Genomic DNA, 57,042 nt, shown 5'->3' with positions numbered 1-57,042 from the left:
GTACGGAACACCACTGCCGCGCAGGCACCCCCGATCCGTACCGTCGGGAACGTACAGACGCACGAGACACACACGACGGGGGAGCGACGAGAGATGTCCCGGATGCCGAGGGTGACCTGCCGGATGCACGACCTGCGCGCGGCCCGCGGCGCCCACCGGGAGCGCAGGGAGGCCTGGCGCCGGCAGAAGGCGGACTGGCGGGAGCGGAAGCGGGCCGGGGACCCGGACGCCATGGTGCACTCAGGACCGCCCAACGGCTTCGCGCTGCTGCCGTGGCTGCTCATGGGCCTGGGCGCGTTCTCGCACCTGCTCCAGGGCAAGTCCGCGAACCCGTGGATCGGCGGCATCGGCCTGTTCGTCTTCAACTCCCTCTACGTCGCCGTCGCCTTCCGCGCCTTCCACAAGCAGGCGCGCGAGTCGCGGGCGACGATGGCCGCGCTGTTCGCGATGGGCGCGATCACCGTCGGCCTCGCGGCCGGGTACGGCGGCAGCTGGCTGATGTTCTTCCCGCTGTTCGGCCTCGCGGTGGGCGCGGTGGTCCGGGGCCGCCGCCTCGGTCCGGTGGGGCTCGGCCTCGCCGCGCTCGCGGGGGCCGTCGGCGGGCTCCGGGACGGCTGGGGCGGCATCAACATCGCGTACGGCACGTTCCTGTCCACGATGGTGACGGCGGCGATCCTCTCCCTCTCCGAGGCGGTACGGGATCTGCGCGCCGCCCGTGAGGAACTGGCGCGGCGGGCCGTGGCGGAGGAACGGCTGCGCTTCTCGCGCGACCTGCACGATCTGCTCGGCCACACGCTCTCCCTGATCGTCGTGAAGTCGGAGGCCGCGCGCCGCCTCGCGCCGCGGGACACGGCCGCGGCCCTGACCCAGCTCGCGGACATCGAGACCGTCGGCAGGCAGGCCCTCACCGAGATCCGCGAGGCCGTCACCGGCTACCGCGACGCGGCCCTCGCCGCCGAGCTGGACCGCGCCCGCGAACTCCTCGACGCCGCCGGGGTCGAGGCGGTCGTCCGCCAGTCCGGGCCCCCGCTCGCCCCGCCCACGGAAGCGCTCCTCGGCTGGGTGGTCCGCGAGGCGACCACCAACGTCGTACGCCACGCACGCGCGACCCACTGCGAGATCGAGCTCGCCGCCACCCCCGAGGAAACCCGCCTGACCATCACGGACGACGGCCGTGGCGAGGGCTCCACGCCACCCGGCAACGGCCTGAAGGGCCTGGGCGAGCGCCTCACGGCGGCGGGCGGGTCACTGGAGTCGGGCGCGGGGACGCGTGGCGGGTTCCGGGTGGCGGTGGTGCTGCCGATGTCGGCGGGCATGGAACCCGCGGCCGCCGGGGCCCGGGAACAGCGCGCCTAGCCGTGGACTGCGACCGCTCCCCCGACGCCGCGTGTTCCGCTGCCCGGCGCGTGCGATCGGGCCGGTCACCATACTGTTTCCCCGTGGACGAGATGCCGCAGGACCACCGCCCCGCACGATCCGTACGCGTCCTCCTCGCCGAGGACCAGGGCATGATGCGTGGCGCGCTCGCGCTGCTGCTCGGCATGGAGCCGGACATCGAGGTCGTCGCGCAGGTCGGGGCGGGGGACGAGATCGTGCGTACGGCGTTGACCGCACGGCCCGATGTGGCGTTGCTCGACATCGAGCTGCCGGGGCGCAGCGGCCTGGAGGCTGCGGCGGAGTTGCGGGACGAGTGTCCTGACTGCCGGGTGCTCATTCTCACGACCTTCGGCAGGCCCGGGTATCTGCGGCGGGCCATGGAGGCGGGCGCGGCCGGGTTCCTCGTCAAGGACGGGCCCGTGGAGGAGCTCGCCGAGGCGATCCGGGCCGTGCTGCGGGGCGAGACCGTGATCGATCCCGCCCTCGCGGCGGCCGCGCTCGGGGCCGGGCCCAGTCCGTTGACCGCCCGTGAGGTGGATGTGCTGCGGGCCTCCGTCGACGGGGCCACGGTCGCCGACGTCGCGGAGAAGCTGCGTCTTTCGGAGTCGACGGTGCGGAACTATCTTTCGGCGGCCATCGGGAAGACGGGGACCCGGAACCGGATGGAGGCCGTGCGGGAGGCTCGGCATCAGGGGTGGTTGTAGCCCAGCCCTGTCAGCACCGCGTACGGGCCTACCCGCCGTCGCGGCACAGCGCGTTCGCGACCAGCTTCATCCCCGCCCGGTGCTGCCGCAGCGCGTCCTCGCCGGAGGTGGCCCACTCGGTGGACACCGAGGTGGTGACGGCGACCCGGCCGTCCTCGCTCACCGCGTTCCGGCTCATGTAGCCGATCTCGTCCCCGCCGTGGCCCCAGGCCCAGCCGCCGCACGGCAATTTGCTCTTCATCAGGCCGAGCCCGTACCGCGCGCCCGGGTACGGCACCTGGAACTCGTCGTTCAACGGGACCGTGCGCTTCATCTCCTTGAGCTGCGCGGGCTTCAGGACCTTGCCGCCGAGCAGGTCGCGGTAGAAGCGGTTCAGGTCGGCCGTGGTGCCGATGAGGCCGCCGGACGCGTTGGCGTCGTTGTACAGGGTCACGTCCACGAGCTTCGGCTTCGTGCTGAAGCGCTGGTAGCCGCGCGCATGCGGCTTCCGGAGGGTGGGCGAGTTCCCCGGGTGGTACGTGTGCCGCAGCCCGAGCGGCTTGAGGAGCCGGTCCCGTACCTGGTCGTGCCAGGTGTGGCCGGTGGCCTTCTCGATGACCATGCCGAGCAGGATGTATCCGATGTTGGAGTAGCTCCAGCCCTTGCCGGGGCGGAAGTCCGGGCGGTGCCGCATGGCCCGTTCGACCAGTTGCTCGGGGGTGAACGGGTGGAAGCGGACCTCTTGGTACTCCTTCGCGGACTCGATGCCGGGGTAGTCGTCGTGGATGCCGCTGGTGTGCTGGAGCAGTTGGCGAAGGGTGATCCTCCGGCCGTCGTTGCCGTTGCCGCGCACCACGCCCGGCAGCCACTTCTCGACGGGGTCCGTCAGCGCCACCTTCCGCTCACCGACGAGTTGGAGCACGACGGCCGCCACGAACGTCTTGGTGTTGCTGGCGATCCGGAAGTGGCCGCCGTCGGGCACGGGGCGGCCCGTACGGATGTCGGCGGTGCCGCTCGTCACGGTGTCGGGGGCGTGCCTGCCGCCGCTCACCCTGGCTTGTACGCCGATGGCGCCGGTGTCGCGTACGGCGTCGGCGTCGCGCTGGAACTGGGTGTGCCGCGCGGTGGTCTCAGCGGGGGCGGGACTGTCGCCCTGGCTCTCCCCCGCGACGGCGTGGCTGACGGCCGTCGGCACGGCGACCGCCACGGTGAGGGCGGCGGCGATCCCCAGGGTGACGCGGCGGCGGCGCGCCTTGCCGCTTCGTCGGGACGGGTTCGGTGACACGGAACCTCCAGGAGCAGGACTCGGACGTGGTGTACGTGAGCACCATCGACGCTAGGAGCGGGGCCCCTGAGCCGGCGTCGCCCGCCGGGAGGGGACGTCGGGGCAACTTTCGTTCCGTGTGCTGCGTCTTGCGAGACCGCTGGTCGTACGTTGGCGGCGGGGCGGCTGGGCGCCGCCAGGGCGAAGACCCGCGCGGCGGGCGGGGCGGGGACGGCGACGGGAGCGGGCATGGCTGAGGGCTGGTGGGGGCGGCGCGGTACGGACTGGTCCGTACGGTTCGTACGGGCGTCGCCGCGCGGTTCCGCAGGGGAGCCACCCCGTTTCGTCGGCGCGCTGCCCGGTTCCGCACCAGCGTCGGCCGGTTCCGTACAGGCGTCGGCCGGTTCCGCAGAGGCGCTGCCCAGTTCCATTCCGGCGTCGGCTGGTTCCGCAGAGGCACCGCCCGCATCCGCACCGGCGTCGGCCCGTTCCACCGAGGCTCCGCCCGGTTCCGTGCAAGCGTCGGCCCGTTCCGCCGAGGCACCGCCCGGTTCCACACCGGCGCCGCCCGGTTCCGCAGAGGCACCGCCCGCATCCGCACCGGCGTCGGCCGACTCTCCACGGACACCGTCCAATTCCCCTCGGACACCGCCCAGTTCCGCACGGGCACGCGTCCGGTCCCTACAGGCGGCCGCCGCCGCCCTGCGCCGCAGACTCGCCGGACGCCCCGCCGACGTACTCCTCGCCGCCGCCTTCACCGTCATCGCCGTGCTCCTCCGCCTCGACCAGCCCTGGCCCGACGGAGTCGGCCCGTCCGCCGTCGCCGTCGGGCTGCTCGTCGGGGCGTGTGTCCCGCTGGTGTGGCGGCGTACGCGTCCGGGGCTCGCGCTGGGCGCGACGGCGGCCTGTTATCTGGTGGGCGACCTGCTCGACCCCGCCGGTGACAACGCCCAGTCCGTGTTCCTGGCCTGCTACTCGGTGGCCCGGCACACGCCCGCGCCGCGCAGCCTCCTCGCTCCCGTCGTGCTCACCGCGGCGCTGCTCGCCCCGGAGTTGGCCGACGGCCGGCTGAACGTGTACTCCTCGGCCGACACCGCCGTCCCGCTCGGCCCCGCCGACTACCTGGTGGCCGCAGGACTGGCCGCCGCAGCATGGCTCCTCGGCTGGTCACGGCGCCGACTGCACGAGGACGCCGCGCGCCTGCGCGACCTCGCCGAACGGCTCCGCGCCGAACAGCGCGTGAGCGCCCGGCGCGCGGTGACCGCCGAGCGCGCGCGGATCGCCCGCGATCTGCACGACCTGGTGGCCCACCACGTCAGCGCCATCGCCCTGCAGGCCCGCGCGGTCACCGTCGTACTCCCGGACGACACGCACGCCGCAGGTCAGGGGGTGGCCGCGATCAGCGAGGCGGCGGACACCGCCCTGGACGAGATGCGCGGCCTGGTCCAACTGCTCGCGGACCTGCCGCCGGAGAGCGGCGCCGGGGGTTCCGGGGGTACGGGGCCGGTGTCGGGGGCGCCGCTCCCGCAGCCCTCGCTGCGCCACCTGGAACAGCTGACCGGCGAGTCCGGGGCGGCGGGCTGCCCCGTCGCGCTCGCCGTGACCGGGCCGGTGACGGAGCTGCCGCCCGCCGTGCAGGTCTCGGCGTACCGCGTCGTGCAGGAGGCGCTGTCGAACGTACGCAAACACGCGGGCGCCGTCCCCGTCCGCGTCGAACTGTCCTGCTGGAACGGCCGGTTGACCGTCACGGTGGAGAACGCGGCGCCCGCGCCGGACCGCCGTCCGATGCCCGGGTCCGGGCTCGGCCTCGTCGGCATGCGTGAGCGCACCGCGCTGTTCGGCGGCACGCTCCTCGCGGAGCCGGTCGCGGACGGCGGCTGGCGGGTCGTGGCCACGTTCCCTCCACAGCACAGCGGTGCGTACGCGCTGGAGGGCGGCCGGTGAAGCGGCCGGTGCGGGTGCTGACCGTGGACGACCAGGAGCTGGTCAGGACGGCGCTGCGGGCGATGCTGCGGCGTACGGACGTCGAGGTGGTGGGCGAGGCGGCGGACGGCGCGCGGGCCGTCGAGGCGGCCTACGAACTGCGCCCGGACGTGGTCCTGATGGACGTACGGATGCCCGGCATGACCGGCGTCGACGCGACCGCGCGGATCGTCCGCGACTGGCCGCACCCGGAGGTGCCGCGCCCCCGCGTGCTGGTCCTGACGACGTTCGACCTGGACGAGTACGTGCACGCCGCGCTGCGCGCCGGGGCCAGCGGGTTCCTCCTGAAGAACACCACGCCGGAACTGCTCGTCGAGGCGATCGGAGTGGTCGCGGCGGGCGAGTCGATGCTCGCGCCGACGGTCACGCGACGGCTGATCCGGACGTTCTCCGACCTGCCGCCGCCACTGCTGTCGGGCGGTGACCCGCTGGACGCGCTCACCCGGCGCGAACGCGACGTCGCGGAACTCGTCGCCCGCGGCCTCTCCAACGCGCGGATCGCCGCCTCCCTCGGCCTCACCGAAGCCGGGGTCAAGAGCACCGTCAACCGCATCCTGACCAGGCTCGGCCTGGAGAACCGCGTACAGATCGCGATCCTCGTGCTCGCGGCGGAACGCCCTGGCGAAGCGACCGAAGCAACCGAAACGACCTAGTCCTCGGCCTCACGCCCCGCCCGCGGCATCCCGAGCAGCACCACCCCCACCGCCACCACCAGGAACACCGCGCCCCACAGGAACGCCTGCGCGTAGCCCTCGGCGAGGGCGTGGGTGCCGGGGCGTTCGCCGGTGCGGGAGGCGGCGATGGTGGAGAGGACGGCGAGGCCGAGGGAACCGCCCATCGTGCGGGAGGTGTTGATGAGTCCGGCGACCAGGCCCGCGTCGCCGGGGTCGGCGCCGCTGGTGGCGAGGGAGGCAAGAGGCGTCCCGGCCAGTCCCGCGCCGAGCATCATGAGGATGCCGGGCAGCATGATCGAGGTGACATACGCCCCACTGGCGTCGAGCACCTGCCACTGCCACACGAAGCCGACGGCGGCGACGAGGACACCGACGACCGTGACGCCGCGCGCCCCCATGACCCGCATCAGCCGGGGCGCGACCTTGGAGCCGACGACGACGCTCACCGAGCTGGGGATGAGGGCGAGCCCGGCCTCCAGCGGGCTGTAGCCGAGCACGTTCTGGGCGTACAGGGTCATGAAGAACCACATGGCGAACATGCCCATGCCGCAGACGAACATCGTGGCGTTGGCGGCCGACACCGAGCGCACGCGGAACAGCTTGAGCGGCATCAGCGGCACCTTGGAGCGCGCCTCGACGAGGAGGAAGGCCGCGATCAGGGCGGCGCCGACGGCCAGCGGCACCAGGGTCGTGGCGGCGGTCCAGCCCTCCACCTCGGTCTGCACGATGCCGTACGCGAGGGTGGCGATGCCGCCGGTGACGAGGACGGCGCCCGGCAGGTCGAGGCGGCGCGCGGTGGCCGCGCGGCTCTCGCTGATCCAGCGCATCCCGGCGGCGAGGACGAGGACGCCGATGGGTACGTTGACGAGCAGCACCCACCGCCAGGAGAGGCCGTCGGTGAGCACGCCGCCGACGAGTCCGCCCGCGGCGCCGCCGCCCGCGCCGACGGCGGACCAGGTGGCTATGGCCCGCACCCGGGCCGCCCCCTCCGGCACGGCGGACGTCAGGATCGTCAGGGTCGAGGGCGCCAGCACGGCGGCCCCGAGCCCCTGCACCGCCCGCGCCAGGAGCAGTTGCCAGCCCTCCTGCGCGAGCCCGCCGACCAGCGAGGCCAGCGTGAACAGGCCGAGCCCCACCAGGAACATCCGCTTCCGCCCGAACAGGTCCCCGGCACGCCCGCCGAGCAGCATGAACCCGGCGAAGGCGATGGAGTACGCGTTCACCACCCACTGCAGCCCCGTGGCGCTCAGCCCGAGGTCGGCGCGCATCGACGGCAGTGCCACGTTCACGACGGACACGTCGAGGACGACGAGGAACTGTCCGGCGCACGCGGCGGCCACGACGAGCCAGGTGGGCGGTGCGGTGCGGCCGGGTATCCGGGAGGTCGGGGTGTCGGCGGGGGTCTGCAGCATGGGCCCCATGCTGACAGCACGACTCATGGCCCGTACATCGGAAAAAAGCGGCAGGGGCTTGGGTCCCGGGACCTAGGTCCTCGGCCGCGTGAGCAGCGTCACCACCGCGGCCCCGCCGAGCCCGATGTTGTGCGCGAGCCCCACCCGCGCCCCCGGCACCTGGCGCGGGCCCGCCTCGCCCCTCAACTGCCAGGTGAGTTCGGCGGCTTGGGCGAGGCCCGTGGCGCCGAGCGGGTGGCCCTTGGAGATGAGGCCGCCGGAGGGGTTCACCACCCAGCGACCGCCGTACGTCGTCGCGCCCGACTCCACGAGCTTGCCGGAGTCGCCCTCGTCACACAGGCCGAGGGCCTCGTAGGTGAGGAGTTCGTTGATGGAGAAGCAGTCGTGCAGCTCGATGACGTCGAGGTCGGCGGCGGTGAGGCCCGAGGCTTCGTACGCCTGCCGTGCGGCGGCCCTGGACATGGGCAGGCCCACGACGTCGATGCAGGAGCCGGACGCGAAGGACTCCGCCGTGTCCGTCGTCATGGCCTGCGCGGTGATCTCCACCGCCCGGTCCGCGAGGCCGCGCCGTTCCACGAACGCCTCGGACACCACGAGCACCGCCGCCGCGCCGTCCGACGTCGGGGAGCACTGGAGCTTGGTGAGCGGGGCGTGGACGGGCTTCGCGGCAAGGATGTCGTCGGCGCTGTACACGTCCTGGAACTGGGCGTTCGGGTTGTCGGCGGAGTGGGTGTGGTTCTTCGCGGCGACCGCGGCGAGCTGCGCGGGCGTCGTGCCGTACCGCTCCATGTGCTCGCGGGCCGCGTTGCCGAAGATCTGGGCCGTGGGCGGTGTCGCCTCGAAGCCGTGCCGGGCGGCCATCACGCCGTAGTGCCGGGCCACGGGTGAGGTCGCGAAGTCGCCGTCCCCGCCCGAGCCGAGCGCGCCGCGCTTCATCTTCTCGAAGCCCAGGGCCAGCACGCAGTCGGATCCGCCGCCCTCGACGATCTGCCTGGCCAGCATCAGCGCCGTCGAGCCCGTGGCGCAGTTGTTGTTGACGTTGTAGACCGGCACTCCGGTGAGGCCCAGTTCGTACGCGGCGCGCTGGCCGGCCGTCGAGGCCTGGAAGCAGTAGCCGGCCGCGACCTGCTCCACGTCTTCGTACGCGATCCCGGCGTCCGCGAGGGCGGCGGTGCCCGCCTCCTTCGCCATGTCCCAGTACTGCCAGTCCCGGGTCTCGGGCTTCTCGAACTTCGTCATGCCGACACCGACGATGTAGCTCTTCACCGCTGGGGCTCCTTCGGATGGGTGGGTTCAGTCCCGGGGCAGGCCGAGGATGCGTTCGGCCACGACGTTGAGCTGGACCTGGGTGGTGCCGCCCGCGATGGTCAGACAGCGCGAGAGGAGGAAGCCGTGGACGGCGCGCTCGGCCGGGCCTTCGCGCAACGCGCCCTCGGGGCCCAGGAGTTCGAGGGCAAGCTCGGCCACCTTCTGCTGGTGCGTGGTCTGCAGCAGCTTGCGCACCGAGGCGCCCGCGCCCGGCTCCGCGCCCGCCACCTGCCGCGCGGTCGTGCGCAGGGCGATGCAGGCCAGCGCGTGCGCCTCGGCGGCGAGCGCGCCGACGCGGGCGCGGGTCGCGCCGTCCAGGCCCGGCGCGCGGGCGAGCAGCGACTCCAGGCCGGTGTCGAAGGTCAACTGGTCGGCCATGTGGACGCGTTCGTTGCCGAGGGTGTGGCGGGCGACCTTCCAGCCCGCGTCGACGGCGCCCACCACGGCGTCGGCGGGCAGGCGTACGTCGTCGAAGTACACCTCGTTGAAGAGGCTGTCGCCGGTGATCTCGCGCAGCGGGCGGATGTCGATGCCCGGGGTGTTCTTCATGTCGACGAGGAAGTAGGTGAGGCCCTTGTGCTTGGGGGCCTCCGGATTCGTACGGGCGAGCAGGATGCCGTGGTCCGCCCACTGGGCCGCGCTCGTCCACACCTTCTGCCCGGTGATCCGCCAGGAGCCGTCGGGGGCGCGCTCCGCCCGTGTCCGCAGCGCCGCCAGGTCCGAGCCCGCCTCCGGCTCGCTGAACAGCTGGCACCACAGCAGCTCCCCGCTCAGCGTCGGCCCGAGGAGGCGCTCCCGCTGCTCCTCGGTGCCGTACGCGATCAGTGAAGGCACCACCCAGGTGCCGATGCCCAGGTCGCTCAGGCGCACCCCGGCGTCCGCCAACTCCCGCTGGACGGCGAGCTGTTGGACGGGGTCGGCGCCCAGGCCGTGCGGGGGCGGCAGGTGCGGGGCGGCGTGACCGGTGGGGGCGAGGGCGCGGCGGGCCGCCGCGGGGTCGAGGCCGCGGGCGCGGGCGATCACCTCACGGGCCTCGGCGCGGTACGCCGCCGCCTCCGGGGGCAGCTCCACCCGCAGCTCCCGCCGCGCCCCCGCCTCCGCGAGCCGCACCGCGCGCAGCCGGTGCGCGTCCCCGGCCCCGAGCAACTGCCGCGCCACCAGGGCCCGCCGCAGATACAGGTGCGCGTCGTGCTCCCAGGTGAAGCCGATGCCGCCGAGGATCTGTACGCAGTCCTTGGCGCAGGAGTGGGCGGCGTCGAGGGCGGTGGCGGCGGCGAGGGCGCAGACGAGGGAGCGGGCTTCGGGGGCCTCGCGTTCGTACGACGCCTCCGTCTCGTCCGCCGCCCGCGCCGCGTCCCACGTCAGCGCCCGCGCCTGCTCCAGGCGCACCAGCATGTCCGCGCACAGGTGCTTGACGCCCTGGAAGCGGCCGACGGGATGCCCGAACTGCTCGCGCACCTTGGCGTGTTCGGTAGCCGTGTGCAGCGCCCACGCGGCCGTGCCGCACGCGTCCGCCGCGAACACCACGGCCGCGAGGTCGGCCACGTCCGCCGGGCCGAGGGCCAGCACCCGCGCCGCCGGGACGCGCGTCGCGTGCGCGGTCACCTCGGCGGTGGGCCTGGTCGGGTCGGCGCTCTCGTGTGTACGTACGGTCAGATCCGCCGCGTCCACGGCGGCCCACACCGTGCCGCGGGCGGAACGGGCCGCGAGGATCAGGAGGTCGGCGTCGGCGCCGGACAGGACGGGCGGGGCGGTGCCGTCGAGGACCAGGTCGGAGCCGTACGCAGCCGGGCCCGCACCTGAGCCCGGCCCCTCCCCCGCACCCGCCACCTCGACAGCCCGCACCGCCCCCGCCCCCAGCGCCACCGCCCCCACCCGCACCCCGCTCGCAAGATCCGCCGCGAGCTCCCGCGCCCCCGCGCGATGCAGCACAGCCGCGGCCAGCGCGTTCGCCGCGTACGGCCCCGGAAGCGCCGCCCGCGCCGCCTCCTCCAGGACGACGGCGAGGTCGAGCAGGCTCCCGCCCCCGCCGCCGTACTCCTCGGGCAGATGGACGCCGAGCAGCCCCTGCGCGGCCAGGCCGTCCCAGTGGGCGGGCGCGCCACCCGTGCCGGGCGGGGCGTCGAGCAGTTTGCGCACCGTCTCGGGCGGTGCGTCCCGGGCCGTCCAGCCGCGCACCGCCGCGGCCAACTCCCGCTGTTCTGGCGTGATTCCGATGCCCATGCGCACCCCTGCCGGTAGCCGCTGCCGGAACGGCGCCAGACTAGAACACGTTCCAATCTGACGGAAGGTCAGATGAGGACCCAGGAGTGGGCGACCGAGGTCAATGAGAGGTCAAGAGGTTCAAGAGTTCTTCTAGTTCGACGGGCGTCGGAATAGTAGCCCCGGGATACAGGTTCATCTTGCATGTACCTGCGGGTGGACCACCCGCCGCCGCTCTCGGTGCCACCGCTACGCCACCAGCCACGCCATCAGCCCCTTCGTCCCGGAGGCCGCACCCCCATGTCCCAAGCGACGACCCACCCCCGCGGTGACCGCGCAGCGCGCGGCATCGGCGGTGTCGTCCCCGTCCTCGCCTTCGCGGGCATCGTCGTCGCCGTCATGCAGACGCTGCTCGTCCCCGTCATCAAGGATCTGCCGACCCTGCTCGGCACCGAGCCGTCCAACGCGACCTGGGTCATGACGTCGACCCTGCTCGCGGGCGCGGTCTCGACGCCGATCATGGGCCGTCTCGGCGACCTGTTCGGCAAGCGGCGGATGATGCTCACCAGCCTCGCCGTGATGGTCGTCGGCTCCCTGGTCTGCGCGTTCACCGACGACCTGCTCGTGATGATCGTCGGCCGCGCGCTGCAGGGCTTCGCGATGGGCGCCATCCCGCTCGGCATCGGCCTGATGCGCGACGAGCTGCCGCGCGAGAAGCTCGGCTCCGCGATGGCCCTGATGAGCTCGTCCATAGGCGTGGGCGGCGGACTCGCCCTGCCGGTCGCCGCCCTGGTCGCCCAGCACGCCGACTGGCACGCGCTGTTCTTCGGCGCCGCGGGCCTCGGCGTGATCGCGATGCTGCTCATCGTCTTCCTCGTACCGGAGAGCCCGCTGCGCGCGCAGGGCACGTTCGACGTGGCCGGCGCGCTAGGTCTGTCCGCCGGGCTCGTGCTGTTCCTGCTGCCCATCACCAAGGGCAGTGACTGGGGCTGGAGTTCGGGCCTGACCCTCGGCCTCTTCGCGGCCTCCGCCGTCGTCCTGCTCCTGTGGGGCGTGATGGAGCTGCGCCTCAAGGCCCCGCTGGTCGACCTGCGCACCACCGCGCGGCGCGAGGTGCTGCTCACCAACCTCGCCTCGATCATGGTCGGCGTCGCCTTCTACGCCATCTCCCTCGTCCTGCCGCAGCTCCTGCAGCTGCCCTCGTCCACCGGGTACGGCCTCGGCCAGTCCATGGTCGTCGCGGGTCTGTGCGTGGCGCCGCTCGGCCTGACGATGATGTTCACCGCGCCGATCTACGCGCGCCTGTCGTCGAAGTACGGCCCCAAGATCACCCTGATCCTCGGCCTGCTGATCATCGCGATCGGCTACGGCGCGGGCCTCGGCCTGATGAGCGCCGCCTGGCAGACCATCGTCATCGCGGTGATCGTCGGCGCGGGCATCGGCCTCGCCTACTCCTCGCTGCCCGCCCTGATCATCGGCGCCGTCGACGCGTCCGAGACGGGCGCGGCCAACGGCCTCAACACCCTGATGCGCTCCATCGGTACGTCGGTGTCGAGCGCCGTGATCGGCATGGTGCTCGCCAACACCGCCACGCACGCGGGCCCCGTCGACGTACCGACCATGGAGGGCTTCCGCACCTCCTTCCTCATCGCCACCGGCGCGGTCGCGATCGGGCTGCTGCTCGCGCTGTTCCTGCCGGGCCGCGACCGGGCGCCGGCGGAACAGAAGACGCAGTTGCGGGCGAGCAGCGAGGAAGAAGCCAACCTGGAACGGGCCGAGCAGGCCGTGCGGGCGCTCGGCGGCTTCCAGGGGCGGGTGCTCGCCCCGTCGGGCGCGCCGCTCGCCCGCGCCAAGGTCACGCTGATCGACCACCGCGGCCGCCAGGCGGGCGCCGCGCTGACGGACGGCGAGGGCCGGTACGCCCTCGAAGTCCCCGCCGACGGCGCCTACGTACTCGCCGCGACCGCCGCGGGGCACGCGCCGCACGCCATGTCGGCGGCGCACCCCGGCGGGGAGCGGCCGGTCGAGGTGAACCTGGCGCTGCCGGGCGACAGCGAAGTCCTGGCCTGAGGCCCTGGGCCCACTCCCCCTGAACCACCACACCCCCGTCACCCCCCATGACGGGGGTGTGGTGCACGATGAGGCGCCCGCGCGTCCTGAACTCGCGGGCCCGTTCGCACCACGCGGGCCGCCACGCGCCCGCCCCGAGGAGGAACCCATGGCCGCCGAGCCCGCGCCGGACGTTCTCGACGCCTTCGAGGCCGCCAAGGGCTTCATGCCCGTGAAGGAGGGCCTCGCCCTGTACGCGGCGGCGGCCGAGGCGGCCGCGCTCGGGCTGCCCCTGATGGAGATCGGCACGTACTGCGGCCGCTCCACCCTGCTGCTCGCGGACGCGGCCCGCGCCGCCGGTGTGAGTGTGATCACGGTCGACCACCACCGGGGCAGCGAGGAGCAGCAGCCCGGCTGGGACTACCACGACCCGGACACCGTCGACCCTCAGGTCGGCCGCATGGACACGCTGCCGACGTTCCGCAGGACGCTGCACCGGGCCGGCCTGGAGGACCACGTCATCGCGGTCGTGGGCAGGTCCCCGCAGGTGGCGGCCCTGTGGAACACTCCGCTCGCCTTCGTCTTCATCGACGGCGGCCACACCGACGAGCACGCGGTCGCGGACTACGAGGGGTGGGCGCCGCACGTCGCCGAGGGCGGGCTGCTCGTCATCCACGACGTGTTCCCCGATCCGGTGGACGAGTGGACCGGGCAGGCCCCGTACCGGATCTACCTCCGGGCCCTGGATTCCGGGGCATTCACGGAGATCTCGGCCACGGACTCACTGCGCGTCCTGCGCCGAACCGGCGCGGTCGTCTGACGGCGCGGATAGGCTCGCCCCGTGTCGTACGTAGGTCCGGACAGTCATCCACCGCGCCCGCCCCGCCGCTTCCGCGGTGGCCGCCCGCTCGCGGTCGCCCTCGCCGTGCTGGTGCCCGGCGGTCTCGCCGGCTATCTCATCTGGGACTCCGCGAGCGAGTCCGACAGCGGAAAACCGGCCAGAACCCTGCCGTCGGCGAGCCGCTCGGAGCAGGGTTCGCCCTCGAAGCCGAGCGCGGACGCGAGCAGGTCCGGCAAGCCCGGGGCGTCCGCGAAACCGTCGAAGTCCAAGCCCGCGGACGACGACCCGAAGCCGTCCGCCGACCCCACCGCGGGCGGCCGCCCCGCCGCGTCCGGCCCCCTCAAGGGCAAGGTCGTCGTGGTGGACCCCGGGCACAACCCGGGCAACTTCAAGCACACCGCCGAGATCAACCGCCAGGTGAACATCGGCACGAACTCCAAGGAATGCGACACCACGGGCACGTCGACCAACAACGGTTACACGGAAGCCCGGTTCACCCTCGACCTCGCCCACCGCCTGCGCGACCTGCTGCACCGGCAGGGCGCCACGGTCCGTCTCACGCACAACGCCGACCGCCCCTTCGGCCCCTGCGTCGACGAGCGCGCCCGCATCGGCAACGAGGCGCGGGCCGACGCCGTGATCTCCCTGCACGCGGACGGCTCCGCCGTCGGCAACCGCGGCTTCCACGTCATCCTGCCCGCCTCCGTGAAGGGCGGCGCCGCGGACACCTCCGCGATCGTCGGTCCCTCCCGGGACTTGGGCGAACGCATCGCGGGCAAGTTCCTGAGCGCCACCAAGAGCGCCCCCTCCAACTACGTGGGCGACGGCACCGGCCTCGACGTCCGCCGCGACCTCGGCGGCCTCAATCTGTCCAAGGTTCCCAAGGTGTTCATCGAGTGCGGCAACATGCGCGACCCCAAGGACGAGGCCCTGCTGACCTCCGGCCCCTGGCGCCAGAAGGCGGCCCAGGGCCTGTCGGACGGGATCGAGAGCTTCCTGCGGGGGTAGTGCGGGTAGGTATGTCCCCGCACGTCACAGGAACGGCATCCCCTCGCGTCACGGGACGGCAACTGGCAGATCTTCACTGCGTGACGATCTTTATCTCAAGCAGACACCCCGGCTGAGCGAGCGATAGTGTCCTCCGTACGATGAGGGGCCACCCCCGCGCTACGCACACCGCGACACGACCGCGAATACGGCGGCAGCGACGCCTCCACCAACGAGACGACTGACGAAGGACCTGAAGTGAATTTCCGCTCCCTCACTCGAGGCGACGGCGTGGTGATCGGAGCAGCGGTGTTGCTCTTCATCGCGTCGTTCCTCGACACCTTTGACTCCGACGGCTCCGACAGCGACAAGCTGCCGATCGCCTGGGACAACGGCAACCTGCTGATGAGCGTGTACCTGCTCGGCGTCATCGGCGCCGCGCTCATCGTCGTGGGCCGCGGCATGGGACAGCGCAAGGTCGTCGGCCTCGACCTGGGACAGGTCGGCGTCGTCTTCACCATCGCCGCCGCGTGGAGCTCGCTCGGCGCGATCTTCGACACGGACCAGTCGTTCGGCTTCCTCTTCGAGCAGCTCGGCAGGCAATTCGGCGGCAGCGGCGGTGGCGCCGAGTCCCCCGACGCCGGCATGGGCCTGATCCTCGGCCTGATCGCCACGCTGGCCATGGCCGCCGCCGCGGTCGCCACGAACATCGTCCCCGCCCTCAAGGCCCCCCTCGCGGGCGCTGCGGGCCCCAAGGCCCCGCAGCCCTACGGCGGCCAGCCGCAGGGTGGCTACGGCTACCCGGGCGCGCAGGGCCAGCCCGGTCAGCCGAGCCAGCCCTACGGCGCCCAGCCGGGCCAGCCGCAGCAGTCCTTCGGCGGTCAGCCGCAGGGTGGCGGCCAGACCCCGCCGCCCGCGCAGGCGCAGCAGGCCGGCGCTCCCGCCGCGGACTTCTCGCCGTTCTGGTTCGCCGTCCCGGTGCCGCGCCCGCTCTACCCGGAGGACGGCTCGCCGACCCCCATCGCGGAACTGGCCCCCGGCACCTGGTACTTGGCCGTGGAGCAGCGCGGCCAGAGCCTGGTGGCCCAGACGCAGGACGGCCGTCGCGGCGTGCTGCAGGACACCACGGGCATCCAGCGCGGCTGATCCTTTCCTCGCGCACACGGCCCCTCGCCCTTCCGGGCGGGGGGCCGTTGCCGTACAGTCCGGGCGGCGACAGGCATCTGACGTTGCGTCAGTTCCGTACGTACCGAGGAGGGCGCATGCGGCTCGGTCTTGCACTCGGGTACTGGGGGCGCGGGCCCGACCCGGAGCGGCTGGCGCTCGCGCGGGAGGCCGAGCGGCTCGGGTACGACTCCGTGTGGACGGCGGAGGCGTGGGGGTCGGACGCGTTCACGCCGTTGACGTGGATCGCCGCGCACACCTCGCGGATACGGCTCGGTACGGCCGTGGCGCAGATGGCTGCCCGGTCGCCCACCACCACCGCCATGCACGCCCTCACCCTCGACCACCTCTCGGGCGGGCGCGTCCTGCTCGGCCTCGGGCTTTCGGGGCCACAGGTGGTGGAGGGGTGGTACGGCAGGCCGTTCCCCAAGTCGCCGCTCACCGCTACGCGGGAGTACGTCGATGTCGTACGGCAGGTGCTGCGGCGGGAGGGGCCTGTGGCCGTGGACGGGCGGTTCCACCCGCTGCCGTACGCGGGCAACGACGGGACCGGGCTCGGCAAGCCGCTCAAGTCGATCACTCATCCGCTGCGTGCCGATCTGCCCATTCTGCTGGGCGCCGAGGGTCCCAAGAACGTCGCGCAGACCGTGCGGATCGCGGACGGGTGGCTGCCGCTGTACTGGTCGCCCACGCGGACCGACGTGTACGAGGCGTCGCTCGGCGGCGACGGTGGTCTGCGGGAGGGGTTCATGGTGGCGCCCCTGGTGCGGGCCACGGTGTGCGACGACGTGGGCGAGGGGCTGCTGCCCGTCAAGGCCATGCTCGGGTTCTACATCGGCGGCATGGGGCACGCGGCCCGTAACTTCCACGCCGACCTGATGGGGCGCATGGGGTACGAGGAGGAGGCGCGGCGCGTGCAGGAGCTGTTCCTGGCGGGGCGCCGCGAGGAGGCCGTGCTCGCCGTGCCGGACGCGTTCGCCGACGAGATCTCGCTGGTCGGGCCGCGTGCGCGCATCGCGGAACGGCTTGAGCTGTGGCGCAAGGGCCCGGTGACGGACCTGCTGGTGCTCGCCACCGACCCGCACACCCTGCGCACGCTCGCCGACCTCAACTCCTAGACGCTACGGCCCACTTCACAGGCGTACGCCCACTCGTCGACGTACGCCCCCTCATCGACGTACGGACGAAGCAGCCTCAGCGGAAGATCGCCACCGCGTCCAGCGTCAGCTCGCCCGCCTCCCGGTTCCACGTGCGGACCTTGCCCAGGCAGCGGGCCTGGAATTCGCCGCTGAAGTAGTCGTCCTCGTGCAGGAACTCCTCGCGGATGCCGTCGGCGGCGCAGGTGACGCGGACGTGGGCGGGCGGGTCGCCGCTGCCGTAGCGGGCGCGCAGGACGACCTCGTCGCCGCCGACGCGGCGGGCCGTGAAGCGGCCGGTCACGGAGACGAACTCGGACATGACGGCACTCAGCGCCACCCCGTCGTCGTCGCTGTCGCGCAGGGCGTCGGCGAGAGAGCGGTTGGGGACGAGCCGGCCGGTGGTGAGGTCGGCGTGCACGACGGCGTCCTCGCGCCGCATCGTGTCCATGAGCAGGCCGATCACGGTGATCGGGGTGTTCTGCTGTACGTAGGTGGTGAAGCGTTCCTTCGTCACGTCCCGGTGCGCCTTGCCGCCCGCCGCGCCGGTGAACTTCGCCCAAAGCCCGAACCCGGACGTCACATTGGTGCGGTCGGCCACCTCCTGCTCCAGGGCCGCCGAGAAGCCGCCCGTCTGGTAGAGGTCCATGACGCGCTGTTCGTGCAGGTAGAAGCACATGCCGTGGAAGGTGCGGCGGCGCCGTGCCGCGCGCCCGCGCCCCGGCCGCCCGAGCGCCCACCGCACCACGGCGTACCGCGCGAGCACGCCCACACACACCGCCGTGGCCAGCCAGACCGTCATCCACGGCCACCACAGGTCCCACCACTTGCCGTCAACGACACCCACGGATCTCCTTGAACGCCTGGGAGAGGGAAGAGGAGTTGGCGTCCACCATGCGCCCGCCGGTCGCGTCGGCGGCGCGCCGCAGCGCACCGGCGTCGGCCTCGCCGAAGTGGACGGGGAAGGTGGGCACGTCACGCGCGGCGGCGTCGAGCCGGGCGTGCCGACGCCTGAACTCCCCGTACGACAGGCCCGCGTTGTTCTCGCCGTCCGTCATCAGCACGATGGAGAGGGGCTGGCGGGGGTGGTCGGCGACAGCTCCGGCCGCGACGTCGTAGCCGCGCCCGAGCGCCGACCAGACAGCCGTGTCGTCCCCGAAACCCCCCTTGCCCACAAAGGAGTTGAGGGCCTTCAGGTCCCCGTCCCCGCGCACGGTCACGGTGCGTTCCTGAAGCACCCGGCCCGCGAACCGCACCACCGTCAGGCGCTCGCCCCGGTAGAACCGGGCGAACTTGCCCGCCGCCGTCGGATCCGCGCCGCTCAGATCGGCGAACGCGGCGCGCAGGTCCGCCATCCGCCGCCCGCGCATCGACGTGGAGAAGTCGAGCAGGAAGACGACGTGGTCGCCCGCGGCGGAACGCCCGCTGCCGCCGGTGGAACCGTAGTTCTCCATCAGCCGCTCGACGACGGCGAGTTGGTCGGGGTACGAGAGCGCGTTGCCGATCTCGGCGCGCAGCTTCGCGGGCCGCGGCACGTCCGGCCCGACCGGCCGCCGCCAGGTCCGCTCCATCAGCTTCTTCTGTACGTCGTCACGGCGCAGCCAGTCGACGGCCTTGCGGTACGCCTTGTGTTCGCCCGCGTCGAGCAGCATCAGCGGGAAGTCGGACAGGACCATGCCGTCCTGGGGGTGGACGATCTCCAGGGGCTGTTTCAGCTTCCCTGCCGCGTTCAGGGTGAGCAGCTCCGACTCGTGCGCGATGAGCGCGTCGGCGGCGCTCTGGCGGCGTACGTAGGTGTCGATCAGTTCGCGGGAACTGGCGCCGGTGAGGGTCTGGCCGGAGCGGAAGCCACGCAGCCGGTCGCAGGACACGTCCTTGGCGCGCAGTGCGCCGCCGGTGCCCGCCGCCGCGGTGGCCACGCCCACGAGTGCGGCGCGGCCCGTGTCGCTGCGGCGCGGGTCGGCCATGCCGAAGCGCAGGGTGCCGTCGGCGGCGGCGTCGGCGATGTCCGCCCAGGACAGCCGCCCGCCGGGGACGCCGCGGCGCAGCCGGTCCGCGACCGCACGGGCCAGGCCCACGACGACCGGCGAGCGCATGATGGCCGTGGACTCGGGCCGGGCGGTCCGCTCCCCCTTCTCCTGCTGCCGCAGCAAATAGGAGCGGTCGGATGCGGGCCAGGCGAGGTCGTAGGAGCCGAGCGGCCCGGAGAGGTCGGCGGTGGCCTTGTACTCCATCTTCAGCTCGACGCCGGTGTCGTCCTCCAGCTCCTTCAACAGCGGCTCGACGTCCGCGAGTTCGGGGCTGGCGAGGACGCGCAGGGTGCGGTGGTCCTTGTCGTCGGTGCAGGCGGTGAGGGTGGCGGCGGCGAGGAGGAGCAGGCAGAGGGCGAGCACTGGTTCGCGGCGGCGGCGCGGTGGGGCCGGATGGCGGCGTGGGCTCACTCGTCGCCCTCGTCGTCCTCGTCGTCGCCCTGGCCCGCGGGCGGGCAGGAGCCCACGTAGTTGATGATGCGCTCCAGCGCGTCCAGGTCGGGGGCGTCCGCCTTCGTCTGGTCCGGGTTCGGCGTCGGCACCTGCACCTCGTGCTCGCGCAGATACGCGTTGAGCTGCTCGCTCGTCCCGTCCTCGCCGGAGAACCGGACCCGGAAGCCCAGCTCGATGGCGCGCCTGCGCAGGGCGGCGTCGGACTCCATCAGTTCGGTGAGGCGGTCGCCCTGCTCGCCGAGGGAGATCAGCTCCGGCTCGGTGAGGGCGTGCGGCGACGGATAGAGCAGCACCCGCCTGCTGTCCTGCTTGCCGCGCTTCTTCTGGTGGTCGACCTGGTGCTTCAGGAACTGGTGCTCGTAAATGAGGGAGACCGGCGCTATGGACTCGCCCTCGTCGGAGAAGTAACTGTCGGCCTGCTCGTCGGCGGCCATGCCCTGGAGGTTGATGAGGGGCTTGACCTGCTGGGCGACGTCGAGGACCGGGTCGGAGGCGGCTCCGCCACCGCTGCCCGCAGGCTTGTGCCGGTCGCGCTCAGTGCCCGGCGCCTGATTGTCGTTCTCCACGAACGCGAGGATGCTCAAGTACGTCCCCGCCGCGTTGGATTCGCAGACGCTGGAGGTGCGGACGAGGACGCGGCCCGCGTTGCTGCGGTTGCTGTGCTCCGCGAAGTCGATCCCGTTCCAGGTCTTCCGACCCTCGATCAGATTCAGGAACTTCTTCATGTCGAGGTCGTAGTACAGCGTCTCGCCGCCGCCCGCGGCCCGCTGCGGGCGCGCCACGCCCGCCGCCTCCAGCGTCTTCGCGTAGTCCCTGAACGTACCGAGCACCAGCGGCGTCACGAACGGCCGCGCCGTGCGCACCGAGCGCTGCTGCCGCTGCATGATCAGCTTCGCCGCGGGCTGGCCCGACGGGAACACCACGTCCATCCCGCGCAGCGACTGCGTCGCGATGCCGCGCGAGCCGAGGCGGTGTATGTCCACCCGGATCCCGTGCTTCAGCAGCAGCCGCTGGACCTCCGGGTCCTTGAAGTAGTCCGACTTCGACGCCATCTTGCCGTCGATCGTCGTGATCCGCTCGAAGGGGCGCAGGGAGTTGCCCGACACGAGCAGCGCGAGGAGGCCCGCCAGGGCCAGGGGGGTTGCCGCGATGATGTGGCGGGGGTGACGGGTGCGACGGCGGGCGGGGCGGCTTGTGGTCAGGCGGGGTTCTTCGGTGGAGGGTCTGCTGTCTTCTGGCACCGGTGGCTCCTGCCTGTGGCGGGGGCAGGATCATCGGCGACGACGGCAACGCCTTCCCTGCGGAGGGGGTAACTCCACGTGAACCAGAGGAGAATGACGGGCTGTCAGATGTTGCCCCAGATAGCCAGATCTAGCCCGTCCGGCGTTTGAGGACGAGGCGCGGAGCGCCGATAGCGGGGGTCCGGGGGCGGCAGCCCCCTGGTTACGGGAAGGGGCGGGATCGGGGAGCCCCCGGCAGGGCCCCGCCTCAGCCCTTCGCCAGCTCCCCCGCCGACGGCACCTTGTCCTTGACCTCGGCGCCCGCGGAGCGCCCCGCATCCTTCACCGAGTTGATCGCCCCGTCGAACGACCCCACCACAGCCTCCGTGGAGTCCCCCTTGCGCAGCTTGGACGGGAGGTCCTTCAGGGCCTCCACCCCCGCCGCCAACGGCGCCACCGCCTTGGCCAGCGTCGGATCCCCCTTGGCGTTGCGCAGCGCCGCCTTCAGGCGGTTGTACGTGAACGCCCCGGCGAGCCCCGCCTTGACGAGGGCGAACCTGCGCCCGTCCGCGCCGGACTTGAACCGGCCGTCGCGGTAGGGCTTCACGATCCACTGGTACGTGGCCCCGGCGGCAAGCCCCGCGTTGGCGACGAACCGCGTCTTGGCGAACTTCTGCCGCTCCGCGGAACTGGTCGCGGACGGCGAGGCGTCGGAGTCCCCGCCGCAGGCCGCCGTACCGAAGAGCAGGGCGCAGCACAGCAGGAGCGGAACGAACGCGCGTGGAACGAACACGCGGCGTACCGCGGCCGCGGAGGGACGCACGGGTGGGGGATGCACGGGTGACCTCCCGGAGGGGGCGGGGACGGACGGCTCCCCCGCACGCAGCCTCACCCGGCCCCCGCCGCCCCGCCACCCGGACGGGCCCGTCCGGGTTTCAACGGCCGCAGCCCAGGTACCCGCCCCGCATGTCCCCCCGACACCCACGAACCACCACCAAAGGCACCACTCAAGGCGCCACCAAGGGCAGTGACGGAGCGGCCAAGGTCATCGTGCTCGTCGCGGACGTGGCGGCCGGCATCCTGGCCCTGTGGATCCTGATGGATCTGCTCGACGCGAACCGCTCCAACGACCTGGTGCAGGTCGTGCACGACGCCGCCAGGTGGCTGGCGGGCTGGTCGCACGACCTGTTCACGTTCGACGAGCGATGGGCCCGCGTCGTCGCCGGCTACGGCCTCGCGGCGGTCGTGTACGCCGTCGTGGGCCACCTCGTCGCGGGCCGCCTGCGCAGGTACTGAGCGGACCTCAGTGCCTGCGGCGGGCTACTCGCAGCAGTCCGGGTCAAGCCCCGTCGGCAGCTCCGCCCCCGAGAACACCCCGCACGTCGCCTCGTCCCCGCCGAGCGCCGCCACCGCGAGCAGCAGCGAGCCCGCCGTCCACGTCGTGAGCTCGACGGGCCAGATCGCGGCGTCCTCGAAGACGTAGCCCGTCCAGTACAGGCCGGACTCGGGGTCGCGCAGGTGCTGGATGGACCTGAGGACGTCCAGGGCCCGGTCGGATTCGCCCAACGCCCAGAGCGCCAGGGCGAGTTCGGCGCTCTCGCCGCCGGTCACCCACGGGTTGGGGTCGACGCAGCGGACGCCGAGGCCGGGGACGACGAAGCGGTCCCAGCCCTCCTCGATGCGGGACTTGGCCTCCGGTCCTGTGAGCGCGCCGCCGAGGACGGGGTAGTACCAGTCCATCGAGTAGCGGTCCTTGTCGAGGAACCGCTCGGGGTGGCGGCGTATCGCGTGCGCGAGGGCGCCCGTCGCCAGCTCCCAGTCCGGCTGCGGGTCGTCGCGCAGCTCCGCGAGGGCGAGCGCGCAGCGCAGCGCCTGGTGGATGGAGGAGGAGCCGGTGAGGAGCGCGTCGGTGACCGGGGTGCCGTCGGGCTCGCGCTTCCAGCCGATCTGGCCGCCGGGCTGCTGCAGCGCCAGGACGAACTCGACGGCCGCCACGACCACCGGCCACATGTGGTCGAGGAACGCCTCGTCGCCGGTGCTCAGGTAGTGGTGCCAGACGCCGACGGCGACGTACGCGCAGAAGTTGGTCTCGCGGCCGCGGTCGGTGACGGCGTCCGCGTCGCCGTCGGCGTACGCCGCGTACCAGGAGCCGTCCGTGTTCTGGTGCCGGGCCAGCCACTCGTAGGCGCGGGCGGCGGCCTCGTGCTCGCCGGACGCGTCCAGGGCCATGGCGGCCTCGGTGTGGTCCCAGGGGTCGAGGTGGTGGCCGCGGAACCACGGGATCGCGCCGTCCTCGCGCTGCACCGCGAGGATGCCGCGGACCGTCGCCGCCGCCTGATCGGCCGTCAGAACGCCCGGCAGGACCAGGTGTTCGGTGCGCTCGGGAATCGTCACGCCCCGGCCTTCGCGTCGACGGCCGGGCTCTGGGCGTCCGTGCGGGTGTCCGTGCGGGGCAGGTGCGGCTTCGTCGCGTACGCCACGAAGCTCTTGCCGATCAGCGGGTTGAGGGCCTGCTCGGCGACCTTCGTCGCCAGCGGCTTCTTCATGATGTCCCAGACGAGGAGCTTGTGGTACGCCCGCACGGGCAGCGCCTTGTCGTTGTCGACGCCGAACGCGCACTTCAGCCACCAGTACGGGGAGTGCAGGCCGTGCGCGTGGTGGGTGCCGTAGGGCTTGAGGCCCGACTCCCGCATCTTCGCGAGGAGTTCGTCCGCCTTGTAGATGCGGATGTGGCCGCCCTCGACCTCGTGGTACGCGTCGCTGAGCGCCCAGCACACCTTCTCCGGGCCGTAGCGCGGCACCGTCACCGCTATCCGGCCGCCCGGCTTCAGGACCCGCACCATCTCGGCGAGCACGCCCTTGTCGTCGGGGATGTGCTCCATCACCTCGGAGATGATCACGACGTCGAACGACTCGTCGGGGAAGGGGAGGTTGAGCGCGTCACCCTCCATCGCGGTGGCCGTCGCGCCCGCGGGGGCCTCACCCGCCTCCTTCATCGCCGCGAACCACTTGGCGACCTCGCGGATCTCCTCACCGTTCTGGTCGAGCGCCACGACCTGCGCCCCGCGCCGATAGCACTCGAAGGCGTGCCGCCCGGCCCCGCAGCCCAGGTCGAGGACCCGGTCCCCCGGGGCCAACGGGAAACGGGTGAAGTCGACGGTCAGCACGGGGTCCTGCTTCCTTCGGGCGTGGGCGCCAGGGCGGGGGTGTTGGGGGTTTGTCTGGGGCCGGGCGTGGGACCGGGGTCTTGTTGGGCCGCGGAGCGGCCGGATGCAGGGGTCGCGGAGCGACCGGAGACCCCGGCCGCGGAGCGGTCAAGGCCACGGGCCGCGGAGCGGCCGGAGGAACCCCGGCCCGCGGAGCGGGCGATCGCCTCCCGGTACTGGGCCACCGTGCCCTCCGCGGCGCGGGCCCAGGTGAACTTCGCAAGCACCCGCTCCCGCCCGGCCGCGCCGAGCCGACCCCGCAGTTCAGGGTCACCGAGCAGCCGGTTCAGGCCGGAGGCCAACGCTTCCGGGTCGCCGGGCGGAACGGCCAGACACGTCTCCCCGTCGGCCCCGGCGACCTCCGGGATCGCCCCGCCGGTCGTGGCGAGCAGCGGCGTACCCGTGGCCATCGCCTCCGCGGCGGGCAGCGAGAACCCCTCGTACAGAGAAGGCACACAGGCGATCTGCGCCGACCGCACGAGGTCGACGAGCTCCTCGTCGGTGATGCCCTTGACGAAGTCGACGGCACCGCCGAGGCCGTACCGCTCGATCGCGGCGGCCACCGGCCCGTCCTCCGCGCGCTTGCCGACGACGACGAGGTGCGCGGCCGGATTCTCCGTACGCACCTTCGCGAGCGCCTCGACCAGGTGGACGAGACCCTTCAGCGGTACGTCGGCGCTGGACGTCGTGACGATCCGCCCCGGCACCTCCGCGACCGACGGGTCCGGCGAGAAGAGGTCCGTGTCGGCGCCGATGTGGACGACGTCGATCCGGTCCGGCCGGACGCCGAGGTGGTCGACGATCTCCTGACGCGACGTACCGGAGACGGTGACGACGGAGGGCAGACGGCGCGCCACCCGCTTCTGCATCCGCGTGAACGCGTACCACCTGCGCACCGAGGCCCGGCGCTTCCAGTCGGGCGCGGCGTCCAGCTCAAGGCGGCGGTCCACGGTGATGGGGTGGTGGATGGTCGTCACCAGCGGCGCGCCCAGGTCGCCGAGGAGGCCGTAGCCGAGCGTCTGGTTGTCGTGCACGACGTCGAACTCGCCGCGCCGGGCGCGCAGATGGCGGCGCGCCCGCAGGCTGAAGGTGACGGGTTCGGGGAAGCCGCCGGTCCACATCGTCGCGACTTCGAGCGCGTCGATCCAGTCGCGGTACTCGTCGCGCTTGGGGGTGCGGAAGGGGTCCGGGGAGCGGTAGAGGTCCAGGCTCGGCAGCTCGGTCAGGCTGAGCCCGCGCAGGTCCTCGCCCTCGTCGAGCACGGGGTACGGCTGCGCGCCGATGACCTCGACGCGGTGGCCGAGGCGGACCAGCTCGCGGGAGAGATGCCGTACGTAGACACCCTGGCCGCCGCAGAACGGGTTCCCTTTGTACGTGAGGAGCGCGATGCGCAGCGGGCTGCCGCCGTCGGCCGCCGCACCCGGCGGGCGCTCCGGCGACGCACCCGGCACCGCCCCCGGCAGGGGACCCGCCTCCATGGCCTCAGCGGTCACTCTGGCCCCCTTCTGCCTTCAGTTGTCCGCGAGATTACGCCGGGACGGTAATCTAGAACAAGTTTCAGACTTGTTCCCGTGATGATCGCCCTTGATCGCCGGACCCGGTTGAATCTACCGGCAGGTAGCGGGGCTGGAAGGCCCGGATCAGGTGATTCGCGCCACGGCGGCCGCCCTGCCATGCTGTGCGGTCTCGATGGACGGGAACAGAGCTGACCAACCACTGACGGCTGACGGGACTGGCGGGGCGACGGGACTATGACAGCTGACGCGAAGGCGGCCGGAGCGGCCGTGTCGTCGGCGGCGCATCCGGCGTCGCCGCCCCTCACCGAGCGCCAGGAGGCGCGCCGCCGCCGCATCCTGCACGCCAGCGCCCAACTGGCCAGCCGCGGCGGCTTCGACGCCGTCCAGATGCGGGAGGTCGCCGAGGCCGCCGGCGTCGCCCTCGGCACGCTCTACCGCTACTTCCCGTCGAAGGTGCACCTGCTGGTCGCGACCATGCAGGACCAGCTCCAGCACATGCACACCACCCTGCGGAAGCGGCCCCCGGCCGGCGAGACCCCCGCCGAGCGGGTCGCCGAGACCCTGATGCGGGCCTTCCGCGCGCTCCAGCGCGAGCCGCACCTGGCGGACGCGATGGTGCGCGCCCTGACCTTCGCCGACCGGTCGGTGAGCCCGGAGGTGGACACCGTCTCGCGGCTCACCACGGCGATCATCCTGGACGCCATGGGCTTGGACGGCCAGCCCACCCCCGCGCAGCTCTCCGCGGTGCGGGTCATCGAGCACACCTGGCACTCCGCGCTGATCACCTGGCTCTCGGGCCGCGCCTCGATCGCCCAGGTCAAGATCGACATCGAGACGGTGTGCCGGCTGATCGACCTGACGGCGCCGGACGCGGCGTAGACCCCCGAAGAGACTTCTCCAGCTAGTCCTCGGGGGGAAACACCACCTCCCCGCTGCCGAGCAGCGTGATCGTGATGGCCTCGACGGGGCAGCTCTCGGCCGCCTCCAGGACCTTCTCGGCCGCGTCCGTCTCGGGCCGGGTGGGGTGCGACTGGCGGGCGGAGTCGAGGGTGAAGCCGTCCGGGGCGGTGTTCACGCACATGCCGGAGCCGATGCACACGGACCGGTCGACCTCGACGTGCCAGCGGTCGCCCATCAGGCACCGCCCCCGTCGCCCGCGTCGCCCGCCACGCTCGGCGGCTCGTACCCGACCGGCAGATGGATCATCTTGTGCTCGAAGTACTCGCCGTACCCCTCGGGCCCGAACTCCCGCCCCAGGCCGGAGTTCTTGTAGCCGCCGAAGGGGCCGAGCATGTCGAGGCTGAAGGTGTTCACGGAGTACGTTCCCGTCCGCACCCGGCGCGCCACGCCGAGCCCGCGCTCGACGTCGCCGGTCCACACGCTCCCGCTGAGCCCGTACTCGGAGTCGTTCGCGATCCGCACGGCCTCGTCCTCGTCACCGTACGGAAGCAGACAAATAACCGGCCCGAAGATCTCCTCACGAGCAATGCGCATGGAGTTGTCGACGCCGCCGAACAGCGTCGGCTCCACGTACCACCCCTGATCGAGCCCGGCCGGACGACCGCCCCCCGCGAGAATCTTGGCGCCTTCCTCCTGCCCGATCCGTATGTAGTCCAGCGACCGCCGCTGCTGCCGCTTCGCGACCAACGGCCCGAGTTCGGTGGCGGGATCCATCGGGTCCCCGACCTTCAGGGCGGACGCGGCGGCGGCGAAGGCCTCGGCGAACTCGTCGTAGCGCGAGCGCGGGACGAGGATGCGGGTCTGGGCCACGCAGGCCTGGCCGTTGATCATCCAGGCGAAGGGCACGATGCCGGCCACGGCACCGGGAGCGTCGGCGTCCGGCAGGATCACGGCGGCGGACTTGCCACCGAGCTCGAGCGTGACGCGGGTGAGGTTCCGCGCACAGACCTCCATGACCCGCTTGCCGGCCGCGACGGACCCGGTGAACGAAACCTTGTCGACCTCCGGATGCCCCACCAGATACTCACTGACCTCCCGATCGGCGGAGATGATCGAGAGCACCCCCTCCGGCAGCCCGGCCTCCGCCGCGATCTCGGCAAGCACATACGCGTCGAGCGGCGCCTCGGGAGAGGTCTTCAGAACGACCGGGCACCCGGCGAGCAGCGCGGGCGCGAGCTTGGCAGCAGCAGTGAACTGCGGAACGTTCCACGGCACGACGGCCGCCACCACCCCAACAGGCTCCCGCCGCACAAGAATCTTCCCCAACACCCCGTCCCGCGCCTCTTCATGACTGAACCCGCGCGCGGTGGTGATCGCCGCATCCCACACCATCATCGCGGACAGCGCCTGCACCATCACGGACGCGGTGAACGGAGTCCCGTTCTCGGAACTGATGATCCGCGCGATCTCCTCGTGTCGCGCCCCGATCCCGTCCTTGATCTTCCCGACGACCTCGATCCGCTCCTCCAGCGACAGCCGCGGCCAGGGCCCCTCGTCGAACGCCTTCCGCGCGGCGCCGACGGCCCGGTCGACATCGGCGGGCGAGGCATGCGGCACCCGCGCGAACACCTCACCACTGTGCGGCGAGACAACCTCGATGACGTCCTTCCCCAGGGGATCCGTCAACTCCCCACCGATGAACAGCTGTCCGTGCTCCACGATCTCGGTCATGGCTGACTGCCTCCTGCGGGACGCGTGTCGTTCCGGCACCGGTTCCTGACGCTGTCTGTTCCCTGACGTCACGTTCCCTGACGCCATTTCAGAACTGATACCAGTTCTAGTTCAAGGAGTCCACGGCAGCCACGGAGGCGCCCCCGACCCGCCGGTTACCCGGCGATCGAGGGCGCACTCAGAACCCGTGGGCCATAGGGGAGTACGACGTCCCGTCGTACAGGTACTCGGGAAGCCCAGCCGCCAGGGCCCGGATCGCCACGTCGAGACGCCGGGCGAGCCGGGGCCGCAGCAAGGCTTGAGCGTCAGCTGCCGTGACGAAGGAAGCGTCGGACAACTCCGCGTCACGGGGCCTGAGTTCGTCCGCCCGGACACCGTCCAGAACGCCGCCATCGAAGATGAAGCAAAGCTGGTCGTCCCAGGGCCCGTGGGGTGGCGCCCAGTCCACCACCAGGAGCCCACCCAGGGCGAGTTCAAGACCAAGCTCTTCGACCAGCTCGCGCATGGCGGCCTCATGCGGAGGCTCATTGGCCTCGGCCATCCCGCCGGGCAGGTCCCACCCGGGCTTGTACGTGGGCTTGACGAGCAGCACCCGCCCGCTCTCGTCCCGGATCAGCACGTCCGCCGCGACGCGCTTGCGCGGCTGGGTGGCGTTTCCCTCCGCGAGGTACGCGTTCCAGGCCTCCGGGTCGGCGGGAGAGGGAGGCCGCACCTCACCTGTACTCATGACCGGCGTACGAGCCGCGGCTCCAGCAGGTCCAGCGCCTCCTCCCAGCGGAAGCGGCCCGCTCCCCCGCCGACCTTCGGCGCGTGGGGCTCGTACGTGCCGATCAGGACGTCCATCTCACGCAGACGCCCCAAGCTTTGCCGGTAGGCGGGGTGGGCGGCCTGGGCCGCGTTCAGGTAGGGGAGGGCTGCAGTGGGGATGCCCATGCCGTATGCCTCGCAGAGGATGCCCAGGGCGAGGGTGTCGGAGATTCCGGCGGCCCATTTGTTGATCGTGTTGAAGGTGGCCGGGGCTACGGCGATGGCGTCGGCCGGTGGCAGTGGGCGGGGCTCACCGGGGGTGCGCCAGGCGGAGCGGATCGGGTGGCCCGTCCGGGACTGGATGGCCTCGGTGTCCAGGAAGCCCAGGCCCTGCGGGGTGGCGATGACCCCGACGTCCCAGCAGCGTTCCTGCGCGGCCGCGATCAGCTTGCCGACCTCGACTGCGATGCCGCACGCGCAGACGACGACGTACAGGAAAGGCTTCTTCTCCGGGGTGGCCGGGACAGCCGAGTGAGGCATGCCGCTCGGGTCGGTCGGGTCGGTCACGCGGCAGCTCCCAAGCGGCGGCTGAAGTGGTGCAGTTCAGGCAGCGTACGGCGGCGGTCGCGGGCCACCATGTCGGCGACCAGGTGTCGGACTGCGGGACGGCGGACGTCCTGGGCGGCGCAGGACTCGGCGGTGCGCAGGGCCTGGTATCCCTCGGCGAGGCGGCCCTGCTGGTGATGGGCGCGGGCCACCTCCACCCACAGGGCGGCACGGCGTTCGGGTACAGGAATGTGTCGGCGTATGAGCGGGCGGGCCGCTCGCAGGGCGAGGCCCGCGTCACCGAGCGCCACCAGGGCGCTGACCTCGTGAAGGGCGACGTTGGTGGGACCGAAGTTGGCCCAGGCATCGGGCTGGTCGAGGGAGACGTACTGAGCCACCTCTTTCGCCTCCGCGAGGAACTCCTCAGTGGCGACACGGTCACCTCCGCCGCTGGCCGCTGTCACGCCACGCAGGAGCAACAGACCCACCGCCGCGAGGTACTTCGGGGAGCGACCGTCGTAGGAGCCGGTGAGCTGATCGGCGGTGTGGCGGACGAGCGTGACAGCTTGGGCGGTGTATTTCTCGCGGGCCAGGACGTGGGCCTGTACGCGAACGCTGGAGGCGAGGATCACCGGGTCACCCGAGCGTTCGGCCTCGGCCATCGCGCGACCGACCGCGAGCCAGGCACCGCCCTGGTCATGCTGTTTGAGCAGCAGGCTGGTCGAGGTCTGGTACGCCGTGGCCAGCAGCGCGGAGAGTACGTCCGCCGGCGCAGGGTCGGCGGCGGCCTGCCGCAGGTCGGCAATCAGGCCGGGGAGTGTGCGTTCCAGAGCCGTGTAGTCGCAGGTGCAGAAGAGCCTGCGGGCCGCGCCGACCCGGTCGCGAAGGACCGTCGTATCCAGGACGGTACCGGTGCCCGCCGAGGCAGGGCCAGGCAGGAGGGCTCGGACGAGGTTGTCGTGGGCGGCAGTCGCCGTAGCGGAAGGTGTGAGTGCGGTGAGGCCCGCGGCGAGGAAGGTACGACGGTCCATGTCTACGGCTTCGGGATCGGCGGTGGGGGAGGCAGCGCCGGACGCGGCAGCAAGGCCCAACTGCTTTGGCGAAATGGCCAGTTCCTGCGCGACGGCGCGTAGGACACGAATGTCGTCCGTGCCACGGCCGCTCTCCAGACGGCTCACCTTGGACTGGTGGTAGCCGAGTGCCGCAGCGACGTCCTTTTGCGAGCGTCGCTGTAGCACCCGGGCCAGACGGATCGCTTCACCGATCCGCCTCGCTTCACTGAGTGCCTCGGCCATCTGCCACGGCCCCTTCCGCCGTCGCCGATTCTGCCTGCTCAACCGAGCGTAGATCAGGTGAGTTTCGCTGTGATGCAGCTCCTGCATATCCGATGCAGCACCGGCGCAGAGAGCAACCCACTGCTGTGGTGGGCTGATTGCGTGAGGGGGAAGTCCCCACACCGGAAGGCCGTCCATGGCAGCGCACCAGCTCACGCTCTCCGTACCAGGCACGCCGGCCGCGGTCACCACCGCCCGCCACCAGGCCGTGGACGGAATACGGGGCTGGAAGACAGAACTGGACGACAGTGTCGTGCGCACCGCCGCGTTGGTGATCAGCGAGCTCGTCACCAACGCGATCCAGCACACCCGCGCCGGTGAGGTTCTCCTGTCCGCGCGGCTCAGCGATGCCGTTCTGCGCATCGAGGTTCGAGACTCCAACCCCGTGCTCCCCCAGCCCGGCATCCCGGACGAGTACAGCGAGAACGGCCGGGGCCTGGTGCTCGTCGCCGCCCTCACCGACCGGCACGGCGCTGAGCCGACACCCACCGGAAAGCAGTGCTGGGCCGAGATCGCCCTGGCCTCTCCCTCCGGGGCCGCACATTCCGAGCCTCCTGCGGCCATCACTGTCGGCGACAGCTTCGGCAAGACCGGCAGACCTCCGCAGAGCTACCGGTGCGAGTGCTGGACCGAAGACCTCACCGAAGGGGCGGAGCCGAAGCTGCGGGCATCCTTCGACGCACGTTCGGCGCCTCAAGCAGACCGATGGGTCACCGCCACACTTCGCGCCATCTCACCGGCACTCGACCCGGGAGCCTCCCAGGATGTGTGGGACTGGCTGCACGACAGTCGCATCGAGACGCGGCGGGCCCTACTGCGCACAGAGCCCTGCACGGCGTCAGTGACCCGGGCCAACACGCGCATCACCTGGACGATCCGCCCCAGCCTCCCTTGCGCTCCTCGCCACTCTGAAGATGAAGGTCTTCGGTAGGGCACCGCAGAGTGGGCGTCGACATATCGGCAACTACCGGCCCGGCTTCCAATCCATGTCGAGGATGGCGGCGTGCACAGCGGCGACGATCATCGTGATGGCGAGGACACCGCCCACCCAGTTCTTCGGATTGCCGAGCACGGACCCCACGATGGCCGAGCCGTAGATGAGGACCGCGTAGATCGCAGGCACGGCCATGCTGACGACGCGCTTCTTGGCCGCGATGAAGAACAGGGCCGGCGCCAGAAGGCCGGCCGACGCCACGACCACGACGACCCAGATCACCTTGTGCTGCATCTTCGCGTACATGCGGGCCTGGATGGGCGCGTTGATGTGCGGACTGCTCATGGTGCCCCCTTACCTCAACCAGACATCAAGCGTGACCTACAGCAGACCTCAATGGGGGGCTTTCGGGGGATTCCGGAGCGGGCCTCAGGAGCAACCGGCACGTCGGCGTCATCAGACCAACTCCCCGAAGCATCAGTCGACTTGGGCGACCTTTGGAACAAGTTCTAGTTATAGTGGGCACCCGGCGGCGAGCGGGGGCGGAGCATGACTCAGGCGAGCGGCACCGGGACCATCGTGCACGGGGGTGGGGTGTGGAGCATTCGCGTGCCCATTCCTGACAATCCCCTCGGGTACACCCTGGTTCATCTCCTCGACACCGGCCGGGGGCCCGTTCTCGTCGACACCGGGTGGGACGACCCCGGGTCGTGGGACACGCTGGTCGCAGGGCTTGCCGCTTGTGGGGTCGGAGTCGGGGACGTACACGGGGTGTTGATCACTCATCATCATCCTGACCACCACGGGCTGTCCGCGCGGGTGCGGGAAGCGTCCGGCGCCTGGATCGCCATGCACGAGGCCGACGCCGACGTCGTGCGGCGCACCCGTGAGCACGCGCCCGCGCGGTGGTACGGGTACATGGCCGACAAGCTCGCCGCCGCCGGCGCTCCCGCCGAGCACATCGCACCTCTCCTCGCCGCCCGCGACGCGGGCCGCACCCCGAGGCTCCCAGGCCTCGCCCCCGCCCTGCCCGACCGCGCCATCGCCCCCGGCGAACTCGTCCCCCTCGCGGGGCGGAAACTACGCGCCATCTGGACCCCGGGGCACACCCCCGGCCACGTCTGCCTGCATCTGGAGGAGGAGCATCCGGCGGGGCGCGAAGGGCACGGGCGGTTGTTCTCCGGTGATCATCTGCTGCCCGGGATCACTCCGCATGTCGGCCTTTACGAGGATCCGGACGACGCCACCGTCACCGATCCCCTCGGTGACTATCTCGACTCACTTGAGCGGGTCGGGCGGCTCGGCGTCGCCGAGGTTCTGCCTGCCCATCAGCATGCTTTCGTCGAAGCTCAGCCCCGCGTACGGGAGTTGCTCGCCCACCACGAAGAGCGGCTGACCCACCTGCTCGGCCTGCTCGGCGAGCCCCGTACCCCCTGGCAGCTCGCCGAGCGCATGGAGTGGAACCGGCCCTGGGCCGACATCCCCTACGGGTCGCGGAACATCGCCGTGTCGGAGGCCGAGGCCCACCTGCGGCGGCTCGTGAAGTTGGGGCGCGCGGAGGCCGTGGCGGGGAGCGATCCCGTCATGTACGTGGCGTACGCCGCCTAGTAGGTGTTCGTGACGTACGCCACCTCACCAGCCCTCGTCCCCCCGCAACACCGCGTCCGCTCCCCCGTCGATGAACACCACCTGTCCCGTGACGTGCGTGTTCTCCGGCGACGTCAGGTGGTCCACGAGGGGGGCGAGCTGTTCCGGGTCCGCGTAGCCGTGCAGGGGCATCGGGACGGACGCGTCGGTGAGCGCGTGCAGTTCCGGGTCCTCCAGCAGGGGGCGGCTGAGCGGCGTACGGACGATGCCGGGTGCGATCGCGTTGAGGGGGATGCCCGCGCCCGCCCACGCGTCGGTGACAGCGGCCCGCCGTACCCAGCGGACCAGCGCCCGCTTCGCGGAGGCGTACACCAGCCGGCCCTCGCCCCGCTCGACGGCGGCCCGCGCGGCCGCGACGGCCGCCTCCTCGTCGCCCGCGAGCACCGCGGCGACGATCGCCGGATCGGTCTCGTGCACGGCGGCCAGCGAGGCGACGGCGAGCGCGCGCGGGTCCCGGCCCGCGGCGAGCAGCGGCCGCAGGCCCGCCAGCGTGGCGATCGCGCCGAAACCGTTCACACTCACCGCGACCGGGTCGAACAGGCCGACCCCGGCACACGCCACCACCGCGTCCAGGCGCCCGCCGCCCAGCTCGGCGGCCTCCTCCACGAGCTGGGCGCGCCCCTCGACGGTGCTCAGGTCCGCGCGGATCGCGGAGTCCTCGCTCTCCTTGATGTCGGCGCCGATGACGCGGTGGCCCCGGGCGGTGAGGCGGCGCGCCACGGCCCTGCCGATTCCGGAGGCGGCTCCGGTGACGAGATAGGTACGGGCCGCCGCCCGGCTTCCCGGCCCCTCGTGACGTTCAGTACGTTCGGTCCCCGTGCCCGCCATGCGCGCTCCCCTCGGCTCCCGTACCCCGGGTCAACTCCCGTACCCCGAGGCCCAGGCCAAAGTACGCCCGCCCGGCACGCCCTGCCAGAGGGCGCCGGGCCCGTGGGAACGGGCATACGGGCCGGTAGAGTGGGCGCGTCGTCATCATGCGCGTACGAGGGAAAGCCGGTGCGAATCCGGCGCTGACCCGCAGCCGTGAAGCCGCGTCGCAGCCCGCGCGGCAAGCCGGAATGCCTCGTCCGCCGCATGACCGGCTCGCGTCATCGGAAACGTGCCGATGGCCGGCACCGTCGAGGTATACGGAGCCGGAGCCGCCCGGTGCCCGTCCGTGCCGTGCCGCCCGGCTCCCCGCAGGGAGAGGCACCCGCCGCATCATGAACGTTCGCCGCAGCGCAGCTGCCCTGGCCGTGGCCGTCGCCGCCCTCGGCACCGCCGCCGCCCCGGCCGCCCTCGCCGACGACGCCTCGCCGTCGCCCAAGGGGCCGCTGCCGTCCGGTCTGTACGGCAAGAAGGACCCGCAGTTCGACGGCGTGTTCCGGCAGTCGTACGCGCTGCTCGCGCAGAAGACCGTGGGTGTCACCCCGGCCGACAAGGCCGTCGACTGGCTCACCGGCCAGCAGTGCTCCAGCGGCGGCTTCGCGGCGTACCGCGCGGACGCCACCGAGCCGTGCGACTCCAAGACGCAGGTCGACTCGAACTCCACCGCCGCCGCGATCCAGGCGCTGCACGCCGTCGGCAACGAGTCGAACACGGTGAAGAAGGGCCTCGACTGGCTGAAGTCCGTCCAGAACCAGGACGGCGGCTGGGGCTACAACCCGGGCCTGCCCAGCGACGCCAACTCCACCGGCATCGTGATCGGCGCGCTCGCCGCCGTCGGCGAGAAGCCCGCCTCCGCGAAGTCCCAGAAGGGCAAGTCGCCGCTCGACGCGCTGACGAAGCTCGCCATGGACTGCGGCAAGGACGGCGGCGCGTTCGGCCTCGCCGACGCCAAGTCCGGCAAGCTCACGCCGAACGCCGACGCCACCGCGGCCGGCGTCCTCGGCGGCCTCGGCCAGGGCCTCGTGCCCGCGAAGGGCAAGGAGGCCGGCTCCGCGCCGAAGTGCGCGAAGCCCGACACCGCCGGGCAGGCCGCACGGAACGGCACCGGCTACCTCCTGAAGTCCCTCGCCAAGACCGGCCACCTCACCTCCGCCATGCCCGGCGCCAAGGACCAGCCGGACGTCGGCAACACCGCCGACGCCGTGGTCGCGCTCGCCGCCGCGGGCCAGGCCGAGCAGGCGAAGAAGTCGGCCGGGTGGCTGTCGAAGAACTCCGCCGCCTGGGCCAAGGACAGCGGCCCCGCCGCGTACTCCCAGCTCGTCTTCGCGGCGCTCGCCGCGGACATGGACGTACGCGACTTCGGCGGCGCCGACCTCGTGAAGCAGCTCAACGCGCAGGGCCCGACGCCCAAGGCGATCAGCGAGGTCACCACCGGGGCGAAGGTGAAGGACGAGAACGAGGACAAGGACGACGACGGGTCCGGCGTCAGCGTCTGGTGGATCGTCGGCGTCGGCCTGGTCGCGGGCGCGGGCATCGGCTTCCTGCTCAGCGGCCGCAAGAAGAAGAACCAGCTGTGAGCCGGCGCCACCCGGGGCGCGGCCGCCTCACGGTGGCCGCCCTGCTCACCACGGTCCTGACACTCTTCGTCGGGACACTCCTCGCCGCGGGCCCCGCCCACGCCGCCGACTACCGCTACTGGTCGTTCTGGCAGCAGGGCAAGGACGGCGCGTGGGTGTACGCGACGCAGGGGCCCTCCATCGCCCGGCCCGACGACGGTGACGTGGAGGGCTTCCGGTTCGCCGTGTCCGCCAACTCCGGCAGCGCCGAGAAGCCGCGCGGCGCCGCCGACTTCGGCGCGATCTGCGCGGACACACCCGCCGAAGACGGCCACAAGCGGATCGCGCTCGTCATCGACTTCGGCACGCCGGGCGACGCTCCGGGCGGCGAGCGGCCCCCGAAGCCGCGTACGGCGTGCGCGAGCGTCGACTCCGGCGGCACCAGCGCCGACGCGCTCGCCGCCGTCGCCAAGCCGCTGCGCTACAACAGCTCCGCGCTGCTGTGCGCCATCTCCGGCTACCCGAAGCAGGGGTGCGGCGAACAGGTCTCCGGCAAGGAGTCGGGCGGCAAGGGCGACACGTCCGAGTCGGCCCAGGGCAACGGGGACAGCGGGGGCGACGACGGCGGTCCCTCCGTCGGCCTGCTCGCGGGCATCGCGGCGATCGTCGCCCTCGGTGCCGCCGCCGTCTGGCAGGCCCGCCGCCGCCGTGGCTGACCCTGCCCCCGAAGACCGGCCCGCCCGGCGGCTTCGCCTCGCGCCGCAGGCGCACCGTTCCAACGCGCTGCACCCGGGCGCCTGGTGGCTGTGGGCGCTCGGCCTGGCCACGGCCGCGTCCCGCACCACCAATCCGCTGCTCATCGGGCTGCTCATCGGCGTCGCGGGGTACGTCGTCGCGGCCCGTCGCACGTCGGCGCCGTGGGCGCGGTCCTACGGCGCGTTCGTGAAGCTCGCGCTCGTCGTCATCGGCATCCGGCTCGTCTTCGCGATCGTGCTCGGCTCGCCGATCCCCGGTACGCACCTCATCGTGACGCTGCCCGAGGTGCCGCTGCCCGACTGGGCGCAGGGCGTGCGGATCGGCGGCCGGGTCACCGCGGAGGGCGTGGTGTTCGCGCTGTACGACGGCGTGCGCCTGGCCGGGCTGCTGATCTGCGTCGGCGCCGCGAACGCCCTCGCCAGCCCGGCGCGCCTGCTGAAGTCCCTTCCGGGCGCTCTGTACGAGGTCGGGGTGGCCGTCGTCGTGGCGATGACGTTCGCGCCGAACCTGATCGCCGACGTCCAGCGACTGCGGGCCGCCAGGCGGCTGCGCGGGCGCCCTGACAAGGGCGTACGCGGGCTGCTCCAGGTGGGCCTGCCGGTCCTGGAGGGCGCGCTCGAACGGTCCGTCGCGCTGGCCGCCGCGATGGACGCGCGCGGCTTCGGCCGCACGGCCGCCGTGCCCGCGCGGGTGCGCAGGACGACGGCGGTGCTCACCCTCGGCGGACTCATGGGCGTCTGCGCGGGTACGTACGGACTGCTCACCGCGGACGGCACGACGTACGGCCTGCCGGTGCTCGGCGTCGGGCTCGCCGCCGCGCTCGGCGGGCTCTGGCTCGGCGGGCGCCGCTCGGTGCGCAGCCGCTACCGCCCGGACCGGTGGGGCCTGCGCGCCTGGCTGGTGGCCGGGTCCGGGGCCGCCGTGGCGACCCTGATGATCGCCGCGAGCTCCTCCGCCTCGGACGCCCTGAACCCCGGGGTCGTCCCGCTGGTCGCGCCCACGCTGCCGCTGCTGCCCGCCGCGGCCATTCTGATCGGGCTTCTGCCCGCGTTCGTGGCGCCGGTGCCGCCGCCCGCCGAGGCCCCCGTGTCCGCGCGCTCCGCCAAGCCGCCCCGCATGCCCGCCAAGGAGAAGACCTCATGACCATGATCCGGTTCGAGGACGTCTCCGTACGCTACGAAGGGGCCGCCGGGCCGACCGTCCGGGGCGTCGACCTGGCCGTGCCCGAGGGCGAGCTGGTGCTGCTCGTCGGCCCGTCCGGAGTCGGCAAGTCGACACTTCTCGGTACGGTCAGTGGGCTCGTCCCGCACTTCACGGGCGGCACGCTGCGCGGCCGGGTGACCGTCGCGGGCCGCGACACCCGCACCCACAAGCCGCGCGAGCTGGCCGACGTCGTCGGCACCGTGGGCCAGGACCCGCTCGCCCACTTCGTCACGGACACCGTCGAGGACGAGCTGGCGTACGGCATGGAGTCGCTCGGCCTCGCCCCCGACGTCATGCGCCGCCGCGTCGAGGAGACCCTCGACCTGCTCGGCCTCGCGGACCTGCGCGACCGCCCCATCACCACCCTCTCCGGCGGCCAGCAGCAGCGCGTGGCCATCGGCTCCGTCCTCACCCCGCACCCGCGCGTCCTGGTCCTGGACGAGCCGACGTCGGCCCTGGACCCGGCGGCCGCGGAAGAAGTCCTCGCCGTCCTCCAACGCCTCGTCCACGACCTCGGCACGACCGTCCTCATGGCCGAGCACCGCCTGGAACGCGTCGTCCAGTACGCCGACCAGGTCCTCCTCCTCGCCGCCCCCGGCGAACCGCCACTCCTGGGCGACCCGGCCGAGGTGATGGCCGTCTCCCCGGTGTACCCCCCGGTCGTCGACCTGGGCCGCCTGGCGGGCGTGACCCCACTGCCGCTCACGGTGCGGGACGCCCGGCGGCGGACCGCGGGGTTGCGGGAGCGGTTGGTGGGGGTGGCGCCTGGTGAGGGGCGGCCCGTGGGGGCGTCCACGGCCGAGGGAGCCGCCGTGGCTTCGGAACCTCGTCCGGAGCCCGGCCCGGCCGAGGCTGTGGCGCCCGCGTCCGGGGCGTCCGGGCGTGCCTCCCGCTGGCGGCGCATCGGCGGGAAGGGCCGGGGCGGCGGGGCGGAGGTCACGGCGCCGGATGCCGCGCGGCCGGACAGCGCGGCGCCGGACGCCTCGGACGCCGAAGCCGCGCAGGCGGGGGAAGCTGTCCAGGAAGCAGCGCCTGCCGGTGCGCCGCGCGCCGCGCGGGTCAGTGGGCTCGCCGTGTACCGGGGCCGGGTCGAGGCGCTGCGGCGGGTCGACCTCGACGTCTGCGCCGGGGAGACCGTCGCGCTGATGGGGCGCAACGGCGCGGGCAAGTCCACGCTCCTTTCCACCCTGGTCGGGCTGCTCGCGCCCACGTCGGGGACGGTGCGGGTGGGCGGCGCCACGCCGCACCGGACGACGCCGCGCGAACTGATCCGGCGCGTCGGCCTCGTACCGCAGGAGCCCCGTGACCTGCTGTACGCGGACACGGTCGCGGCCGAGTGCGCGGCGGCCGACCACGACGCGGACGCGGCGCCGGGAACCTGCCGGGACCTGGTCGCCGAGCTGCTGCCCGGCATCGCGGACGACACGCACCCCCGCGACCTGTCCGAGGGCCAGCGCCTGGCTCTCGCGCTCGCGATCGTCCTCACCGCACGCCCGCCCCTGCTCCTCCTCGACGAGCCGACCCGCGGCCTGGACTACGCGGCCAAGGCCCGCCTGGTCACGATCCTGCGCGGCCTCGCGGCGGAGGGCCACGCGATCGTCCTCGCCACGCACGACGTGGAACTGGCCGCCGAGCTGGCCCACAGGGTGGTGATCCTCGCCGAGGGCGAGGTGGTGGCCGACGGCCCGACGGCGGACGTCGTGGTGTCGTCCCCGTCGTTCGCCCCGCAGGTCACGAAGGTCCTGGCGCCGCAGCCGTGGCTGACGGTGACGCAGGTACGGCGGGCGCTGCGCGCGGCGGCACCGAGCGAAGGAGAGGGCGCGACCCCGTGAACGACGCCCACCAGACCCACCTCGACCGCCCTGACCACTCCGACCGCCAGGTCCGCCCCGTCCGGCTCGGCCCCCGCTCCGTCGCCGCGCTCGGCCTGGTCACCGCTATCGGGTTCGTCGCCTTCGGATGGCCGCTGTTCGCAGGCGGGGACTCCAGCTTGAGCGCGCATGCGAAGGACGCCCCGTGGCTGTTCGCGGCTCTGCTACCACTACTGCTCGGCGTGGTCGTGGCGACCATCGCCGACGTCGGCCTGGACGCGAAGGCCATCGCGATGCTCGGGGTGCTCGCCGCGGCCGGCGCGGCGCTGCGGCCGCTGGGGGCGGGCACGGCCGGGATCGAGCCGATGTTCTTCCTGATGGTGCTGAGCGGGCGGGTGCTGGGGCCGGGGTTCGGCTTCGTGCTCGGCTCGGTGTCGATGTTCGCGTCCGCGCTGCTCACGGGCGGGGTCGGCCCGTGGATGCCGTTCCAGATGCTGGCGATGGGCTGGGTGTGCATGGGGGCGGGCCTGCTGCCGGGCCCGGACACGCTGCGCGGTCGGGGCGAGCTGTACGTCCTCGGGGCGTACGGAGCGGTGTCCTCCGTCCTGTACGGCACCGTCATGAACCTCCAGGGCTGGCCGTACATCGGCGGCCTGGCCACAGGCGTCTCCTTCGTGCCCGGCGACCCGGTGGGCGAGAACCTCGCCCGTTTCCTCGCGTACTGCCTGGCGACATCCCTCGGCTGGGACCTGCCGCGCGCCGTGGTCACGGTGGCGCTCAGCCTCACGCTCGGCCCGGCCGTCCTGAAGGCGCTGCGCCGGGCCACGAGGCGGGCCGCGTTCGAGACGCCGGTCACATTCGAGCCCTCGCGGCGGTGAACGGTCTTGCGCGTTCTGTGATGAAACGGGTGGGTGGCGGGTGAGGCGGCCCACAGGACTTTGGTCCTCTACTACCCGGGGTCGGAGCCGCACACCGTTGCCATGTCCCCACCAATCAACGCGCTGACCTGCGAATTGAGAGCCAGGTCACACGAGGGACCTCCGGTCCGGGTGCGAGTGCCACTAGTAAGAGGGGTCATTGCGGCGGCGTAACAGCCCTGCTTCTCTGGATGAGTCGCACGGCGCCGACGAGCCCACCCGGGCCTCGGCGCCGAGGCATTCCCCCCACGGTCCGCGTGACCACGGTGTGCCCGCGACCGCCCCATTCCCCACCGGAAGGTTCCTCTGTGACCGTCTCCATCCTCCGCCGCATCGCTTCCCCGAAGAAGGCCATCGCCGCCGGCGCCGTCGCGGCTGCCGCCACCGGCATGGTCTTCGCTGCGGCCCCCGCCCAGGCCGCTCCGGCGGCCGCGACGTCCGACTCGGCCAAGGCCGTGGCGCAGCGGATGATCGCCGACGACGCGCAGTTCCAGTGCTTCGACCGCATCGTCTCCCACGAGAGTGGCTGGGACGTCAACGCGAAGAACGCCTCCTCCGGCGCGTACGGCCTGGTCCAGGCCCTGCCCGGCTCCAAGATGGCCTCGGCCGGCGCCGACTGGCAGACCAACCCCGAGACCCAGATCAAGTGGGGCCACGAGTACATGAAGGACCGCTACGGCAGCCCGTGTGGCGCGTGGGACCACTGGCAGGCGAACGGCTGGTACTGAGCCCGGCCCCTGGGCCTTGAGCAGTAGCCACCTTGAGCTACGAAGAGGGCGGCACCCCTGACGGGGGTGCCGCCCTCTTCCGCGCTCCCGCACCCGTCCTGGGGCTCCGCCCCTCTCCCCCTCATCGGCGCTCCGCGCCTCGCCCTCAATCGCCGGGCGGGCTATAAATAGCCCGCCCGGCGCTCGGGCTTTTTAGCCCGTCCGGCGTTTGAGGCCGAGGCCGTCCAGGCCGATACGGGGGTCCGGGGGCGGAGCCCCCGGTTTCGGGAAGGGGCGGGATTGGGGAAGCCCCCGGCAGGGCCTACAACCGCTGCAAAATCGTCGCCGTAGCCACCGCACCCCCCGCACACATGCACACCAACGCGAACTCCTTGTCGGCCCGCTCCAGTTCATGCAGGGCGGTGGTCAGCAACCGCGCCCCCGTCGCCCCCACCGGATGCCCCAGAGCAATGGCGCCCCCGTTCACATTCACCTTCTCCAGGTCCTGCCCGAAGACCTGGGCCCAGCTCAACACCACAGCGGCGAACGCCTCGTTGATCTCGACCAGATCGATGTCCTTGAGGGACATCCCCGCCTTGCCGAGCACAGCCCGGGTGGCGTCGATGGGCCCGTCGAGATGGAAGTGCGGATCGGCCCCGACGAGCGCCTGCGCGACGACCCGGGCCCGCGGCCGCAACCGCAGTGCGCGAGCCATCCGCTTGGAGGTCCACAGCAAGGCAGCCGCCCCGTCGGAGATCTGCGAGGAGTTCCCCGCCGTGTGCACGGCGGTGGGCATGACCGGCTTGAGCCGCCCGAGCACGTCCATGGACGTGTCGCGCAGCCCTTCGTCGCGGTCGACGAGCCGCCACATGCCCTGCCCGGCGGCCTGCTCCGCCTCGGTGGTGGGGACCTGCACGGCGAACGTCTCGCGTTTGAACCGCTCCTCGCCCCACGCGACCCCCGCCCGCTCCTGCGAGATGAGTCCGAGGGAGTCGACGTTCTCGCGGCTGAGCCCGCGCTTGCGGGCGATCCGTTCGGCGGCCTCGAACTGGTTGGGCAGGTCGATGTTCCACTCGTCGGGGAAGGGCTTGCCGGGCCCGTTCCGGGACGCGGACCCGAGCGGCACCCGCGACATCGACTCGACGCCACAGCTGATGCCGACGTCGATGACGCCGCCCGCGACCATGTTGGCGACCATGTGCGAGGCCTGCTGGGACGAGCCGCACTGGCAGTTGACCGTCGTCGCGCCCGTCTCGTACGGCAGGCCCATGGTGAGCCACGCGGTGCGCGCCGGGTTCGCGGACTGCTCGCCGGCCTGGGTGACGGCGCCGCCGACGATCTGCTCGACGCAGTCGGCGTGGATGCCGGTGCGGCCGAGGAGTTCACGGTAGGTCTCGCCCAGGAGATAGGCGGGATGGAGATTGGCGAGCGCACCCCCGCGCTTGCCGATCGGCGTACGTACGGCTTCGACGATCACAGGTTCAGCGGCCACTGGCCCGTCCTCTCCATTCACATCCCGCGGGACGTCCCGACACCCCCGCACCAGAACTAGTACGCGTTCTAGTTATCCTCACAGTCTGCTGAGCCCGACCCCACCCCCGCAAGGGTCGTGCACGCACCGCCCGCACGACAGGCACCCAAAGCGATGCGTCAAGGCCCTTGCCACTTGTAGAACCCGTTACTACGTTGCGACGCATCTCCTGATGCCCCGTCAGATGAACGTCTGGAGTTGCCGATGCCCTGTCCCGCGCTGCCCGACGGGTTCGACTTCACCGATCCCGATGTGCTGCAAGCCCGCGTGCCCTTCCCGGAGTTCACGCTGCTGCGGAGGTCGGAGCCGGTGCGCTGGATCGCCCAGCGGCCCGGCATCTCCGGGTTCGACGACGCCGGCTACTGGGCCGTGACCCGGCACGCGGACGTCAAGTACGTGTCCACGCACCCGGAGTTGTTCTCCTCCAACCTCAACACCGCGGTCATCCGCTTCAACGAGTCGATCAGCCGCGACCAGATCGAAGTCCAGAAGATGATCATGCTCAACATGGACCCGCCCGAGCACACCCGGGTCCGCCAGATCGTGCAGCGCGGCTTCACCCCGCGCGCCATCCGCTCCCTGGAGGACGCGCTGCGCAGCCGCTCGCACAAGATCGTCGAGGCGGCCCTGGAGAACGCCGCCGACGACGGCTCCTTCGACTTCGTCACCAACGTCGCCGTCGAACTCCCGCTCCAGGCCATAGCCGAGCTGATCGGCGTACCCCAGGAGGACCGCTCGAAGATCTTCGACTGGTCCAACAAGATGGCGGCGTACGACGACCCGGAGTACGCGATCACCGAGGAGGTCGGCGCCGAGGCCGCCATGGAGATCGTGTCGTACGCGATGCACCTGGCCGCCGCCCGCAAGGAGTGCCCGGCCAAGGACATCGTCAGCCAACTCGTGGCCGCCGAGGACGAAGGCAACCTGTCCTCCGACGAGTTCGGGTTCTTCGTCATCCTGCTGGCCGTCGCCGGCAACGAGACCACCCGCAACGCCATCACCCACGGCATGCACGCCTTCCTCACCCACCCCGACCAGTGGGAGCTGTTCAAGCGCGAGCGCCCGGTGACGACCGCCGAGGAGATCGTGCGCTGGGGCACGCCCGTGGTGTCCTTCCAGCGCACCGCGACCCAGGACACCGAACTGGGGGACGTACGGATCAAGAAGGGCGACCGCGTCGGAATCTTCTATTCCTCCGCCAATCACGATCCCGAAGTCTTCGAGAACCCCGACGTGTTCGACATCACCCGGGATCCGAACCCCCATCTCGGTTTCGGCGGCGGAGGCCCGCACTTCTGCCTCGGCAAATCCCTGGCGGTCCTCGAAATCAACCTCATCTTCAACGCCGTCGCCGAGGCGATGCCCCAACTGCGGCTCACCGGCGACCCACGCCGACTCCGCTCGGCCTGGCTCAACGGAGTCAAGGAACTCCAGGTCAGCACCCGCTGACCGGGCCCCACGGGAGGCAGGGGCACACCCCCTACGCCCCGCCCCTGCCTCCCCTGGCCCGGCCGCACCTCGCCGCACCGAGGAATTCCGCCAAATGTTCACTTGATCGGCAAGCCGTGCCAACGTTTTCGTTACGCGAGACGTCTTGAGGGGTGACCTTGCCTCTCCAAGACTTGGAACGGAAACGGTGACCGTGGTCTCTGCCGACCTCTCGATCCTTCCCACCGGCAGTTCACCCACGGAACGGAAGAATCCCTTCCGCGCCCTGCGCACCTTCTACCGGCGACACCGCATCGCCGTCCTCGCCACCGCGCCCACCCTTCCCCTGTACGCGCTGTGGGCGGCGTTCCTCGCCACCGGCGGCGGGGACCTCGCGGCCCAGCAGGCCTGGGCCCGGTTCGCGGACGAGCACGGCTCGGCGGCGTACAGCCTCTTCTGGTACGGCGGCATGCACACCGCCAACTACAGCCTGATATCGCCGTACTTGATGGCCGCGATCGGTGTGAAGACCGTGACCGTGCTCTCCGGCGTCGCGGGCGCCTGGCTGGTCGCGGTGCTCATCGAGCGCTCCGGGGTGCGCCGCCCTCTGTGGCCCGCGGTCCTCGCCTCGCTCGCCGTGTGGTGCAACGTCGCCTCCGGGCGCACCACGTTCGCGCTCGGCCTCGCCTTCGGGCTCGGCGCCGTCCTCGCGGTGCTGCGCGGGAGGCGCCTGACGGTCGCGGTGATCTGCTCGGCGCTCGCCACCATGGCGTCCCCGGTGGCGGGCCTGTTCCTGCTGGTGGCGGGGGCGGGCTACTTCTTCGTACGCGAATGGGGGCGCGCCCTTGCCCTGCTCGCGCCGCCCGTCGTGGTCGTCGGCGTCACGACCCTGCTCTTCCCCTTCAAGGGCGAGCACCTGATGTGGGCGGACCGCGTCTTCCCGCCGGTCTTCTTCAGCCTGGTCCTGGTGGTGGCGGGGCCGCGGGAGTGGCGGGTGCTGCGGTGCGGGGCGGGGGTGTACGCGGCGGGGACCGTCCTCACGTACCTCATACCGTCCCCGATCGGCACGAACGTCGAGCGGCTCGCCGAACTCGTCGCGCCCGCGCTGCTCCTGGCCGCGCTGCTCAGCCCGGCGCTGCCGGTCATGCGCCGGATGGCGCTGGTGACGGCGCTCGTCCTGTCGACGGCGTGGGTGGCGCAGAAGACGGCCGACGACCTGGAGGTGTCGACGATCGTGCCCGCCTGGGCGACGGACACGCAGGCGGTCGTACGCGAACTGGAGCGCCTGGGCGCCGACCGCGGCCGGGTCGAGGTGGTCCCGGCCCGCAACCACCGCGAGGCCACCGCGCTCGCTCCGTACGTGAACATGGCGCGCGGCTGGAACCGGCAGCTCGACATCGAGCGCGGGCGGCTGTTCTACGACGGCTCGTTCTCCGCCACGACGTACCGCGCCTGGCTCGACAAGTGGGCGGTCGGCTTCGTCGTGCTGCCGTCCGGCCGCCCCGACGGGCCCGCCCTCGACGAGGCCGCCCTGGTCAAGAGCGGACCGAAGTGGCTGGAGCCGGTGTGGAAGGACAAGCACTGGCGGATCTTCCGCGTGAGGAACGCGGTGCCGATGGCGTCGGCGCCCGCCTCCGTGGTCCGCTCCACCAGCACGGACGTGGTGGTGCGGGTGCCGGAGCGGGGCTCGGTGAGCGTGCGGATCGTGTACTCGCCGTGGCTACGGGCCGAGGGCGCGTGCCTGAAGCGGCACGGCGAGTTCACACAGCTGACGGTGCGGGCACCGGGGACGTACCGGATCAGCTCGGGGTACGGTCGCTCGCCTCGTCCTTCGGCTTGCTGACCTCGCCCTGCGGTTTGCTGACCTCGCCCTTCGGCTTGCTGAGCGGAACCTTCGGTTCGCCCGCCACCGCGGGCTCCGCCCCCGTCCCGACCTTGAGTGCCTGCTTTACGCGCGGCCCCTGCAGCAGGTAGGTCAGGCCGAAGCCCGCGCCGACGACGGCCGCGCCGCCCACCGCGTCGAGGATCCAGTGGTTGCCGGTGCCGACGATCGCACAGACCGTGAAGAACGGGTGCAGCAGCCCGAGTGCCTTCATCCACCACTTGGGCGCGAGGATCGCGATGACCAGACCGCACCACAGCGACCAGCCGAAGTGCAGCGAGGGCATCGCCGCGTACTGGTTGGTGAGCTTCGTGAGCGTGCCGTAGTCGGGCTGAGTGAAGTCCTGCACGCCGTGGATGGTGTCGATGAAGTTGAGGTCCTCCATCAGCCGCGGCGGCGCGAGCGGGTAACCCCAGAAGCCGACGAGCGCGAGAATCGTGGCGAAGCCGAGGGCGGAGCGCGCCCAGCGGTACTGCGCCGGGCGGCGCAGATAGAGGATCGCGAGGACGCTCAGCGGCACCACGAAGTGGAACGACGTGTAGTAGAAGTTGAAGAAGCTCTCCATCCACGGCGTGCGCGCCGTGAGCTGGTTGAACCAGTGCTCGATGTCGATGTGCAGGAACTGCTCGATGGAGTGGATCTGCTCGCCGTGCGTCTCGGCGCGCTCGCGGCCGCCGGAGATGGTGCCGCCGGTCGCGGCGAGCCGGGTCTGCTGGTACGCGGAGTAGCCGACGCGGATCAGGAGCAGTTCGAGCAGCAGGTTCGGGCGGGTGAGCACGCGCCGCCAGAACGGGAACAGCGGCACCCACTTCCAGCGCGCCGGTACGGGATCGGCGTACGAGGTGGGGATCGGCGCCCGGTACTCGGGCGCCGTGCGGGACAGGAACGGCACGATCAGCGCGGAGGCCAGCGCGGCCAGCAGGACGACGTTGTCGCGCAGCGGATCCAGGACCGACATGTTCGGGAGCATCATCTTCGACGGCAGCGTCATCACCAGGACGACGGCGATGGGCCACACGAACCGGTCGGAGGCCCGCTTGCCGACCCGGCCGACGACGGCGAGCAGCAGCCACAGGAGCTGGTGCTGCCAGCTCGTCGGGGACACCACGACGGCGACACAGCCGGTGATCGCGACGGCGAGCAGGAGCTGGCCGTCGCGGGCGTACTTCACCGCGCGGCGCAGGCCGAGGAAGGCGACGGCGGCGCTCAGGGCCAGGAAGAGCCCTATTTCGAGCGGTCCCTCCAGGCCGAGGCGGAGCAGGGCGCCGTGCAGCGACTGGTTGGCGTTGGCGTCGGGGTTGGCGCCGAGGCCGGCGCCCGCCAGGTGGTGGACCCAGTACGTCCACGAGTCGTGCGGCATGGCCGCCCAGGCGACGGCGGTGGCGGCGGCGAAGGTGGCACCCGTGGACAGGGCGGCCTTCTTGCGTCCGGTGAACCACAGCAGCGGCGCGAAGAGCAGCACCGTGGGCTGCAGGGCGGCGGCGAGGCCGATGAGGACGCCGCTGGCCCGCTGCCCGCGCACGGCGAAGAGGCCGAGCAGCACGAGCAGGACCGGGATGATGCTGGTCTGGCCCAGGTACAGGGTGTTGCGCACCGGCAGGGACAGCATCAGGAGGCTGATCGCGACCGGGGCGGCGAGCAGTGAGGTCCGGCGCGAGACGGGCTGCGGGAGCGCGCGGGCGGCGACCAGGCCGAGGACCACGACGAGGCCGAGGGTGCCGAAGGTCCAGGCCCAGCCGAGGGCCTGCTCGGCGGAGTTGGCCAGCGGCTTGAGGACGAGTCCCGCGAAGGGGGTGCCGGTGAACTTGTCGGCGTCGTACAGCGAGCCGTTCACATGCAGCACGCCGTTCGGCCCGATCCAGGTCTCCAGGTCGGTGAGGCGCTCGGCCTTGGGGGTGCGCAGGACGACGGTCACCTGGCGCACGGCCAGGACGGCGGCGATCAGCCAGAGGGCGACACGGACCGCTCCGATCCGTGCCTCTGGTGTCCGGGATGCCCCCGCGCCCAAGGCATTCCCCGGTCCCCTGTGCTCAACATTCGCCACGCCCTGTCGGCCCTCCCGCCCCATCCGTCACCCTTGATCACATCGCCAGGAGATCCCGGATCTCACCCAAGAGGTCCGTGATCTCACCCGAAGAGGCTCGCATGCCCCTGGGTGAGACGCGCGCAACCCCCATTTCACCTGGCAGCCACACCGCTTTCTACCGGCTTTTCGGCATGAGTGCCCAACCGGCCCGCGGCGACCGGGGGACCCGGAAGGGACTTCGGGACGGGCCCCCGCCCCTCGCCGCGGCGCGCGCGGGACCCGCGACCACCCGCGTCCACTGCGTGTTCACCGGGCCCGCCCGGTTTCCGGGCGGTTTCACGGGGCTCATCTGTGTGATGACTCCGTGAACCCCCCGCCCTGGTTCCGCCGTCCGGGCGCGACAAGGATCACATCAAACCCACCCCCCTCCCGCCGGAAGTACCCCCGTTTGGCCTGAATACAGAGCGATTGCGACCCAGCGCGATCACCCCGCCACCACCCGTAATGATGGTTGCTGCACCTAAGGTCACCGGGTCCCCCGCAGTCCACGAAAGGCAGGCGAGCGAGCCCTTGCGGACCGCCACACCCGTCGCACCCCGCCCGAAGGCGGCGCCCTCCCCCACGGAGCCGGCCCCCGCCGAAGCCACCGTCACCGACCCGGCGCTGGTCAAGCGCGCCGTGAAGGCGGCCGCGCTCGGCAACGCGATGGAGTGGTTCGACTTCGGCGTCTACAGCTACATCGCGGTGACGCTGGGCAAGGTCTTCTTCCCCTCCGGCAACCCCACGGCCCAGCTCCTGTCGACGTTCGGCGCCTTCGCCGCGGCCTTCCTGATCCGCCCGGTCGGCGGCATGGTCTTCGGCCCCCTCGGCGACCGCGTGGGCCGCCAGAAGATCCTCGCCCTCACCATGATCATGATGGCGGCGGGCACGTTCGCGATCGGCCTGATCCCCTCGTACGCGACGATCGGCGTCTGGGCGCCGATCCTGCTCCTGGCCGCGCGCCTGGTGCAGGGCTTCTCCACCGGTGGCGAGTACGCGGGTGCCTCGACGTTCATCGCCGAGTACGCGCCCGACAAGAAGCGCGGCTTCCTCGGCAGCTGGCTGGAGTTCGGCACGCTCGCCGGATACATCGGCGGCGCGGGCCTGGTGACGCTGATGACGGCCCTGCTGTCCAGTGAGGACCTGCAGTCCTGGGGCTGGCGGATCCCGTTCCTCATCGCGGGCCCCATGGGCCTCATCGGCCTCTACCTCCGCATGCGCCTGGAGGAGACCCCCGCGTTCGCGGCCGAGCTGGAGAAGGCCCACAAGGACGAGCAGACGCGGCCGAAGGTACGGGTGCGGGACATGGTGACGGGCCAGTGGCGGGCCCTGCTCCTCTGCATGGGCCTGGTCCTGGTCTTCAACGTCACGGACTACATGCTCCTGTCGTACATGCCGAGCTACCTCACCAGCGAGCTGAAGTACGACGAGACGCACGGGCTCCTCGTGATCCTCGTCGTGATGGCCCTGATGATGTGCGCCCAGCCGTTCGTCGGCGCGCTCACGGACCGCGTGGGCCGCCGCCCGGTCATAGCCGCGGGCTGTGCGGGCTTCCTCCTCCTCTCGATCCCCGCCCTGCTCCTGATCCGAGCGGGCTCCCTGTGGGCGATCGGCCTGGGCCTGTCCGCACTCGGCCTGCTCCTGGTCTGCTTCACGGCATCCATGCCCTCGGCACTGCCCGCCCTCTTCCCGACGCCGGTGCGCTACGGCTCCCTGTCCATCGGCTTCAACATCTCCGTGTCCGTCTTCGGCGGTACGACTCCGCTGGTGGTCACGGCGCTGATCGGGGCCACGGGGGACGTGATGATGCCCGCGTACTACATGATGGCGGCGGCCGTGGTGGGCGGCGTGGCGGTCTGGTACATGACGGAGTCGGCGGGGCGTCCGCTGCCGGGGTCGCCTCCGGCGGTGGAGACGGAGGGGGAGGCCGCGGCGCTCCGGGCGGGTGGGAAATAGCCCGTCCGGCGTTTGAGGACGAGGCGCGGAGCGCCGACAAGGGGGCGAGGGGCGAAGCCCCATGTGTGGCGGGGGTCCAGGGGGCGCAGCCCTCTGGTTTCGGGAAGGGGCGGGGTTGGGGAGGCACAGCGCAGCGCCACCCCAACCCGAGGAGCACGCCCCCATGAGCACCAACCCCACCCACTGGACCAAGGTCGACAACTACTTCACCGACCTCCTCACCCCCGCGGACCCCGTCCTGACCGCCGCACTCCAAGACAGCGAAGCGGCCGGCCTGCCGGCCATCAACGTCGCGCCGAACCAGGGCAAGCTCCTCCACCTACTGGCCCAACTCCAGGGCGCCCACCGCATCCTGGAAATCGGCACCCTCGGCGGCTACAGCACCATCTGGCTGGCACGAGCCCTCCCCGCCGACGGCCACCTCCTCACCCTCGAGTACAGCCCCAAGCACGCCGAGGTGGCGGCAGCCAACCTCACCCGAGCCGGCCTCGACAAGATCACGGAGATCCGTACCGGCCCGGCCCTGGACTCCCTGGCGACCCTGCACGCCGAGTCCCCGGCCCCCTTCGACCTGGTCTTCATCGACGCGGACAAGGCCAACAACCCGCACTACGTGGAGTGGTCCCTGAAGCTCACCCGCCCGGGCAGCCTGATCATCGTCGACAACGTCGTACGCGGCGGCGAGGTCACCAACCCGAAGAGCGACGACCCCAGCATCCGAGGCACGCGCGCGGCCCTGGAACTCATCGCGAGCCACCCGAAGTTGGACGGCACGGCGGTACAGACGGTGGGCACGAAGGGCTACGACGGCTTCGCCCTGGCCCGCGTACTGGACTGAGGCACCGCGCACACGCCGGGGCGCCCTCAAACCTCGTGATAAAACCCCACGCTGACACTCCGAGGCCCCGACCGGTCCCGCACGACAACCTCCCCCGAGCCACCCCTCGGCAAGGGCGTGGTCGCCCCGTACGCGAGGGCCACCGCGGACCCCCCGGCCAGCAACCGCACCTCGGAGGCAGGATCGGGCTGCGAGCCCCGCACCCAGGTGACGGTCCAGGTGCCGTCGACGCGACAGCGGAATTCGAGATGCGTACGGGAGACGAAGAGCCAGTCCTGCGGCGGCGCGAGCCGGCACACGTTGCGGTCGCGGCCGACGCGCAGGACGGCGCCGGGTTCGCTGTCCGCCTCCGCCATCAGCATGCCCGCGGTCGCGCCCGCGTCCGCCTCCCCCGTCACCACGGCCATGGTCAGCTCAAGCACCTGGGTACCCCCTGCCCCTGAAGTCCGGACAACCGCGCGCATCCTAGCCCTGCCCGGTCGTACGCCACTCCCCTGCGGCAGGATGACCCCATGAGCGTAGTCAAGATCAACGTCCTGACCGTTCCCGCCGAACAGCGGGAAACCCTCGAACAGCGCTTCGCGTCCCGCGCGGGCGCCGTCGAAAGCTCTGACGGCTTCGAGTGGTTCGAACTCCTCCGCCCCGTCGAGGGCACGGACCAGTACCTGGTGTACACGCGCTGGCGCGACGAGGCGTCGTTCCAGGCGTGGATGGAGGGCCCGATGAAGGCGTCCCACCAGGGACAGGCCGACGGCGGCGACCGCCCCAAGCCCGCCTCGTCCAGCGCCGCAGTGTGGACCTTCGAGGTCGTGCAGCAGGCGGCGCCCAAGAGCGAATAGCACCCGTTGGGCTGTGCCCCGCACCCGTGACGAGGAGGCCTGACCCCGTATGTCCTGGACCGTGAGACCCGAGCCGGTCGGCTCGGCGGTGGCTGTCGCGTTGTGGCGGGCGTATTACACCGAGGTCAGTGATCGGTGGTACGAGCTGCATGAGGGGCGCCGTACCGAGCCCGCCGAGTTGGAGCGTGAGATCGCGGCCGATGCGGGGGCGGGGCTTGTGCCGCCCGGGGGTGTGCTGTTGGTCGCCCGGTGGGATGGGGAGCCTGGAGGGACGGCCGGGGTGCGTCTCGTTGGCGTTGATGGCGGGGGCGGGGGTTGTGTTGGTGCTGGTGTCGAAGGAGCCACCGTCACCGCCGAGTTGACGCGTGTCTTCGTCGCGGCGGGGTTGCGTGGGAAAGGTGGCGGCAGCGTTCTGCTTGCCGCCGCTGAGGAGGCCGCGCGCTCGCTGGGGGCTGGGCGCGTCCGTCTCGACACGCGTCATGATCTGGTCGAGGCGCGGGCGTTGTACGCGCGGCACGGGTACGTGGAGGGGCCGCCGCACAACTCCGATCAGTATGCGGAGCATTGGTTTCGGAAGGAGCTTTCGGTCGACGGTGGGTAGGGCTCCTGGGGCAACCCCCGCCCGCCAGAAGTGCCCTACCTGCCCGGCCCCCGCCCAGGCCCCCCGCCAACGGGCCGTTCCGCGTCCGAGCCGCACATCTCCGCCCCCAGCTCCTCCACCAACTGCATCAGATCCGTCGGCCGCCCCGGCCCCCACCAGTCGCCGAGCAGCTCCGCCAGGGACTCCTCCCGCGCCGCCGCGAGCTTCGCGGCCACCTCGCGGCCGGAGTCGGACAGGCGCAGGCCGAGGCCCTCGCGGAGGGCGAGGCGGCGCTCCTCGAGCTGGCGGGAGGCCTCCGTGACGACGGTCAGGGGCACCATGCTGCGCTCGGCGAGCGTGGCCGGCTCCACGTGCCCGTGCCGGGCGATCCGCAGCAGCATCCAGCTCGCCGCGGGCAGCAGGTCGTACCCCGCCCGCTCGGTGATCCGCACGTACACCTCCCGCCGCCCCGCCCGCGTCCCGAGCAGGGACAACGCGCGCGCCACCTCCTCGTACGAAGACCGCTCGACGGGATTGCTGGCGAGCGTCTGCGTCGGGTCGGGCGCCGTCACGGCCCCGCGCAGCTTGTCCTCGCGCAGGAACCAGGCGAGCACGAACGCGACGAGGGCGACCGGCGCCGCGTACAGGAAGACGTCCGTGATGGACGACGCGTACGCGTTCAGCACCCCGGGCCGCACGTCCGCGGGCAGCTCCGCGATGCCGCGCGGGTCGGCCTTGAGCGCGTCGACACCGACCCCGGCCGGCAGGTCCTGCCCGCGCAGCGCGTCCGTGAGCTTGTCGCCGAGCCGGCTCGTGAACACCGTTCCGAAGATCGCGACGCCGAACGACGCTCCGATGGAGCGGAAGAACGTGGCGCCCGACGTGGCGACGCCCAGGTCCTCGTAGCTGACCGCGTTCTGCACGATGAGGACGAGCACCTGCATGACCAGGCCGAGCCCGAGGCCGAACACGAAGAAGAAGGCGCTCATCTCGCCGGTGGGACTGTTCTCGTCGAGCTGGTGCAGCAGGAGCAGGCCGAGCGTGGTGACCCCGGTGCCCGCGATCGGGAAGACCTTCCACCGCCCGGTGCGGCTGACGATCTGCCCGGACGCGGTCGACGCGATCAGCAGCCCGGCCACCATCGGCAGCATGTGCACGCCCGACATGGTCGGCGTAACACCCTGTACGACCTGCAAGAACGTCGGCAGGTACGTCATCGCCCCGAACATCGCGAAGCCGACGACGAAGCTGATCACGGCGGTGAGGGTGAAGGTGCGGATCCGGAACAGCTTCAGCGGAATCACCGGCTCCGCGGCCTTCCGCTCGACCGCAACGAACCACACCCCGAGCACGACGCCGAGCACCGCGAGCCCGATGATCTGCGCCGAGCCCCAGGCCCATGTCGTACCGCCGAGCGAGGCGACGAGGACGAGGCAGGTGGCGACGGACGCGATCAGGAAGGTGCCCAGGTAGTCGATGGTGTGCCGGGCCCGGCTCGCCGGGATGTGCAGCGCGGCGGCGATGACGACGAGCGCGACGACGCCGATCGGCAGGTTGACGTAGAAGACCCAGCGCCAGCTGAGGTGCTCGGTGAAGAGCCCGCCGAGCAGCGGCCCGAGCACGCTGGTCGCGCCGAAGACGGCGCCGAACAGGCCCTGGTACTTGCCGCGTTCGCGCGGCGAGACCAGGTCCCCGACGATCGCCATGGACAGCACCATGAGCCCGCCGCCGCCGAGGCCCTGCAGCGCCCGGAAGCCGATGAGCTGCGGCATGTTCTGCGCGACACCGCACAGCGCCGAGCCGATCAGGAAGATCACGATGGCGGTCTGGAAGAGCTTCTTGCGGCCGTACTGGTCGCCGAGCTTGCCCCACAGCGGGGTCGCGGCCGTCGCGGCCAGCATGTACGCGGTGACGACCCACGACAGGTGGTCGAGGCCGCCGAGGTCGCTGACGATGGTCGGCAGCGCGGTGGACACGATGGTCTGGTCGAGGGCGGCCAGGAGCATGCCGAGGAGCAGCGCGCCGATGGAGACCAGTACGCCGCCGCCCACGTGCTCCGGCTCCCCGGCCCCCGGCCGGGGAGCCGCCGGACGGGCGCTCACGTCGTGCGTCATGGACACCTCCTGCGGTGCTGTCCACCTCCCATCGTGGTCCGAGTCATCCGTTATGGCCTGTCGAGCCGAGTGGCTGCATACTCCTTCAGAGCCCTGCGGGGCCGGGGAGCAGAGCTCTGTGGGGCCGGCGAGGGAGGGAGCACGCGATGAGCGAGGCGAACGGACGGGCCGGGGCACCACGGGAGCGCGCCGCGCGCGAGGTGGGCGGGCCGCGCGACCCGGAGGGGGCCTTAGGCGGCCCGGGGCGCCCGGACGACTTAGGGGGCTCGGGGCGTCCAGACAGCTCAGGAGGCTCTGGCGGCGACGGGCCGGTGTGTCCGGGATGCGGTACGCCGCGGGCGCGCTGGGCCGCGCCCTCCTGCGGGTGCGCGCGCGAGGCCGCGGACGCGGCGCGTCAGACGCGGTCCGCGGAGGCCGCCGCCGCGGAGGATTTCGATCCGATACGCATACGTCCCTACGTGACGCTGCCGGAACCGTCGGCCCCGCTGCCCGCGCTGACGTCGACGCCACTGCCGCCGGAGGCTCCCGCGGCGGCGGACACCGCTCCGGCCGAGGCTTCTCCGGCGTACGAGAGGTCCGCGCGGCGGGTGCGTACGGGGCTGTTCGCCGGGGCCGGGGCGGTGTTCGCGGCGGTGGCCGTGTTCGCGGGCGGGGCGCTGTCCGGGGGCAACGGCGGCGGCGACAGGGGTGACGGGAGTGACGGCACCACGGATCGGGCGCTGCCGGACACCGCGGCCGACACCCCGGACGCGCCCTCGGGGGAACCCGCTCCCCGCAAGGCCTCGCCGCCCGCGCCCCGGCCGACGTCGTCCCACGCCGCGCCGACGCCGACCCGGACCCCGTCGGCCTCGGCCTCACGCTCGCTGCCGGTACGGAACGCCCCGGTCACCTCGCCCTCACGCTCGACGGCCCGCGCGACGGGCTCCGTGGGCCCCGCCCCGTCGTCCCGCCGCCCGACGCCCACAGCCACCCTGCGCCTCGGCGACCAGGGCGACGACGTGACCGAACTCCAGTACCGCCTACGCCAGTTGTTCCTCTACGTGGGCCCCCCGGACGGCACGTACACCCGCCCGGTGGCCGACGCGGTGACCCGCTACCAATGGGCCCGAGGCGTGACGACGGACCCCCACGGCACCTACGGCCCGAAGACCCGCAAGTCCTTGGAGTCGGAGACCAACGCTCCCTGAGCCCTGGGCAACCCGCTCCCGCCGTGGGCAGTCGGCCCGGGTCACTGCCCGGCTCAGTTGAACGTGAGCCGCACAAACCCCGCGTCAGCGGAGACCCGCACCTGCGTGAGGTCGTCCACCCACACCGTGGGCTCGTACTCCCCGGCCCGGGGCCCGACCCCGACCACCCGCATCCCCGCGGCGTGCCCGGCGGCTATCCCGGCCCCGGAGTCCTCGAACACCACGCAGTCGGCCGGGTCGAAGCCCAGCTCGGCGGCGCCCTTGAGGAACCCCTCGGGGTCGGGCTTGCTGGCCCCCACGTTCTCGGCGGTCACCCGTATCTCGGGCAGCGAGAGCCCCGCCGCGGCCATCCGCCCGGTGGAGAGCCCCACGTCCGCGGACGTGACGAGCGCGTGCGGCAAGCCGGCGAGGGAGGCCATGAACTCGGGCGCCCCGGGCACGGGCACGACGCCGTCCATGTCGGCGGTCTCCTGGGCGAGCATCTCGCGGTTCTCCGCGTAGTTCTCCTCCATGGACCGCTCGGGCAGCAGCAACGCCATCGAGGCGTACCCCTGCCGCCCGTGCACGACGCGCATCACCTCGTCGGCGTCGAGCCCGTGCTTCGCGGACCACTGCCGCCAGCAGCGCTCGACGACGGCGTCGGAGTTGACGAGGGTGCCGTCCATGTCGAGGAGGAGAGCTCGGGCGGTCAGTACGTTCGCGGCCGTCATCGGCGTACTCCAAGGGAAAGACCCGCACACGGATGGGAGAACAAGGCGGCCCCGCCCGCCGGTCAGGGAGTACGGGCGGAGCCACTTTGTTCCCACACGGTACAAAACAAGGCCCCCGAACGCCAACAACGCAGGTCAGCCCGGCCCCACCGGGGCAAACCAGACCCGGCCCGGCCCGGCCCGCCTCAGGCAATCGCCTCGTACAGGCTCCACAGCCCGAGCCCCAGCATCAGCACCGCCGCGATCTTCGTGATGAGCGCCAGCGGCACCCGCTTCATCAGCGCCTTGCCGCCCACGATGCCGAGCCCGGCGACCGCCCACAGCGCGAGTACCGCGCCGAGGCCCACGGACAGCGGGTCGTCGTACCGCGCCGCCAGGTTCGCCGTCATGATCTGCGTGAGGTCGCCGAACTCCGCGATGAGGATGAGCATGAAGCCCGCCCCGGAGACCCGCCAGAAGCTCTGGTTCTTCGGCGCCCGGACCTCTTCCTCGTCCTCGCCCTTCTTCATCAGCAGCACCGCGGCCCCGCCCAGGAAGAGGACGCCGGTGAGCGCGTGCAGCAGTTGCTGCGGCAGGAGCGTGAGCACGCTGCCCGCCGCCACGGCGAGCACCACGTGCACGGCGAACGCGGCGGCCACGCCCACGAAGACGTACGAGGCGCGGTAACGGGTGCCGAGGACGAGCCCGGCCAGCGCGGTCTTGTCGGGCAGTTCGGCAAGGAAGACGACGCCGAAGACTAGCGCCGTCACG

The 57,042-nt window shown here is 72.2% G+C and carries 50 protein-coding genes and 1 riboswitch (1 of these 51 only partly in view); of the genes, 26 read left to right on the top strand and 24 right to left on the bottom strand.

The annotated features are described in order from the left end of the window. The first annotated feature begins 93 nt into the window (after window positions 1–93). Window positions 94–1,356: a sensor histidine kinase gene (locus IEY91_RS15625; RefSeq protein ID WP_189174373.1), complete on the top strand. Its 1,263-nt coding sequence runs from the start codon at window positions 94–96 to the stop codon at window positions 1,354–1,356. A 92-nt stretch (window positions 1,357–1,448) separates the two neighbouring features. Further along, window positions 1,449–2,081, top strand: a complete 633-nt coding sequence (locus IEY91_RS15620) for a response regulator transcription factor (protein WP_164328583.1) — start codon at window positions 1,449–1,451, stop codon at window positions 2,079–2,081. 28 nt (window positions 2,082–2,109) lie between these two features. On the opposite strand, the gene IEY91_RS15615 is transcribed toward IEY91_RS15620, so the two are convergent. Next, window positions 2,110–3,345, bottom strand: a complete 1,236-nt coding sequence (locus IEY91_RS15615; RefSeq protein WP_189174372.1) for a serine hydrolase domain-containing protein — start codon at window positions 3,343–3,345, stop codon at window positions 2,110–2,112. Between the two features lie 228 nt (window positions 3,346–3,573). On the opposite strand from IEY91_RS15615, the gene IEY91_RS15610 reads away from it, so the two are divergent. Beyond that, window positions 3,574–5,268, top strand: coding sequence for a sensor histidine kinase (locus tag IEY91_RS15610; RefSeq protein WP_444545477.1), 1,695 nt, complete (start codon window positions 3,574–3,576; stop codon window positions 5,266–5,268). After that, window positions 5,265–5,960: a response regulator gene (locus IEY91_RS15605; protein ID WP_268240875.1), complete on the top strand. Its 696-nt coding sequence runs from the start codon at window positions 5,265–5,267 to the stop codon at window positions 5,958–5,960. The genes IEY91_RS15610 and IEY91_RS15605 overlap by 4 nt, the downstream gene beginning before the upstream one ends. Here the strand turns inward: IEY91_RS15605 and IEY91_RS15600 are convergent. The 3 genes from IEY91_RS15600 to IEY91_RS15590 form a co-directional block, all read right to left on the bottom strand. After that, complete coding sequence (locus IEY91_RS15600) at window positions 5,957–7,393, bottom strand: DHA2 family efflux MFS transporter permease subunit (protein ID WP_189174370.1); 1,437 nt, start codon at window positions 7,391–7,393, stop codon at window positions 5,957–5,959. The two genes, IEY91_RS15605 and IEY91_RS15600, sit on opposite strands and share 4 nt — an antisense overlap. A 72-nt stretch (window positions 7,394–7,465) precedes the next feature. Then, a complete protein-coding gene (locus IEY91_RS15595) occupies window positions 7,466–8,659 on the bottom strand; it encodes a lipid-transfer protein (RefSeq protein ID WP_189174369.1) in 1,194 nt (397 codons plus the stop codon). 27 nt (window positions 8,660–8,686) lie between these two features. Then, complete coding sequence (locus IEY91_RS15590) at window positions 8,687–10,924, bottom strand: acyl-CoA dehydrogenase family protein (RefSeq protein ID WP_189174368.1); 2,238 nt, start codon at window positions 10,922–10,924, stop codon at window positions 8,687–8,689. 279 nt (window positions 10,925–11,203) lie between these two features. Here IEY91_RS15590 and IEY91_RS15585 point away from each other — a divergent pair, with 279 nt between their 5' ends. The 5 genes from IEY91_RS15585 (at window position 11,204) to IEY91_RS15565 (ending at window position 17,062) form a co-directional block, all read left to right on the top strand. Then, entirely contained in the window at window positions 11,204–12,973 is a 1,770-nt protein-coding gene (locus IEY91_RS15585; protein WP_164325534.1) for an MFS transporter, read from the top strand. A gap of 148 nt (window positions 12,974–13,121) precedes the next feature. Then, window positions 13,122–13,772 (top strand): class I SAM-dependent methyltransferase, encoded by a 651-nt coding sequence (locus tag IEY91_RS15580; protein ID WP_164325532.1) that lies wholly within the window; start codon window positions 13,122–13,124, stop codon window positions 13,770–13,772. A 21-nt stretch (window positions 13,773–13,793) separates the two neighbouring features. Further along, entirely contained in the window at window positions 13,794–14,801 is a 1,008-nt protein-coding gene (locus IEY91_RS15575; RefSeq protein ID WP_189174367.1) for an N-acetylmuramoyl-L-alanine amidase, read from the top strand. A gap of 237 nt (window positions 14,802–15,038) precedes the next feature. After that, window positions 15,039–15,926 carry a hypothetical protein gene (locus tag IEY91_RS15570; protein ID WP_189174366.1) on the top strand — a complete coding sequence of 296 codons (888 nt, stop codon included), beginning with the start codon at window positions 15,039–15,041 and terminating at the stop codon, window positions 15,924–15,926. A 116-nt stretch (window positions 15,927–16,042) separates the two neighbouring features. Then, window positions 16,043–17,062: an LLM class F420-dependent oxidoreductase gene (locus IEY91_RS15565; RefSeq protein WP_189174365.1), complete on the top strand. Its 1,020-nt coding sequence runs from the start codon at window positions 16,043–16,045 to the stop codon at window positions 17,060–17,062. Window positions 17,063–17,138: 76 nt separating this feature from the next. Here IEY91_RS15565 and IEY91_RS15560 read toward each other — a convergent pair whose 3' ends face one another. The 4 genes from IEY91_RS15560 to IEY91_RS15545 all read right to left on the bottom strand — a co-directional run bounded on the left by IEY91_RS15560 (window position 17,139) and on the right by IEY91_RS15545 (window position 21,576). After that, entirely contained in the window at window positions 17,139–17,927 is a 789-nt protein-coding gene (locus IEY91_RS15560; protein ID WP_189174364.1) for a hypothetical protein, read from the bottom strand. After that, a complete protein-coding gene (locus tag IEY91_RS15555; RefSeq protein ID WP_229696976.1) occupies window positions 17,914–19,521 on the bottom strand; it encodes a vWA domain-containing protein in 1,608 nt (535 codons plus the stop codon). The genes IEY91_RS15560 and IEY91_RS15555 overlap by 14 nt, the downstream gene beginning before the upstream one ends. Then, window positions 19,518–20,804: a hypothetical protein gene (locus IEY91_RS15550; RefSeq protein WP_189174363.1), complete on the bottom strand. Its 1,287-nt coding sequence runs from the start codon at window positions 20,802–20,804 to the stop codon at window positions 19,518–19,520. The genes IEY91_RS15555 and IEY91_RS15550 overlap by 4 nt, the downstream gene beginning before the upstream one ends. A gap of 247 nt (window positions 20,805–21,051) precedes the next feature. Further along, complete coding sequence (locus tag IEY91_RS15545; protein WP_189174362.1) at window positions 21,052–21,576, bottom strand: hypothetical protein; 525 nt, start codon at window positions 21,574–21,576, stop codon at window positions 21,052–21,054. A gap of 173 nt (window positions 21,577–21,749) precedes the next feature. Here IEY91_RS15545 and IEY91_RS15540 point away from each other — a divergent pair, with 173 nt between their 5' ends. Beyond that, entirely contained in the window at window positions 21,750–22,079 is a 330-nt protein-coding gene (locus tag IEY91_RS15540) for a hypothetical protein (RefSeq protein WP_164325522.1), read from the top strand. 24 nt (window positions 22,080–22,103) lie between these two features. Here the strand turns inward: IEY91_RS15540 and IEY91_RS15535 are convergent, their stop codons facing one another. From IEY91_RS15535 to IEY91_RS15525, 3 genes are read right to left on the bottom strand one after another with little or no spacing between them, the layout of a single operon-like run. Further along, window positions 22,104–23,177, bottom strand: coding sequence for a prenyltransferase/squalene oxidase repeat-containing protein (locus IEY91_RS15535; RefSeq protein ID WP_189174361.1), 1,074 nt, complete (start codon window positions 23,175–23,177; stop codon window positions 22,104–22,106). Next, window positions 23,174–23,950 (bottom strand): class I SAM-dependent methyltransferase, encoded by a 777-nt coding sequence (locus IEY91_RS15530; protein WP_189174360.1) that lies wholly within the window; start codon window positions 23,948–23,950, stop codon window positions 23,174–23,176. The genes IEY91_RS15535 and IEY91_RS15530 overlap by 4 nt, the downstream gene beginning before the upstream one ends. Then, the gene (locus IEY91_RS15525; protein WP_373287950.1) at window positions 23,944–25,482 is read right to left on the bottom strand and encodes a glycosyltransferase family 4 protein; all 1,539 of its coding nucleotides are present in this window, start codon (window positions 25,480–25,482) and stop codon (window positions 23,944–23,946) included. Before IEY91_RS15525 ends, IEY91_RS15530 begins: the two co-directional genes overlap by 7 nt. A gap of 258 nt (window positions 25,483–25,740) precedes the next feature. On the opposite strand from IEY91_RS15525, the gene IEY91_RS15520 reads away from it, so the two are divergent. Next, on the top strand, window positions 25,741–26,385 hold the full coding sequence (locus IEY91_RS15520) for a TetR family transcriptional regulator (protein WP_164325516.1): 645 nt from the start codon (window positions 25,741–25,743) through the stop codon (window positions 26,383–26,385). Window positions 26,386–26,407: 22 nt separating this feature from the next. Here IEY91_RS15520 and IEY91_RS15515 read toward each other — a convergent pair whose 3' ends face one another. From IEY91_RS15515 to IEY91_RS15495, 5 genes are all read right to left on the bottom strand, one after another. Beyond that, complete coding sequence (locus IEY91_RS15515; protein ID WP_164325514.1) at window positions 26,408–26,641, bottom strand: ferredoxin; 234 nt, start codon at window positions 26,639–26,641, stop codon at window positions 26,408–26,410. Beyond that, window positions 26,641–28,137 carry an aldehyde dehydrogenase gene (locus IEY91_RS15510; protein WP_164325512.1) on the bottom strand — a complete coding sequence of 499 codons (1,497 nt, stop codon included), beginning with the start codon at window positions 28,135–28,137 and terminating at the stop codon, window positions 26,641–26,643. The genes IEY91_RS15515 and IEY91_RS15510 overlap by 1 nt, the downstream gene beginning before the upstream one ends. 178 nt (window positions 28,138–28,315) lie before the next feature. After that, entirely contained in the window at window positions 28,316–28,864 is a 549-nt protein-coding gene (locus tag IEY91_RS15505; RefSeq protein WP_189174359.1) for an NUDIX domain-containing protein, read from the bottom strand. Beyond that, window positions 28,861–29,424, bottom strand: coding sequence for a flavoprotein (locus tag IEY91_RS15500; RefSeq protein ID WP_189174497.1), 564 nt, complete (start codon window positions 29,422–29,424; stop codon window positions 28,861–28,863). The genes IEY91_RS15505 and IEY91_RS15500 overlap by 4 nt, the downstream gene beginning before the upstream one ends. A 23-nt stretch (window positions 29,425–29,447) precedes the next feature. Continuing rightward, a complete protein-coding gene (locus IEY91_RS15495; protein WP_189174496.1) occupies window positions 29,448–30,725 on the bottom strand; it encodes a helix-turn-helix domain-containing protein in 1,278 nt (425 codons plus the stop codon). A gap of 175 nt (window positions 30,726–30,900) precedes the next feature. Here IEY91_RS15495 and IEY91_RS42500 point away from each other — a divergent pair, with 175 nt between their 5' ends. Then, window positions 30,901–31,695, top strand: coding sequence for an ATP-binding protein (locus IEY91_RS42500; RefSeq protein ID WP_306309899.1), 795 nt, complete (start codon window positions 30,901–30,903; stop codon window positions 31,693–31,695). A 33-nt stretch (window positions 31,696–31,728) separates the two neighbouring features. On the opposite strand, the gene IEY91_RS15480 is transcribed toward IEY91_RS42500, so the two are convergent. Then, entirely contained in the window at window positions 31,729–32,043 is a 315-nt protein-coding gene (locus IEY91_RS15480) for a hypothetical protein (RefSeq protein WP_189174358.1), read from the bottom strand. Between the two features lie 204 nt (window positions 32,044–32,247). On the opposite strand from IEY91_RS15480, the gene IEY91_RS15475 reads away from it, so the two are divergent. Beyond that, window positions 32,248–33,306 (top strand): Strvi_7410 family MBL fold metallo-hydrolase, encoded by a 1,059-nt coding sequence (locus IEY91_RS15475; protein ID WP_189174357.1) that lies wholly within the window; start codon window positions 32,248–32,250, stop codon window positions 33,304–33,306. Window positions 33,307–33,330: 24 nt separating this feature from the next. Here the strand turns inward: IEY91_RS15475 and IEY91_RS15470 are convergent, their stop codons facing one another. Continuing rightward, the gene (locus tag IEY91_RS15470) at window positions 33,331–34,173 is read right to left on the bottom strand and encodes an SDR family oxidoreductase (protein WP_164325508.1); all 843 of its coding nucleotides are present in this window, start codon (window positions 34,171–34,173) and stop codon (window positions 33,331–33,333) included. A 133-nt stretch (window positions 34,174–34,306) separates the two neighbouring features. Beyond that, window positions 34,307–34,409: riboswitch (cobalamin riboswitch) on the top strand. 138 nt (window positions 34,410–34,547) lie between these two features. Here IEY91_RS15470 and IEY91_RS15465 point away from each other — a divergent pair. The 6 genes from IEY91_RS15465 to IEY91_RS15440 all read left to right on the top strand — a co-directional run bounded on the left by IEY91_RS15465 (window position 34,548) and on the right by IEY91_RS15440 (window position 41,183). Next, window positions 34,548–35,789, top strand: a complete 1,242-nt coding sequence (locus tag IEY91_RS15465; protein WP_189174356.1) for an SCO2321 family membrane protein — start codon at window positions 34,548–34,550, stop codon at window positions 35,787–35,789. Next, window positions 35,786–36,484: an SCO2322 family protein gene (locus IEY91_RS15460; protein WP_373287949.1), complete on the top strand. Its 699-nt coding sequence runs from the start codon at window positions 35,786–35,788 to the stop codon at window positions 36,482–36,484. Before IEY91_RS15465 ends, IEY91_RS15460 begins: the two co-directional genes overlap by 4 nt. Next, window positions 36,477–37,667 (top strand): energy-coupling factor transporter transmembrane component T, encoded by a 1,191-nt coding sequence (locus IEY91_RS15455; protein WP_229696975.1) that lies wholly within the window; start codon window positions 36,477–36,479, stop codon window positions 37,665–37,667. Before IEY91_RS15460 ends, IEY91_RS15455 begins: the two co-directional genes overlap by 8 nt. A 2-nt stretch (window positions 37,668–37,669) precedes the next feature. Beyond that, window positions 37,670–39,559: an ABC transporter ATP-binding protein gene (locus tag IEY91_RS15450; RefSeq protein WP_189174494.1), complete on the top strand. Its 1,890-nt coding sequence runs from the start codon at window positions 37,670–37,672 to the stop codon at window positions 39,557–39,559. Further along, the gene (locus IEY91_RS15445) at window positions 39,556–40,416 is read left to right on the top strand and encodes an ECF transporter S component (protein WP_189174353.1); all 861 of its coding nucleotides are present in this window, start codon (window positions 39,556–39,558) and stop codon (window positions 40,414–40,416) included. The genes IEY91_RS15450 and IEY91_RS15445 overlap by 4 nt, the downstream gene beginning before the upstream one ends. A 347-nt stretch (window positions 40,417–40,763) precedes the next feature. Further along, window positions 40,764–41,183: an aggregation-promoting factor C-terminal-like domain-containing protein gene (locus IEY91_RS15440; RefSeq protein ID WP_164325500.1), complete on the top strand. Its 420-nt coding sequence runs from the start codon at window positions 40,764–40,766 to the stop codon at window positions 41,181–41,183. 301 nt (window positions 41,184–41,484) lie between these two features. Here IEY91_RS15440 and IEY91_RS15435 read toward each other — a convergent pair whose 3' ends face one another. Next, a complete protein-coding gene (locus tag IEY91_RS15435; protein WP_189174352.1) occupies window positions 41,485–42,654 on the bottom strand; it encodes a steroid 3-ketoacyl-CoA thiolase in 1,170 nt (389 codons plus the stop codon). A 243-nt stretch (window positions 42,655–42,897) separates the two neighbouring features. Here IEY91_RS15435 and IEY91_RS15430 point away from each other — a divergent pair, with 243 nt between their 5' ends. Further along, window positions 42,898–44,142, top strand: coding sequence for a cytochrome P450 (locus tag IEY91_RS15430; protein WP_189174351.1), 1,245 nt, complete (start codon window positions 42,898–42,900; stop codon window positions 44,140–44,142). 187 nt (window positions 44,143–44,329) lie between these two features. After that, a complete protein-coding gene (locus tag IEY91_RS15425) occupies window positions 44,330–45,964 on the top strand; it encodes a DUF8823 domain-containing protein (RefSeq protein ID WP_373287948.1) in 1,635 nt (544 codons plus the stop codon). On the opposite strand, the gene IEY91_RS15420 is transcribed toward IEY91_RS15425, so the two are convergent. Then, a complete protein-coding gene (locus IEY91_RS15420) occupies window positions 45,921–48,047 on the bottom strand; it encodes a bifunctional glycosyltransferase 87/phosphatase PAP2 family protein (protein ID WP_229696974.1) in 2,127 nt (708 codons plus the stop codon). The genes IEY91_RS15425 and IEY91_RS15420 overlap by 44 nt on opposite strands. A gap of 552 nt (window positions 48,048–48,599) precedes the next feature. Between IEY91_RS15420 and proP the strand changes: the two genes are divergently transcribed. Together proP and IEY91_RS15410 are read left to right on the top strand one after the other, a co-directional pair. Further along, window positions 48,600–50,024, top strand: coding sequence for a glycine betaine/L-proline transporter ProP (gene proP / locus IEY91_RS15415; RefSeq protein WP_189174349.1), 1,425 nt, complete (start codon window positions 48,600–48,602; stop codon window positions 50,022–50,024). A 163-nt stretch (window positions 50,025–50,187) separates the two neighbouring features. Then, a complete protein-coding gene (locus IEY91_RS15410; RefSeq protein ID WP_189174348.1) occupies window positions 50,188–50,862 on the top strand; it encodes an O-methyltransferase in 675 nt (224 codons plus the stop codon). A 26-nt stretch (window positions 50,863–50,888) separates the two neighbouring features. Here IEY91_RS15410 and IEY91_RS15405 read toward each other — a convergent pair whose 3' ends face one another. Continuing rightward, a complete protein-coding gene (locus IEY91_RS15405) occupies window positions 50,889–51,284 on the bottom strand; it encodes an FHA domain-containing protein (RefSeq protein WP_164325488.1) in 396 nt (131 codons plus the stop codon). A 90-nt stretch (window positions 51,285–51,374) separates the two neighbouring features. On the opposite strand from IEY91_RS15405, the gene IEY91_RS15400 reads away from it, so the two are divergent. Then, window positions 51,375–51,701, top strand: a complete 327-nt coding sequence (locus IEY91_RS15400) for an antibiotic biosynthesis monooxygenase family protein (RefSeq protein WP_189174347.1) — start codon at window positions 51,375–51,377, stop codon at window positions 51,699–51,701. A 49-nt stretch (window positions 51,702–51,750) separates the two neighbouring features. Continuing rightward, window positions 51,751–52,302: a GNAT family N-acetyltransferase gene (locus IEY91_RS15395; protein WP_189174346.1), complete on the top strand. Its 552-nt coding sequence runs from the start codon at window positions 51,751–51,753 to the stop codon at window positions 52,300–52,302. A 35-nt stretch (window positions 52,303–52,337) separates the two neighbouring features. Here IEY91_RS15395 and IEY91_RS15390 read toward each other — a convergent pair whose 3' ends face one another. Beyond that, on the bottom strand, window positions 52,338–54,395 hold the full coding sequence (locus tag IEY91_RS15390; RefSeq protein ID WP_229696972.1) for an MDR family MFS transporter: 2,058 nt from the start codon (window positions 54,393–54,395) through the stop codon (window positions 52,338–52,340). 458 nt (window positions 54,396–54,853) lie between these two features. On the opposite strand from IEY91_RS15390, the gene IEY91_RS15385 reads away from it, so the two are divergent. Beyond that, the gene (locus tag IEY91_RS15385) at window positions 54,854–55,582 is read left to right on the top strand and encodes a peptidoglycan-binding domain-containing protein (protein ID WP_189174345.1); all 729 of its coding nucleotides are present in this window, start codon (window positions 54,854–54,856) and stop codon (window positions 55,580–55,582) included. A gap of 53 nt (window positions 55,583–55,635) precedes the next feature. Here the strand turns inward: IEY91_RS15385 and IEY91_RS15380 are convergent, their stop codons facing one another. Together IEY91_RS15380 and IEY91_RS15375 are read right to left on the bottom strand one after the other, a co-directional pair. After that, window positions 55,636–56,292: an HAD-IA family hydrolase gene (locus IEY91_RS15380; protein ID WP_164325476.1), complete on the bottom strand. Its 657-nt coding sequence runs from the start codon at window positions 56,290–56,292 to the stop codon at window positions 55,636–55,638. A 185-nt stretch (window positions 56,293–56,477) separates the two neighbouring features. Further along, on the bottom strand, window positions 56,478–57,042 hold the 3' portion of the coding sequence (locus IEY91_RS15375; protein WP_164325474.1) for a TMEM165/GDT1 family protein. It continues 14 nt past the right edge of the window; only the last 565 of its 579 coding nucleotides appear in the window; its start codon lies off the right edge, out of view — the gene reads right to left on this strand; it ends in the stop codon at window positions 56,478–56,480.

It is taken from the genome of Streptomyces lasiicapitis (assembly GCF_014646335.1).
Lineage (GTDB): Bacteria > Actinomycetota > Actinomycetes > Streptomycetales > Streptomycetaceae > Streptomyces > Streptomyces lasiicapitis.
Note: the sequence above shows the minus strand (reverse complement) of the source record. Positions and strands in the feature narration are given on the sequence as shown.

Coding starts and splice junctions, on each gene's coding strand:
- IEY91_RS15475 (WP_189174357.1), top strand. CDS start 32,248: ATGACTCAGGCGAGCGGCACCGGGACCATCGTGCACGGGGGTGGGGTG.
- IEY91_RS15580 (WP_164325532.1), top strand. CDS start 13,122: ATGGCCGCCGAGCCCGCGCCGGACGTTCTCGACGCCTTCGAGGCCGCC.
- IEY91_RS15505 (WP_189174359.1), bottom strand. CDS start 28,864: ATGAGTACAGGTGAGGTGCGGCCTCCCTCTCCCGCCGACCCGGAGGCC.
- IEY91_RS15400 (WP_189174347.1), top strand. CDS start 51,375: ATGAGCGTAGTCAAGATCAACGTCCTGACCGTTCCCGCCGAACAGCGG.
- IEY91_RS15480 (WP_189174358.1), bottom strand. CDS start 32,043: ATGAGCAGTCCGCACATCAACGCGCCCATCCAGGCCCGCATGTACGCG.
- IEY91_RS15515 (WP_164325514.1), bottom strand. CDS start 26,641: ATGGGCGACCGCTGGCACGTCGAGGTCGACCGGTCCGTGTGCATCGGC.
- IEY91_RS15450 (WP_189174494.1), top strand. CDS start 37,670: ATGATCCGGTTCGAGGACGTCTCCGTACGCTACGAAGGGGCCGCCGGG.
- IEY91_RS15410 (WP_189174348.1), top strand. CDS start 50,188: ATGAGCACCAACCCCACCCACTGGACCAAGGTCGACAACTACTTCACC.
- IEY91_RS15465 (WP_189174356.1), top strand. CDS start 34,548: ATGAACGTTCGCCGCAGCGCAGCTGCCCTGGCCGTGGCCGTCGCCGCC.
- IEY91_RS15540 (WP_164325522.1), top strand. CDS start 21,750: ATGTCCCCCCGACACCCACGAACCACCACCAAAGGCACCACTCAAGGC.
- IEY91_RS15600 (WP_189174370.1), bottom strand. CDS start 7,393: ATGCTGCAGACCCCCGCCGACACCCCGACCTCCCGGATACCCGGCCGC.
- IEY91_RS15610 (WP_444545477.1), top strand. CDS start 3,574: ATGGCTGAGGGCTGGTGGGGGCGGCGCGGTACGGACTGGTCCGTACGG.
- IEY91_RS15500 (WP_189174497.1), bottom strand. CDS start 29,424: ATGCCTCACTCGGCTGTCCCGGCCACCCCGGAGAAGAAGCCTTTCCTG.
- IEY91_RS15585 (WP_164325534.1), top strand. CDS start 11,204: ATGTCCCAAGCGACGACCCACCCCCGCGGTGACCGCGCAGCGCGCGGC.
- IEY91_RS15510 (WP_164325512.1), bottom strand. CDS start 28,137: ATGACCGAGATCGTGGAGCACGGACAGCTGTTCATCGGTGGGGAGTTG.
- IEY91_RS15620 (WP_164328583.1), top strand. CDS start 1,449: ATGCCGCAGGACCACCGCCCCGCACGATCCGTACGCGTCCTCCTCGCC.
- IEY91_RS15495 (WP_189174496.1), bottom strand. CDS start 30,725: ATGGCCGAGGCACTCAGTGAAGCGAGGCGGATCGGTGAAGCGATCCGT.
- IEY91_RS15430 (WP_189174351.1), top strand. CDS start 42,898: ATGCCCTGTCCCGCGCTGCCCGACGGGTTCGACTTCACCGATCCCGAT.
- IEY91_RS15380 (WP_164325476.1), bottom strand. CDS start 56,292: ATGACGGCCGCGAACGTACTGACCGCCCGAGCTCTCCTCCTCGACATG.
- IEY91_RS15565 (WP_189174365.1), top strand. CDS start 16,043: ATGCGGCTCGGTCTTGCACTCGGGTACTGGGGGCGCGGGCCCGACCCG.
- IEY91_RS15590 (WP_189174368.1), bottom strand. CDS start 10,924: ATGGGCATCGGAATCACGCCAGAACAGCGGGAGTTGGCCGCGGCGGTG.
- IEY91_RS15395 (WP_189174346.1), top strand. CDS start 51,751: ATGTCCTGGACCGTGAGACCCGAGCCGGTCGGCTCGGCGGTGGCTGTC.
- IEY91_RS15520 (WP_164325516.1), top strand. CDS start 25,741: ATGACAGCTGACGCGAAGGCGGCCGGAGCGGCCGTGTCGTCGGCGGCG.
- IEY91_RS15390 (WP_229696972.1), bottom strand. CDS start 54,395: ATGACGCACGACGTGAGCGCCCGTCCGGCGGCTCCCCGGCCGGGGGCC.
- IEY91_RS15470 (WP_164325508.1), bottom strand. CDS start 34,173: ATGGCGGGCACGGGGACCGAACGTACTGAACGTCACGAGGGGCCGGGA.
- IEY91_RS15625 (WP_189174373.1), top strand. CDS start 94: ATGTCCCGGATGCCGAGGGTGACCTGCCGGATGCACGACCTGCGCGCG.
- IEY91_RS42500 (WP_306309899.1), top strand. CDS start 30,901: ATGGCAGCGCACCAGCTCACGCTCTCCGTACCAGGCACGCCGGCCGCG.